At 47.5% G+C, this 57,671-nt stretch carries 41 protein-coding genes and 20 pseudogenes (2 of these 61 running past the window's edge); 14 read left to right on the forward strand and 47 right to left on the reverse strand.

Features of this window, described 5'->3' with window-relative positions; all coding sequences use genetic code 11:
- The 10 genes from C1P89_RS06410 to C1P89_RS06455 form a co-directional block, all read right to left on the reverse strand.
- On the reverse strand, nucleotides 1-1,076 hold the 5' portion of the coding sequence (locus C1P89_RS06410; RefSeq protein ID WP_000830572.1) for an ABC transporter substrate-binding protein. Its footprint begins 475 nt before the window's first position; the window shows 1,076 of its 1,551 coding nt (coding positions 1-1,076); the start codon lies at nucleotides 1,074-1,076; the stop codon falls past the left edge of the window.
- 13 nt (nucleotides 1,077-1,089) lie between these two features.
- The gene (gene ddpX / locus C1P89_RS06415) at nucleotides 1,090-1,671 is read right to left on the reverse strand and encodes a D-alanyl-D-alanine dipeptidase (protein ID WP_001285833.1); all 582 of its coding nucleotides are present in this window, start codon (nucleotides 1,669-1,671) and stop codon (nucleotides 1,090-1,092) included.
- A 258-nt stretch (nucleotides 1,672-1,929) separates the two neighbouring features.
- A complete protein-coding gene (gene dosP, locus C1P89_RS06420) occupies nucleotides 1,930-4,329 on the reverse strand; it encodes an oxygen-sensing cyclic-di-GMP phosphodiesterase DosP (RefSeq protein ID WP_014334021.1) in 2,400 nt (799 codons plus the stop codon).
- Between the two features lie 24 nt (nucleotides 4,330-4,353).
- Nucleotides 4,354-5,736 carry a diguanylate cyclase DosC gene (gene dosC, locus C1P89_RS06425; protein WP_005146315.1) on the reverse strand — a complete coding sequence of 461 codons (1,383 nt, stop codon included), beginning with the start codon at nucleotides 5,734-5,736 and terminating at the stop codon, nucleotides 4,354-4,356.
- A 371-nt stretch (nucleotides 5,737-6,107) separates the two neighbouring features.
- Nucleotides 6,108-7,427 (reverse strand): family 10 glycosylhydrolase, encoded by a 1,320-nt coding sequence (locus C1P89_RS06430; RefSeq protein WP_000350356.1) that lies wholly within the window; start codon nucleotides 7,425-7,427, stop codon nucleotides 6,108-6,110.
- Between the two features lie 130 nt (nucleotides 7,428-7,557).
- Nucleotides 7,558-9,093 carry an acid resistance gamma-aminobutyrate antiporter GadC gene (gadC, locus tag C1P89_RS06435; RefSeq protein ID WP_000246019.1) on the reverse strand — a complete coding sequence of 512 codons (1,536 nt, stop codon included), beginning with the start codon at nucleotides 9,091-9,093 and terminating at the stop codon, nucleotides 7,558-7,560.
- 155 nt (nucleotides 9,094-9,248) lie between these two features.
- Entirely contained in the window at nucleotides 9,249-10,649 is a 1,401-nt protein-coding gene (gad, locus tag C1P89_RS06440; RefSeq protein WP_000358922.1) for a glutamate decarboxylase, read from the reverse strand.
- A 361-nt stretch (nucleotides 10,650-11,010) separates the two neighbouring features.
- Nucleotides 11,011-13,794, reverse strand: a complete 2,784-nt coding sequence (locus C1P89_RS06445; protein ID WP_005142616.1) for a M16 family metallopeptidase — start codon at nucleotides 13,792-13,794, stop codon at nucleotides 11,011-11,013.
- Nucleotides 13,795-13,850: 56 nt separating this feature from the next.
- On the reverse strand, nucleotides 13,851-16,223 hold the full coding sequence (locus C1P89_RS06450; RefSeq protein ID WP_000832455.1) for a TonB-dependent receptor plug domain-containing protein: 2,373 nt from the start codon (nucleotides 16,221-16,223) through the stop codon (nucleotides 13,851-13,853).
- A gap of 37 nt (nucleotides 16,224-16,260) precedes the next feature.
- Nucleotides 16,261-17,946: an ABC transporter ATP-binding protein/permease gene (locus C1P89_RS06455; protein ID WP_000628571.1), complete on the reverse strand. Its 1,686-nt coding sequence runs from the start codon at nucleotides 17,944-17,946 to the stop codon at nucleotides 16,261-16,263.
- A 208-nt stretch (nucleotides 17,947-18,154) separates the two neighbouring features.
- Here C1P89_RS06455 and C1P89_RS06460 point away from each other — a divergent pair, with 208 nt between their 5' ends.
- On the forward strand, nucleotides 18,155-18,277 hold the full coding sequence (locus C1P89_RS06460; protein WP_129025478.1) for a hypothetical protein: 123 nt from the start codon (nucleotides 18,155-18,157) through the stop codon (nucleotides 18,275-18,277).
- Here C1P89_RS06460 and C1P89_RS06465 read toward each other — a convergent pair.
- From C1P89_RS06465 to C1P89_RS06490, 6 genes and pseudogenes are all read right to left on the reverse strand, one after another.
- Complete coding sequence (locus tag C1P89_RS06465) at nucleotides 18,243-19,400, reverse strand: anaerobic sulfatase maturase (protein WP_005109547.1); 1,158 nt, start codon at nucleotides 19,398-19,400, stop codon at nucleotides 18,243-18,245. The two genes, C1P89_RS06460 and C1P89_RS06465, sit on opposite strands and share 35 nt — an antisense overlap.
- Nucleotides 19,401-19,451: 51 nt before the next feature.
- Nucleotides 19,452-21,134 (reverse strand): sulfatase-like hydrolase/transferase, encoded by a 1,683-nt coding sequence (locus C1P89_RS06470; protein ID WP_011310211.1) that lies wholly within the window; start codon nucleotides 21,132-21,134, stop codon nucleotides 19,452-19,454.
- Between the two features lie 400 nt (nucleotides 21,135-21,534).
- Nucleotides 21,535-22,296, reverse strand: a complete 762-nt coding sequence (gene ydeO, locus C1P89_RS06475) for an acid stress response transcriptional regulator YdeO (RefSeq protein WP_000060491.1) — start codon at nucleotides 22,294-22,296, stop codon at nucleotides 21,535-21,537.
- Nucleotides 22,297-22,370: 74 nt separating this feature from the next.
- Entirely contained in the window at nucleotides 22,371-22,568 is a 198-nt protein-coding gene (gene safA / locus C1P89_RS06480) for a two-component system connector SafA (protein WP_000271372.1), read from the reverse strand.
- A gap of 247 nt (nucleotides 22,569-22,815) precedes the next feature.
- A complete protein-coding gene (gene ydeP / locus C1P89_RS06485; RefSeq protein WP_000726664.1) occupies nucleotides 22,816-25,095 on the reverse strand; it encodes an acid resistance putative oxidoreductase YdeP in 2,280 nt (759 codons plus the stop codon).
- Between the two features lie 333 nt (nucleotides 25,096-25,428).
- Nucleotides 25,429-25,569: pseudogene (locus C1P89_RS06490) on the reverse strand (fimbrial protein); the annotation flags it as partial.
- A 52-nt stretch (nucleotides 25,570-25,621) separates the two neighbouring features.
- Here C1P89_RS06490 and C1P89_RS06495 point away from each other — a divergent pair.
- Nucleotides 25,622-26,968, forward strand: a complete 1,347-nt coding sequence (locus tag C1P89_RS06495) for an IS4-like element IS4 family transposase (protein ID WP_000483769.1) — start codon at nucleotides 25,622-25,624, stop codon at nucleotides 26,966-26,968.
- Between the two features lie 12 nt (nucleotides 26,969-26,980).
- On the opposite strand, the pseudogene C1P89_RS06500 reads toward C1P89_RS06495, so the two are convergent.
- The 7 genes and pseudogenes from C1P89_RS06500 to istA form a co-directional block, all read right to left on the reverse strand.
- Nucleotides 26,981-27,781, reverse strand: a pseudogene (locus C1P89_RS06500) (fimbrial protein); the annotation flags it as partial.
- A 103-nt stretch (nucleotides 27,782-27,884) separates the two neighbouring features.
- Nucleotides 27,885-28,046: pseudogene (locus tag C1P89_RS06505) on the reverse strand (type 1 fimbrial protein); the annotation flags it as partial.
- 5 nt (nucleotides 28,047-28,051) lie between these two features.
- Nucleotides 28,052-28,315, reverse strand: a pseudogene (locus tag C1P89_RS06510) (integrase core domain-containing protein); the annotation flags it as partial.
- 134 nt (nucleotides 28,316-28,449) lie between these two features.
- A pseudogene (locus C1P89_RS06515) lies at nucleotides 28,450-28,713 on the reverse strand (integrase core domain-containing protein); the annotation flags it as partial.
- A gap of 134 nt (nucleotides 28,714-28,847) precedes the next feature.
- Nucleotides 28,848-30,076 (reverse strand): IS3-like element IS2 family transposase gene (locus C1P89_RS06520; protein WP_088895425.1). Its coding sequence is split into 2 segments (ribosomal slippage): nucleotides 28,848-29,761 and nucleotides 29,761-30,076, totalling 1,230 coding nucleotides; the frame shifts between segments, so codons are not numbered across the junction.
- 41 nt (nucleotides 30,077-30,117) lie between these two features.
- Nucleotides 30,118-30,900: an IS21-like element helper ATPase IstB gene (gene istB, locus C1P89_RS06525; protein ID WP_000544818.1), complete on the reverse strand. Its 783-nt coding sequence runs from the start codon at nucleotides 30,898-30,900 to the stop codon at nucleotides 30,118-30,120.
- Nucleotides 30,900-31,397, reverse strand: a pseudogene (gene istA, locus C1P89_RS06530) (IS21-like element IS21 family transposase); the annotation flags it as partial. The pseudogene istA and the gene istB, both read right to left, overlap by 1 nt.
- A gap of 62 nt (nucleotides 31,398-31,459) precedes the next feature.
- On the opposite strand from istA, the pseudogene C1P89_RS06535 reads away from it, so the two are divergent.
- Nucleotides 31,460-31,567 (forward strand): annotated as a pseudogene (locus tag C1P89_RS06535) (transposase); the annotation flags it as partial.
- 43 nt (nucleotides 31,568-31,610) lie between these two features.
- On the opposite strand, the pseudogene C1P89_RS06540 reads toward C1P89_RS06535, so the two are convergent.
- A pseudogene (locus C1P89_RS06540) lies at nucleotides 31,611-32,072 on the reverse strand (IS3 family transposase); the annotation flags it as partial.
- Here C1P89_RS06540 and C1P89_RS06545 point away from each other — a divergent pair.
- Nucleotides 32,067-32,699 (forward strand): annotated as a pseudogene (locus C1P89_RS06545) (IS3-like element IS2 family transposase); the annotation flags it as partial. The pseudogenes C1P89_RS06540 and C1P89_RS06545 overlap by 6 nt on opposite strands.
- Nucleotides 32,700-32,710: 11 nt before the next feature.
- Here the strand turns inward: C1P89_RS06545 and C1P89_RS06550 are convergent.
- From C1P89_RS06550 to C1P89_RS06600, 11 genes and pseudogenes are all read right to left on the reverse strand, one after another.
- Nucleotides 32,711-33,379 (reverse strand): annotated as a pseudogene (locus C1P89_RS06550) (fimbria/pilus outer membrane usher protein); the annotation flags it as partial.
- A gap of 15 nt (nucleotides 33,380-33,394) precedes the next feature.
- Nucleotides 33,395-34,092 (reverse strand): IS1-like element IS1A family transposase gene (locus C1P89_RS06555; protein ID WP_237158186.1). Its coding sequence is split into 2 segments (ribosomal slippage): nucleotides 33,395-33,843 and nucleotides 33,843-34,092, totalling 699 coding nucleotides; the frame shifts between segments, so codons are not numbered across the junction.
- Nucleotides 34,093-34,146: 54 nt separating this feature from the next.
- A pseudogene (locus tag C1P89_RS26245) lies at nucleotides 34,147-34,242 on the reverse strand (FimD/PapC N-terminal domain-containing protein); the annotation flags it as partial.
- A gap of 10 nt (nucleotides 34,243-34,252) precedes the next feature.
- Nucleotides 34,253-34,950, reverse strand: a protein-coding gene (locus tag C1P89_RS06565) for an IS1-like element IS1A family transposase (RefSeq protein WP_237158178.1) whose coding sequence is annotated in 2 segments (ribosomal slippage) — nucleotides 34,253-34,701 and nucleotides 34,701-34,950 — 699 coding nt in all. Because the reading frame shifts where the segments join, the coding sequence is not laid out codon by codon here.
- Between the two features lie 54 nt (nucleotides 34,951-35,004).
- Nucleotides 35,005-35,193: pseudogene (locus C1P89_RS06570) on the reverse strand (hypothetical protein); the annotation flags it as partial.
- A 41-nt stretch (nucleotides 35,194-35,234) separates the two neighbouring features.
- Nucleotides 35,235-35,772, reverse strand: a pseudogene (locus C1P89_RS06575) (fimbria/pilus periplasmic chaperone).
- A gap of 360 nt (nucleotides 35,773-36,132) precedes the next feature.
- Nucleotides 36,133-36,234 (reverse strand): annotated as a pseudogene (locus C1P89_RS06580) (type 1 fimbrial major subunit FimA); the annotation flags it as partial.
- A gap of 183 nt (nucleotides 36,235-36,417) precedes the next feature.
- Nucleotides 36,418-37,739: pseudogene (gene hipA / locus C1P89_RS06585) on the reverse strand (type II toxin-antitoxin system serine/threonine protein kinase toxin HipA).
- Nucleotides 37,739-37,837, reverse strand: a pseudogene (locus tag C1P89_RS06590) (helix-turn-helix domain-containing protein); the annotation flags it as partial. The pseudogenes C1P89_RS06590 and hipA, both read right to left, overlap by 1 nt.
- Nucleotides 37,837-38,784: pseudogene (locus tag C1P89_RS06595) on the reverse strand (autotransporter barrel domain-containing lipoprotein); the annotation flags it as partial. The pseudogenes C1P89_RS06590 and C1P89_RS06595, both read right to left, overlap by 1 nt.
- 80 nt (nucleotides 38,785-38,864) lie before the next feature.
- Nucleotides 38,865-39,562, reverse strand: a protein-coding gene (locus C1P89_RS06600; protein ID WP_094096600.1) for an IS1-like element IS1A family transposase whose coding sequence is annotated in 2 segments (ribosomal slippage) — nucleotides 38,865-39,313 and nucleotides 39,313-39,562 — 699 coding nt in all. Because the reading frame shifts where the segments join, the coding sequence is not laid out codon by codon here.
- A 131-nt stretch (nucleotides 39,563-39,693) separates the two neighbouring features.
- On the opposite strand from C1P89_RS06600, the pseudogene lsrA reads away from it, so the two are divergent.
- Nucleotides 39,694-41,229 (forward strand): annotated as a pseudogene (gene lsrA / locus C1P89_RS25860) (autoinducer 2 ABC transporter ATP-binding protein LsrA).
- Nucleotides 41,223-41,411, forward strand: a pseudogene (locus tag C1P89_RS06615) (ABC transporter permease); the annotation flags it as partial. The pseudogenes lsrA and C1P89_RS06615, both read left to right, overlap by 7 nt.
- Here C1P89_RS06615 and C1P89_RS25865 read toward each other — a convergent pair.
- The 6 genes and pseudogenes from C1P89_RS25865 to sad form a co-directional block, all read right to left on the reverse strand.
- Nucleotides 41,407-41,496, reverse strand: a pseudogene (locus C1P89_RS25865) (hypothetical protein); the annotation flags it as partial. The pseudogenes C1P89_RS06615 and C1P89_RS25865 overlap by 5 nt on opposite strands.
- Before the next feature lie 206 nt (nucleotides 41,497-41,702).
- Nucleotides 41,703-43,151: a tagaturonate reductase gene (gene uxaB / locus C1P89_RS06620; RefSeq protein WP_000854612.1), complete on the reverse strand. Its 1,449-nt coding sequence runs from the start codon at nucleotides 43,149-43,151 to the stop codon at nucleotides 41,703-41,705.
- A 226-nt stretch (nucleotides 43,152-43,377) separates the two neighbouring features.
- Entirely contained in the window at nucleotides 43,378-44,328 is a 951-nt protein-coding gene (locus C1P89_RS06625) for a sensor domain-containing diguanylate cyclase (protein WP_000558022.1), read from the reverse strand.
- Between the two features lie 138 nt (nucleotides 44,329-44,466).
- Nucleotides 44,467-44,826, reverse strand: a complete 360-nt coding sequence (locus C1P89_RS06630; protein WP_001191027.1) for a DUF4186 domain-containing protein — start codon at nucleotides 44,824-44,826, stop codon at nucleotides 44,467-44,469.
- Entirely contained in the window at nucleotides 44,826-45,752 is a 927-nt protein-coding gene (gene glsB / locus C1P89_RS06635) for a glutaminase B (RefSeq protein WP_000257409.1), read from the reverse strand. Before glsB ends, C1P89_RS06630 begins: the two co-directional genes overlap by 1 nt.
- A 63-nt stretch (nucleotides 45,753-45,815) precedes the next feature.
- Nucleotides 45,816-47,204 (reverse strand): succinate-semialdehyde dehydrogenase, encoded by a 1,389-nt coding sequence (gene sad / locus C1P89_RS06640; RefSeq protein WP_000156626.1) that lies wholly within the window; start codon nucleotides 47,202-47,204, stop codon nucleotides 45,816-45,818.
- A gap of 100 nt (nucleotides 47,205-47,304) precedes the next feature.
- Here sad and ptrR point away from each other — a divergent pair, with 100 nt between their 5' ends.
- The 3 genes from ptrR to ydeA all read left to right on the forward strand — a co-directional run bounded on the left by ptrR (nucleotide 47,305) and on the right by ydeA (nucleotide 50,718).
- Nucleotides 47,305-48,186, forward strand: a complete 882-nt coding sequence (ptrR, locus tag C1P89_RS06645; RefSeq protein ID WP_000366499.1) for a putrescine utilization regulator PtrR — start codon at nucleotides 47,305-47,307, stop codon at nucleotides 48,184-48,186.
- Between the two features lie 76 nt (nucleotides 48,187-48,262).
- On the forward strand, nucleotides 48,263-49,378 hold the full coding sequence (gene yneK / locus C1P89_RS06650) for a putative protein YneK (protein ID WP_000258571.1): 1,116 nt from the start codon (nucleotides 48,263-48,265) through the stop codon (nucleotides 49,376-49,378).
- A gap of 149 nt (nucleotides 49,379-49,527) precedes the next feature.
- Entirely contained in the window at nucleotides 49,528-50,718 is a 1,191-nt protein-coding gene (gene ydeA / locus C1P89_RS06655; protein WP_000210799.1) for an L-arabinose MFS transporter, read from the forward strand.
- A 24-nt stretch (nucleotides 50,719-50,742) separates the two neighbouring features.
- Here the strand turns inward: ydeA and marC are convergent, their stop codons facing one another.
- On the reverse strand, nucleotides 50,743-51,408 hold the full coding sequence (gene marC / locus C1P89_RS06660; protein ID WP_000885033.1) for an NAAT family transporter MarC: 666 nt from the start codon (nucleotides 51,406-51,408) through the stop codon (nucleotides 50,743-50,745).
- Between the two features lie 211 nt (nucleotides 51,409-51,619).
- Between marC and marR the strand changes: the two genes are divergently transcribed.
- The 3 genes from marR to marB are packed head-to-tail and all read left to right on the forward strand — an operon-like array spanning nucleotide 51,620 to nucleotide 52,707.
- Nucleotides 51,620-52,054 carry a multiple antibiotic resistance transcriptional regulator MarR gene (gene marR, locus C1P89_RS06665; protein ID WP_000843419.1) on the forward strand — a complete coding sequence of 145 codons (435 nt, stop codon included), beginning with the start codon at nucleotides 51,620-51,622 and terminating at the stop codon, nucleotides 52,052-52,054.
- 19 nt (nucleotides 52,055-52,073) lie between these two features.
- Complete coding sequence (marA, locus tag C1P89_RS06670) at nucleotides 52,074-52,457, forward strand: MDR efflux pump AcrAB transcriptional activator MarA (protein ID WP_000091199.1); 384 nt, start codon at nucleotides 52,074-52,076, stop codon at nucleotides 52,455-52,457.
- A gap of 31 nt (nucleotides 52,458-52,488) precedes the next feature.
- Entirely contained in the window at nucleotides 52,489-52,707 is a 219-nt protein-coding gene (gene marB / locus C1P89_RS06675; protein WP_000803659.1) for a multiple antibiotic resistance protein MarB, read from the forward strand.
- Nucleotides 52,708-52,763: 56 nt separating this feature from the next.
- Here the strand turns inward: marB and C1P89_RS06680 are convergent, their stop codons facing one another.
- Together C1P89_RS06680 and C1P89_RS06685 are read right to left on the reverse strand one after the other, a co-directional pair.
- Nucleotides 52,764-54,203, reverse strand: coding sequence for a 6-phospho-beta-glucosidase (locus tag C1P89_RS06680; protein WP_000012618.1), 1,440 nt, complete (start codon nucleotides 54,201-54,203; stop codon nucleotides 52,764-52,766).
- A gap of 60 nt (nucleotides 54,204-54,263) precedes the next feature.
- A protein-coding gene (locus C1P89_RS06685) for an IS1-like element IS1A family transposase (RefSeq protein WP_094096600.1) occupies nucleotides 54,264-54,961 on the reverse strand; the annotation gives its coding sequence in 2 pieces (ribosomal slippage) (nucleotides 54,264-54,712 and nucleotides 54,712-54,961; 699 coding nt in all).
- Between the two features lie 54 nt (nucleotides 54,962-55,015).
- Between C1P89_RS06685 and mgtT the strand changes: the two genes are divergently transcribed.
- A complete protein-coding gene (mgtT, locus tag C1P89_RS25870; protein ID WP_211180496.1) occupies nucleotides 55,016-55,120 on the forward strand; it encodes a protein MgtT in 105 nt (34 codons plus the stop codon).
- Nucleotides 55,121-55,234: 114 nt separating this feature from the next.
- On the opposite strand, the gene dgcZ is transcribed toward mgtT, so the two are convergent.
- Together dgcZ and ydeI are read right to left on the reverse strand one after the other, a co-directional pair.
- Nucleotides 55,235-56,125, reverse strand: coding sequence for a diguanylate cyclase DgcZ (gene dgcZ, locus C1P89_RS06690; RefSeq protein WP_000592822.1), 891 nt, complete (start codon nucleotides 56,123-56,125; stop codon nucleotides 55,235-55,237).
- A gap of 254 nt (nucleotides 56,126-56,379) precedes the next feature.
- Nucleotides 56,380-56,772, reverse strand: a complete 393-nt coding sequence (gene ydeI, locus C1P89_RS06695) for a YdeI family stress tolerance OB fold protein (protein WP_000671981.1) — start codon at nucleotides 56,770-56,772, stop codon at nucleotides 56,380-56,382.
- 275 nt (nucleotides 56,773-57,047) lie between these two features.
- Here ydeI and C1P89_RS06700 point away from each other — a divergent pair, with 275 nt between their 5' ends.
- Nucleotides 57,048-57,566, forward strand: coding sequence for a 2-oxo-tetronate isomerase (locus C1P89_RS06700; protein WP_001024558.1), 519 nt, complete (start codon nucleotides 57,048-57,050; stop codon nucleotides 57,564-57,566).
- Between the two features lie 44 nt (nucleotides 57,567-57,610).
- On the opposite strand, the gene dcp is transcribed toward C1P89_RS06700, so the two are convergent.
- Nucleotides 57,611-57,671, reverse strand: partial view of a peptidyl-dipeptidase Dcp gene (dcp, locus tag C1P89_RS06705; protein ID WP_151350958.1) — the end only. 1,985 nt of this gene lie beyond the right edge of the window; 61 of the gene's 2,046 nt are visible here — the last part of the coding sequence; its start codon lies beyond the right edge, outside the window — the gene reads right to left on this strand; its stop codon occupies nucleotides 57,611-57,613.

Genomic DNA, 57,671 nt, shown 5'->3' on the forward strand with positions numbered 1-57,671 from the left:
GTCAGGCTGGTGGGTTTGCTCGTCACTTTATCCCATTCGGCTTTGGCTTTCGTTTCGTCATGGTTGTATTGCATTGCCGTCGCATCGTAGCCCCACATGCCTTCCGGAATCGGGCCGCGCATCTGTTTTCCGTTACCACTCAGAATGCCGTTAACCATGCCCTGATAATCGGTAGACCAGGAAATGGCCCGACGCAGATCCGCCTGATTAAGAGGCGCTTTGCTGTTATTCAGATACAGATAGGTAACGCGCAGTGACGGATACTCTGCCACATTGACTTTATTTTCCTGCTTCAGGGCGTTGAGTTGATCCACCGGCAGCGCATCGGCAATGTCAATGTCGCCACGGGAGAGCTGCAGGCGACGGGAGGCACTTTCACCGATAATTTTTACCGATACTCGCTTAAAGTTCGGTTTATTGCCGGGGTAATGCGGATTTGGCACCAGAACTAATTGCTGACCTTTTTGCCAGCTTTTCAGCATAAATGGTCCGGAACCGGCGGTATTTTGCGCGAGGAAGCCGCGAGCATCATCCGCTGCATGTTCCTTTAAGACCGCCGGATTGATAATGGATGCACCGTCATTCGCTAGCGTGTAGAGGAACGGTGCGAATGGTTGGCTAAGGGTAAACTTCACCGTATGTTCGTCGGGAGTATCAATCTTTAAATCTTTGGGAAATGCTTCTGCTGGCCCCTGGCCGATTTTTAGTAACCGCTCAAAAGAGAGTTTTACTGCTTCGGCAGTGACAGGTGTGCCATCGGCAAATTTAGCATTGTCCTTCAGGGTGAACGTCCACTCTTTTTGATCGTCAGACGCTTTCCAGCTACTTGCCAGATCGCCTTCAACGTCGGTTGAGCCTTTATCACCGTCCGTTTTGTACTGAACCAGCCGCTGATAAGACGGGTAGGTCACTGTCCAGTCGTTATTATCTATTGTTACCGCCGGGTCGAGGGTTTGTGGATCGGCGGCCTTACCAATCACCAGCATATCTTTCGGTACGGCGGCGTGCGCAACCGGGAAAGTTGTGGCAAGGACGAGCGCGAGCAATGTGGGACGAAACGATATCGATCTCTTCATGACAGTTTCCTGATTAACTGACGTGCTGTGTGCCAGGGGATATAAAACAAGAGAATTGATCAGCGAGCAGAGGGTAACTCGCTGCCTGGGGTAATTCGAAGTGCCACCATTCGCTGGAGATACCGACAAAACCGCCACCAGTCATTATCGCATTCAGCAACAGGCGATTGCGCTGAGCGGCGGGCGGGACGGAAGGGTGATAGGCATGGGAGCGCTCGTGCATTTCATCGAACCCTGCGCCCATATCCAGGATGTTCCCGTGCTCATCACGAAGCGTCAGGTCGATCGCCGTGCCACGGCTGTGATTAGAACCGACCGTCACATCAACAACATATTGCGGGTCTGGGCAGGCTTGCCACAACATCGCCTGTGCTTGTTGTGGGCGATACGCATCGTAAATCACCAGTTGTAAGCCTGACAGCTGGGCGATACTGATACTTTTCGCCAGCGCGGTAATCGCATCCTTGTGTAACAGACAACGCGCTTGCTGGTAAATAGCTTTACCTGTGATGTTATCAGCGCAGGCGTATTTCAATTCGATCTCCAGATCAGGGAAGATCACGGCTAAATCAACCAGTTCGGTGGTATCCGACATAAACGGTTCCTGTATTAAGACAAAAATTGCTGCGCTTTCCGCTTATGCAGATCTCATGCCATGCCGGGATAAGCGCCAGAATGCTGGCTTAAAGTTATATTTTTTAACTTTTGATCAACATTTGTGCAGCGTAGTGCAGTTTTGGTGCAAGAGGGGAAGTTAAGGAAGGAATCTCCCGGAATCGTAGCTGAAATCACAGTATTTAAGTGACAGTGTCACGTTAAATGAAAACCCGCGAGTGCGGGCGAGAGGAATTTGTCAGATTTTCAGCGGTAACACGCTGCTCATCCAGCCTGGAATTTCCTCGGCGGGTAGGGGGCGGGAAAAGAAATATCCCTGAATAACGCGACAGTGGATCTTGCGTAGCATCTCAAATTGCTCTTTGGTTTCGACGCCTTCCGCCACGACGGTTAAATTGAGGCTTTGCCCAATGCTGGTAATGGCTTCAAGTAAGGCAAGGATGCGTTTTTCCGTCAGACAACGATCGACAAAACTTTTGTCAATTTTGATTTCCGTTACCGGAAGACTGACTAAGCGGGATAATCCGGAAAAGCCCGTGCCAAAATCATCTACCGATAAGCCCACGCCCATATCGCGCAGGATCTGAATGCGCTTAAAGATTTCGGTATCGTGTTCCATCATCATGCTTTCCGTGATTTCTACCGTCAGCTGGTGGCCGTCAATACCCCAGGCTTGCATTGCATCAGACACCTGATTAGGCAGCTGATTACTGCGAAAGTGCAGCGCCGACAAGTTCACGGATAACGCCGGGATATGAATATTCTGGCTACGCCATTCTGCTAACTGACGGCAAGCTTCCGCGATGACCCAGCGCCCAATATTTTCGATTTCACCAATCTCTTCTGCGAGAGGAATAAACCGTGAAGGGGGTACATGACCATGCTGGGGATCGTGCCAGCGAGCAAGGGCTTCGATGCCGTACAGTTCACCCGTTTCTGCGAAGATTTGCGGCTGGTAAACCAGTTTCAGTTGGTTATTGCTAATCGCTTCTTTCAGCGCTGCGCCTAAAACCAAACGCTCTTTTACCATTTCGTTCATCGCCGGGCTGAAGAACTGCCAGCCGTTACCGCCATTCTTGCGAATATAATCCATTGCATTGTGAGCAGTGGAGAGCAGGTAATCGCGGTTTTTACCCACGTCGTAGCTGATGCCAATACTCAAGGTTAGCGGGAATGGTTTATCGTCAATCATTATCGGCTTGCTGACCACATTCCGTAGCTCATCGGCGATTTGGGTAATGTTACTGACGTCGTTTTCCAGGCTCACGAGGACAAACTGCGTACCTTCGATACGACAGAGATACTGATCCGGTTTGAGTTTTTCACGAAAGCGATTGACCACTTCCAGCAATGCCTGATCGGCCCACGCATAGCCAAGGCTATCAATCACATCCTGAATATGGTCAACACCGATGAGATACACCACCGGAGAGACGGCTTTGTCGACAAGGTCATCGAGGTAATTGTGCAGGTTATTGCGATTTGGCAGACCGGTCATCGGATCAAATTGGATGAGTTGTTCAATATGCTGACGGCTTTTTTCCTGTTCCAGCGCCAGCGCGGCCATATGCTGGCTGATATCTGCCACGCGTTCGATAAAGGCGCTGGTTTCTGCTCCTGACGAGGTTTTAATTTGCAGGATCCCCGCAGGCGCACCATCACGCTGACGAATGGTCGCTGACCAGCTTTGCGCATTTTGAACTTCTGCACCGTGCGAAGATGACGCCCAGTGTATCGGCATCCCGTTGCGCAGTGCGAACAGCGAAACATGCGATTCGTTGAGAACAGATTCGATGTTACGACAAATGATTTCCCCCATTTCATGAAATGGCGGGCTGCTGCACATGGCGGCGAGAATATTGCCTTCAAGCTGGCGGATCTGCCGTTCTTCGGTGATATCCGAGAAGGTCATTACCAGGTTCTGCAGATGCGCGAGCACGTCATAAACCGGGCTGATAGAGGCTTTAATCCAGATTTTTTCACCGGTGCGTGTCAACAGCAGAAATTCGTCCTGATCGCGGGCGGTTTTCCATAGCAACTGTTGTAAACGAATGCGGTTATCGGCAGGGAATTCAGGAATGTTCAGGAGTGTATCGGGCTGCATACCGCTGGCTTCGCTAATGCAGTAACCAAACATTTCGGTAAATGCGCGATTGCACTGCACAATATGGCGTTCCGGATCGAGGACAATCACCGGTCGGTCGAGATGGTCAACGGCAATAATCAATTGTCGGGTCTGTTCTTTTTGCGCCATTTCTACGCTGGCATCCCGTACCAGCGCCAGGTAATAAACTTTCCCCTCGGCGCTCACTTTCGATAGCGCAAAACGGGTCCAGATTTTACTGCCGTCTTTTTTCTCCAGCTGCAGCTCCCGACTCATCCCCTCGACGCGCGCTTTACCACCTTCACGGTTATGACGAATGTATTCAGGATGCGCAGGACGCAAATCCCGCGGAATCAGCATATCAATGTTATTGCCAATGACTTCTTCACGTTTGTACCCCCAGAGCTTCTCTGCGGCGGGGTTGAAAAACATCACTTCATCATTTTCGTTAATTAACACCGCGCCCATCATATTTTGTTCAAGGGCGGGGAAAAAAATGCCATCGGCGGCATTTTCCGCATCGGTTAGCTTCATGATTACCTCTGCATCCTGGCGCATCTAAAGACTGGCTTTCCAGAGTTCAACACGGTTTCTACCTCGTCTTTTGGCGATATACAGAGCTTCATCGGCTATTTGAATGAGGCGCTCATAGTCAGGATGACCATTAAACATGGCGGCACCGATGGAAAGTGAGAGGGCAATATCCTCGCCGTTTGCGGCTTTCAGTTTGGTTTTCTCCACCCGACTGCGAATACGTTCTGCGGTACGTAACGTTTCGTTTTCAGAAGCTTCAGTCAAAACAATGATAAATTCATCGCCCCCGTAGCGAAAAACATAATCACTACTGTGGACGTTGTCATAAAAGGCCTGAGAGACTTTACGCAGAATTTCATCGCCAGTGTTATGGCCCCACGTATCGTTGATCTCTTTGAATTTATCAACGTCAATAATCAGCACTGACAGCGGTGTACCGGTCCGGTTGGCATGGGCAATTTCGCGTTTGAAGATAGTCGGCAGGAAACGGCGGTTAAGTAATTTCGTTAGTACATCCATACCGACTTCGTGGCGCGATACTTCTTCAAACAATTCACGCAGCAAGGTAATAATCTGCGATACGGTATTTCTTATCTGTAATAAAAATTTCACCCGCAGACTTCTGTTATTCAAATTCCTGGTGTTACGCATGGTTTGATTGAAAATACCGTCGAAATCCTGAATGAGACGGGAGATATGGCCTACTTCGGCAATGCCACTAAAATAATGTCGACCTTTATGGTTAAACCACAGGCCAAAATCAGCCTGGCTTAATGGCAAACTACTGCCTAAATCAGAATCCAGCAGGATTTTATAGATAATATCTATTTCCCATGAAAGTATTGAGGCTATTTGCCGTTCTTTTTCTTCTTCGGCGTTTTCCAGTAACGAGAAGATACGATAATTTTCATCTTCCTTTGAGGCACTACTGTCACTAAAGGTAAACGCGCGGGTCATCACTTCCATCGCGATATCAATACTGTTAATCGAGAAATGATAGACCTGAAGTTTTTCTGCGGCGGAATAATCCGAAGAGAAGATTACCGGATAGAGGATTTTTTTCAGCACCCGAAACCCCATCTCGACAATTTCTACCGGAATTCCTATGCGGGCATGCACTTCCGCGACGGTATGCTGGATTTGTATTAGCCTTTCGACATCGTCAACCTGGGCAGAAAGCACGTTAATAATCCAGCGTTCCATCGCACTTTTCAACTGCCGCTCAACTTGTTCATTACTCAAGAATTCTTCGGCATGCGGGTCGATGCGGACAATTCGATAAAACTCGATACTCAGATAATGAGCATGCGCAACGGCAATTTCCGCGGCTTTAGCACGAATGAGTGGATCTGCCTGTTCGACAAGTCCGGTCCACTCATCTTTCATTCTTTTAAAATACATCTCCATAATTCACACCCTTATAAGGCTGGGAAATCAGACGGAATCAAAACGCAACGTGCGAGATTGACTAACTGCACCATATTCTCCTGAAATATGAAGATATACTGAAAAGAAATAAGCGACTTAGGACAGTTTCAATCTACGCTACTGTTCTTCAGAAGAGTATAGCCCATCGTAATTATTTTTCGGTGACAGCGAATATCGTATGGTTTTTCATATTCATACATTTTTATTAGGGATTTATAGCTGTTTAACTAAGTGTGGTTAATTGCGTGGTTAATTTGACTTATGTAAGCATGATTACTAGTGGGATATTTCACAAGGTGTAACAAGCCGGTGGGTAAAGCACCGGCTTGTTACAAAGTAAGCATGGGAGTTTAACTGCCCCAACGACTTTGCAGATAGCTGACCGCTTGTTGAGTCTGCGGTTTATTCAGATAGTCCTCACGGAACAAGATGGTGCCGCTAATTTCTGGTACCGCATCGTTAAGATCGAGCTGCTTTTTCAGTTCCGGTACGCCGCCGTTAATCATCCAGTCTGGCTCTATCTTTGAAGGTTCACCCACTTTATAGAAGGCGATACCGATATACAGGCGGGTCCTGGTCGGTTTAACGACATCCGCCCACCATTTTGCCAACACGTCATAACGCGCGGCACTCCGTGAGAACGGCCAGTAAATTTGGGGAGCAATGTAATCCAGCAATCCTTGTTCCACCCATCGACGGGTGTCAGCGTAGGATTCGTCATAGGCTGCCGCGCCTCGGGTATCGGAACCGAGCGGATCGTGTGATCGGTTACGCCACACGCCTGCCGGGCTAACGCCAAATTCGACTCCCGGCTTAATGCTTTTAATGGTGTGCGATACTTTTGCAATTAACTGCTGAGTATTGTTGCGCCGCCAGTCTGCTTTTGACGCAAATGCGCCTCCGTATTTGCGGTACGTTTCGTTATCATTTAGCCGTGAACCCGGTGACTCAGTATAGAAATAGTCGTCAAACTGCACGCCATCTACCGGATAGCGGGAAACCACTTCTGCGACTATTGATGTGATCCAGTCCTGAACCTCAGGGATGCCCGGGTCGAGGACAAAGCGATCGCCAGACGTTCTGATCCAGTCACGGTGTTGCACATAGACGCTCGCCGGTTGTTGAGACAGAGTGCTATTCAGTTCCCTGATAGTACCGGGCTTCGTATTAACCGATACGCGATAGGGGTTAAACCAGGCGTGTACTTTCATCCCACGCTTGTGGGCTTCGTCGAGCATAAATTGCAGCGGATCGTAACCCGGATTTTCACCAATCTTACCGGTCATAAGATCGGACCATGGCAAAATTTTCGATGGCCACAGGGCGGTACCGTCCGGCTTAACCTGGAAAAAGACCGTGTTTATACCGAGACGTTGCAGATGATCCAGTTTGTCGATCATCGCCTGTTGTTGTACACGGGCCCGGCTGGTGGGGTTACTAATGTTAACCGAGGAAACCGGTGGCCAGTCGAGGCGAGACACCGTGGCCAGCCAGATGCCACGCATCGGTTGTGACGATTGTTGCGTCGTGGCTGGTGGCTTTGAACCTGCTGGTGGTGTCACCATGGACTCTGGAGGCGTGCTTTTACAACTACACAGTAAAAGTGCCAGTGCAACCAGTATCGCTGGTCTTCTAATCGCTAATTTCTCGTTTCGGGAGCAGATATCCATATATGCTGGTTTCCGGTAAACAGATGTGCGCTCATTCTCGTACTTATCCCGGTTAAGTCAATACGACAGCGAGCACGAAAAAGGGAGCGATGAATTATCGCTCCCTTGTCTTATAACCATTCAGACATGGTTAGTGTTTCTTGTCATTCATCACAATATAGTGTGGTGAACGTGCACGCGGGTGCAGGAAGAAGTGACCTTTTGGTGCGTTCTGACTGTTGATTGGCTCCAGAGTGACGCCGGTATTCGCTTTGCCTTTACGATCATGAACAGCATAGAGAATAAAGGGCAGGGCAAGTACCACCAGGAAACTAACGACCAGTAATTCAACATACATATCGGTAGAGTCACCCTGGATGTTATCCGGCGGCAGGAAGGAAACAATAAACGCCATAATTGAAGTCAGCAGACCGACAATAGCCACGACCAGTTTCACCCCTTTACCACCAGGGATATTAAATGTGCGTTTTAAGTCAGGATGTTTAAGAACCAACACAATGTAGCCAATAAACAGCATGAAATAAGCACACAGATAAATCACCACCGTCAGCGCCAGTGCGATCAGGAAGGACATGTTGTTACCGCCACCGGTATTGGTGAGGATGATCAACGCGATAGAAGTAATCACCAGCTGTGAAATGACCAGCGTTACCGGTACGCCATTTTTGTTCATTTTAGCGAATGCCGCTGGCAGCAGGTTTTTCTGCGCTGTGACATACATCCCGCGAGAAGGACCAACAATCCAGGAGGCGATTTCCGCCAGAACACCCAGCAACAGCAGTGCGGAGATCACGCGAACCGTCCACTCAATTTCCGGTGCCACATGGGACATCAGAACGGTAAAGGTTTGCATTACCCCTGCGGAGAGGTTGATTTCATTACCCGGAATGACCATCGCAATAGACAAACCACCAACAGAGCTTAAGCAGATTGCCGCTACCATCAGCAGTAACATAGCCAACGGATAGTCGCGCCCTGGGTTGCTCATTTCATTGACGTGGGTTGCGGATGCTTCTACGCCCATATAACTCAAAATGAAGGCAACAAATACAACCAGGGTGCCCACTTTAGAGAAGTCAGGGAAGAAGGTCTTTGAATCCATTTCGATAGCAACGGGGGCACCGGAGTGCAGATAAATAGCCGCTAATGCGATCAAAATAAATGCAGGTAACAGGATACCGGCGAAGAAGCCAACTTTAGCAATTCGTGCCGTGTATTTCGTGCCACCAAACTGCGTTAATGCCAGCGCCCAAAGAATGATGAGTGCTGCAATAGTTTTGGTAATGGGGTCTTCATTCAGCGCTGGCCATTTCAGGATGTAGGAGAGTGCCCCTAACACGAAATAGAGCATCGGAATAAAACCAATGGCGATTTGCAGATAGCCAAATGAGATCGCTGCAAATCCCCATCTCGGCCCCAGAGTATTTGATACCCAGGCGAAGACACCACCTTCTTCCCAGCCGTCGACGGTGGCCATTTCCGCAGCACAAAGTCCCACGGGAATAAACCATAAAATCCCGCCTAATAGCAGGAAGAAGACTAATGAAAAGCCCGATGTTGCGAAGGTAGGGTATTCATAAACAGCCATTACCATCGATGCCGTTATGGCAAAAAAGCCGAGTAATGTGAGCTGCTTAGCTTTACCTGTCTGTACTGATGTAGCCATATTATCCCCCTAAAACGGTATTCCTGTCGGAACCGCACCTGTTTTGTTCTGAAGCGTATTCAGAACAATATTTTCCGTTGCTAATGCCAGTGAACAGACTTTGGAAATTATCCCGAAACGGGTTCGTTTCGGGACACCGTTACCGTTAAACGTTATCAGGTATGTTTAAAGCTGTTCTGCTGGGCAATACCCTGCAGTTTCGGGTGATCGCTGAGATATTTCAGGGAGGCTTTGTAGTCTTCCAGCAACAGTTCAGCAAAGTCCATTTCGAAGCCGCGACGACACATAATGCGCATCACCACGATGTCGGTGGCTTCACCGCCGAGAGTGAAGGCCGGAACCTGCCAGCCGCGCAGACGCAGACGTTCAGAGAGGTCGTACAGGGTGTATCCCGGATCTTCACCCTCTTTCAGTTTGAAGCAAACCGCCGGGATGCCTTCGTCCGGGCGACCGGCACAGATGAACTCATACGGCCCCAGTTTGGCGATCTCATCCGCCAGATAGGCAGCGACCTGGTAGGAAGCATTCTGTACTTTGGTATAGCCTTCACGACCAAGGCGCAGGAATTCATAGTACTGTGCAATCACCTGACCCGCCGGGCGGGAGAAGTTGATGGCAAAAGTACCAATCTGACCACCGAGGTAGTCAACGTTGAACACCAGTTCCTGCGGCAGCGCTTCTTCGTCACGCCAGATAACCCAGCCGCAGCCCAGCGGAGCCAGACCGAATTTGTGGCCTGAAGCACTGATCGATTTCACACGCGGCAGGCGGAAGTCCCAGACGATATCCGGGGCGACGAACGGTGCCAGGAAGCCACCGCTGGCGGCGTCGATGTGCATGTCGATGTCGATACCGGTGTCGGCCTGGAATTTATCCAGTGCATCGTGCAGCGGTTGCGGGAACTCATAGTTACCGGTGTAGGTCACGCCGAAAGTCGGCACCACGCCGATGGTATTTTCGTCGCAGGCTTCAATCATGCGTTTCGGGTCCATAAACAACTGACCGGGGCGCATAGGGATCTCACGCAGCTCCACATCCCAGTAGCGGGCGAATTTATGCCAGCAGATTTGTACCGGACCGCACACCAGGTTTGGTTTATCCGTTGGTTTGCCTGCAGCTTCCATACGCTTGCGCCAACGCCATTTCATCGCCATCCCGCCGAGCATACAGGCCTCGGAAGAACCAATGGTGTTGGTGCCAACGGCCTGACCATTTTTCGGCGCAGGCGCATGCCACAGATCGGCAACCATATTTACGCAACGCAGGTCGATGGCTGCGGATTGCGGATATTCTTCTTTGTCGATCCAGTTTTTGTTAATGGATAAATCCATCAATTTGTGGACATTTTCGTCGTCCCAGGTCTGGCAGAAAGTGGCCAGGTTCTGACGAGCGTTGCCATCAAGATATAATTCGTCATTGATAATCTGGAATGCGACATCGTCGCGCATTTCGTGCAGCGGAAAACGTTTTGATTCTGCGATAGTGGAAATAGACTTCGCACCAAAACGTGAATCGAGTAGTTCCGACCTTAAATCCGTTACTTGCTTCTTATCCATTTTAAACTCCTTAAAATGATTGGATCGCATTAAAAAAGTAGGATTTATCGATAAAGTAAGCAAGTGCAAAGGACTCGTGTTTAAATAACAAAATCCTAATGTTATTTATCGTGAGATATTACGAGAATAATATTTTTTCATTGAAAAACAATATAATATGAAATTCTTGGGTGGTGGTAAGGTGTTTTATGCTGTTATTTTTATGCGCATTCTGTGCCTCCTGAATTTTCACGTAAAAATCAGACCTTAAAATATCACTATTAGTACCTGGTTATTATTTTGAACGCATTTATAAAATTATTACATAAAAATGGCGAATATTGCTAAAATCCCCGCCAACGATGTGTTGACGGGGCTGTTATTATTTTGGCAATAATACTCCAGTATAAGTATTTACCGGATGAGAAAGATATTGTTTAACGGCAGTGTTAACATTCTCTACCGTCATTTGTTTCAACAATTGCTCCTGCTCAGTCCATGCTGCAGGATCGTCATATTGAATAAGACTATTTACAATAGTGTTCGCTAATTGTTGAACGCTACGCTGTTGGATATCGAGGCTGCGCTGAACGTTTTGCTGGTATTCATTCAGTTCTTGCTCACTGATCCCTTTAGCCAGACGCTTAACCATCACTTCATTCGCTAACGTTAACAGTTCATCATGTCGTTCTGGTTGACAAGTAAAAGCCAGCAAATGACTGATATCTTTGGCCTGAGGATCAACCGAGAGGCGAGAAGAAACGCTGTATGCTCCAGATGCCTGTTCACGAATATTAACGCGTAGATCTTTTGCCAGTGCGACGTTAAAAGCATCGAGCGCCATACGCGTCGCCAGATTAACAGGTGTCCGGGAATCATAACGCTTCCACTGTGAAACCTGTGCCACAGGTTCATTTTGTTCTTTTACAGTAACCGATGCGTTGTCCGTCGCGCGAGTTAATGGTTTACCTGCGGCTAATGGCGAATCAGAGTGTTTGATTGATCCTAAGTAACGCGTAATTAACGCCACGAGTTTGTCTTCTGAGACATTACCGACAATGACAAACGTGATATCCGCTGGAGATGAAAACAACTGGCGATCGGCAGCCAGCGCATCTGCGGCAGTAAACTGTACAATCTGATTTTCTTGCAGTAATTTCGTGCGGTCATCAGCATAGCGCGTCTCATACATCTGCTGGGCGAATTTCTCCGCTGGACGCTGGTCGAGCGTTTTCAACGCCTGAATTTGAGCATTTTGTAGCGATGCCCAAATATTGTCGTTAATCGTGCTGTGGGTGATTCGCTGGTTAATCAACTGAAAACCAGGTTCAGGGTTATTAGTCCGCGCGCTAACGGAGAGCAACGTATTCATGCCACTGACTTTACTGCTCATGGTTACCGAATTTTCCGCACTCCAGCGTTTCAGGCTGGAAGAGGAGAGCTCACCAACGCCGCTTCCGCTTACTGCTTTATTTGCCAGCGCGATAAGTGATTTTTGCTGCGCAGGGAAACTTAAATCGCCTTTATTAGATACGGCAGTAATTTGTAGCTTTTGCTCTTCACCCGCGGATTTTGCCAGAATAACCCTGGCACCATTGGAAAGTGTTAATGATGTCAGATTCTCAGCCAGCGTTTCTTTGCTGCTAATTTCCGCCTGTGGGTCAGCGTCTACTGTTAACGATAAATTTCTGCCTGGGAAGATGTAAGCCGCCAGCTTTTTGTTGGCGTACTCTTTTTCCAGCGCCAGGATAGCCGCAAGAGACAATGCTTTTTTGGCGGCAAGCTCATTGTTTACCATTTGCTCCCAAAATGCGTCCTGGTTCTTTCTTAACTGCTGCCATTTTTCCGCCAGACTTTGCACGGTAATTTGCTGCCACAGACGTTTCGAAAGTTGATATGTCTCTTCCGGCGACAAGAACGGCGTATTATTTAATGAGCTGGATGCCAGGCGACTGGTCAGCATACGTAAATCACGTTCAGCTTGCTGATCAACCGCATTTTTCAGCCAGGTGAGGCGGGTAGATTTGACATCATCGAGTTCTTCAGCAGAAAAACCATGCTGATCAATGGTTGCCAACTCTGCCATTAATGCATTTGCAGCATCCTGCATATTATCGTCTCGTGCATTTACACGGAAAAACAGCGACTGATAATCGGGTGCAATTTTAACGCTGCGCGCAGTGCCGCCAGAAATAGTCTTCAACTCGCCCGACTGTATGCGTTCCTGCAGACGTTGATTGAACAGCTGAACTAACATGCTCCATTCAGCTTGTTCGACAAAGCTTTGCTCATCGTTCACTTGTACCATTGGCAGGCGATAATAGAGTGCGATGCCGTTCACTCGGTTTTCTTTATCATTAATGATATTAAAGCGCAGGTGGTTTTCGGCTTTTGTCGGCCAGACGCGATTTTCAGCTGCTTTGTTAGCCGGAAGCTTACTTAAATTATCCTTTATCAGCGCCAGCGCTTCTTTACTGTCGATATCGCCGACCACGATAAAGGTCATATTATTTGGTTGATACCAGCGTTGATAAAATTGGCGCAATTGTGCCGGTGTGACCGTGGCGACAGTATCCATCAGGCCGATAGGTTCACGGTCTAAATTACGGGTATTTGCCAGCAGGAAAGGGCGGCGCGCCTGAGAGGTGCGCCATTTCGCATCCTGATGGGCACGCCATTCCTCAGTAATTACGCCGCGTTCAGCGTCTACTTCGAGTATTTCAAAGGTTGCGGCATTACTCCATTCACTGAAGATTGCCATCACTTGTTGCAGATTTTGTTTCTGCGTAGTCGGCAGACTCACCTGATACAGCGTTTCGTCATAGCTGGTATAGGCATTAACATCGCGACCGAAACGCAGGCCCATTGACTCAAATGTTTCGATGACTTTATTACCCGGCCATGTTTTTGTGCCGTTAAACATCATATGTTCTACAAAATGAGCCACGCCGCGCTCATTGTCTTCTTCCTGCAATGAACCGGTATGAATTTGCAGCCATAAATTTACCTGATCCTTTGGTTGAGCATGCGGATAAATCATATATCGCAAGCCATTGTCCAGTTGCCCGGTAATTAACTTTTCATCCTGCGGTAAGGCGGCGGCAATCAGCCGCCCGGGGAGCAACAGAGTTGCCACTAACGTCAGTAAGAAACAGAGGTTTCTCATAATTATCTCCATGCGAAAACCGGGCGAATTTACCCGGTTAAGTAAAATCCGAACTATTAAAATTTCATGCTGACATCAAGCCAGAAAGTACGGCCACTGGCGTAGGTCGCCACACCGGTGTTCGTTGTATCAACAGCGGTTTTGCTATCCAGTACATTGAGAATATCGGCACTGATCGTCAGGTTTTGTTGTTTCAGAAATTGTGGCGTCCAGGACAAGCGGGTGTCCCAGGTCAGGCTGCTATCCAGTTTTTCGTCAACATACTGCTTGTAATCTGAATATTCGCTGATGTATTGCGCATTTGTCTTACCAAGGATAATGCGAGCTTTACGCGCTTCTTGCCAGGCCAGCGTATTCGCCCACACTAACCCGCTCGGTTGATGCGTGAAATCCATGTTTAAGGAGATCTTTAATGGGTTATTAAAATCTGCCACTGGAACACTATCGTAAGAGACCAGATTACCGTTATAAACCACCTGGTTATCACCGGTATTGCTCTCCTCATAACCATTGTTTAACGACAAGTTGCCCTTGCTCTTGATATAGCTAAAGACAATTTGTGGGTTAATATCTACTTGGCGGATATGCAGGGGTTCGGCCAGTTCAAAACTGAGGCTGAACGAATGCGTTTTGGTTTTGCCATCGTTGTTATATTCAGTAATGGTGGTTTTAGTCGCGCTGTCGGTACGACTGCTTTTGCTGATTTGATCATGCGCTTCACGGTAAACATAGTTTGCACGCGCAATAACGTTCTTACCGATTTTCTGCTGCAATCCCATTGCCAGTTCATCGTTATAAGGCGTTTTCAAATCCTGATAACGCGTCAGAGTTTTATTACCTGATACCGATTCCGTCCAGCTATTGCGGATATCACGTAATCCCATATCAAGAATATTCCCGCCATAGTAACGGTTATAACCGGCGGTAATCATTGAGGTTTGATCAGCAAAAATATCCCATTCCGTCATAAAGCGCGGGGAGATATTGTGGTTTGACAGATAGTTGTCATAGTCATAACGCACACCGGGCATTAACGACACATTCCGCCAGCTAATGTGCTCCGCCATATACAGCGTGTAGTTGTCAATTCCCAGGCTGCCTTTACCTTTATGGTAAATGGTATGGTTAGTTTTCTTTCCTGCAGCATTAATCACATAGGATTCAGACTGGTTATGGCGTTCAGTCCATGCATCGGAATAGATGTATTCCGCGCCGAAGTAGGGTTGATGCGAAACATCACCCACGGCGAATTTTTGCCAGTCCAGGCGTGTTTTGAAGGTGTAATTATCTACAGCCTGGGAAATGTGTCCTAATCCGCCACAGGTACAACGCCCTGTAATATCACCATATGTACATGAAAGTTCGGTGTACCAGATGTCATGATCGTGACGGGTATAATCACTAATATGATCCCAACCAACGGTGGTACGTAGTTTGGCCCATGCGAGTTGCGTATCCATATCCCATGCCAGACCATAGGATTTATTACCCATTTCGCGATCAGACTGCGGGAAGGTGCTGGTATTATAATCACGGCTGGAGCCGGTATATTTTAAGGTTAAATCGTGGGTAAAGCGGTCGCTGGCAAACCAGGTAAATTTGCTCAATGCAGTATCGATAACGTTTTTATACTGTGCCCGACCGGTGACAATGCCGTCATTCGAAACATAATCCGCGCGGGTGATATCAGACTGGCGGCGCGATAAACCGGCGGTAACGCCGAAGTTATCAGCGAGTTCCTGATTAAACGACAAGGTATAAAAGTTCTTTTTAAAATCTGGGGAGTAATAAGTACTTCCTGAAGAGCCTTGATTAAATGCGCTCTTGTTATTCTCATCGATATGCGATGTTAACCAGTCCGAACGCGTAGTGCGATAACCCAATTTCACCTTGCTATCATCAGCGTTGAAGCGTTTGATCTTTGCATCAATTACCCCGCCATTGAAGCGACCAAATTCAACCGGCACAAAACTGTCATAAAGCGTCACATTGTCCAGTAAGCTGACATCAAGATAATACCCCTGTGACATCCCGCTAATATTGGTTGCACTACTGGCATCGGACTCATTCGCTGGGTTCAGGTTATTAGTTGCACTAATACCGTCAATCAAATAGGCATTCTGGTAGGGCGACGCACCGTGAATAGAGATTTTCTCAGGGCGAATATCTCCCTGGTTCAACGAGGTACTTTGCGTTGAATCCATGCGTACCGCAGGGTTGGTTCTCAGCAGATCGCTGATATTGCCATTCCCGGTCGGTAAACGCTCGATGCTTTCACTGGTGTAATGCGTGTTGCCGTTTACGGGTACAGGGACAGGAGCATAGACCGTCATCTCTTCAAAAAAATGCATGTACATGTTTTTGTCATCGACGGCCTGCGCCACATCAGCGCCACATAAAATGACGCCAGGAATAAGAACTCGCTTCATTTATTTATATCTCCGTACAGCAGGGCTTTTATTGTTGTTATAAAACCGTGCTAATGTCACAAATATCATCAGCCAGGTTCCAGACACCGGGTTGATGTGTAACCATAATGACGCCGCTTGTGGGTAGTTTTTCACGCACTAAACGCAGTAAGCGTATAGCCTCTTGTTCCTCAAGATGAGAGGTAGTTTCGTCAAGAAATATCCATTTCGGACGTCGTAAAATTAATCGTGCCAGGGCGATACGTTGTTTTTCGCCGCTGGAAAGAATATCTCCCCAGCGATCGTGGTCATGAATACGCGCAGCCAATTTCCCCAGACCAACCTGATGCAGTACTTCGCTCAACGATTTATCGTCTACGGGCAGGGGAAGTGCTTTACAAATAATCTCTTTCAGTAAGCCGCTTTTGATTAACGGTGTTTGTGACACATACCAACTGTCAGCAGGAGAAGAAATATCACCTTTAAACCACGGCCAGCAGTGGGATAATGTTTTAAGCAGTGTGGTTTTTCCCGCACCAGAGTAGCCTTTCAGTAATAGCCATTTGCCTGGCGAAACATGAAAGTTCAAGTTCTCTAATATGATCTTATTATCAGGCGTACGAATACTCGCATTAGCCACTTGTACCGCATGTTGGCAATTTTTAGGCTTATTCGTAGGGCGCTGTTCAGTGAGTTGATGGAACTCATACAAGCGATCGATAACCGCAGCCAGTTCAGCAAGTTCGTCATATTTATAAATAAACCAGCTTAAATTGTTCGATACTAGCATAAATGCCTGGCGCGATTTCATCAGTCCGCCCAGATTGATCTGCCCGCTAATAAACTGCGGCAATAACAGAAAGTAGGGAAGAACGCTAAGCGAGCGCGAATAAATATTTTGCCAGTAATCAAGCCACCGCTGACGATTCATTAAACGATGCCAGTTCTCTTTAATGGTATGAAAATTGTCGCGCAACTCCTGGCGTTGTAGAGACTCAGCATTGCTTAGCGCAATCAGTTCTGTCTGCTTATTATGCTGCACAAGATTAGTTCGAAATGTCGCTTCGCTACGTTGTTTTTCCACATTAAGCGGACGAATACGTTTACCCACCTTATGGGTAAATAAAGTTCCACCGATCACAATGAGCACGACGGTATAGACCATATACCCCTGGATATTCCATTCTGTTCCACCAACAGTGAATGAGAGCGTACCCGCGCTTTGCCAAAGAATAACGGTAAAGGTGATCAGCATGCTAAGTGACTGGATGAAGCCAAATGAAAGACTGAGCGTTTTGCTGATCAGTAAGAGAATGTCTTCAGCGATACGTTGGTCAGGGTTATCTGTATTTTTATGCTCGCCGTAGATCTGCGTGAAGTAGTAGTTTTTATCTGCAAACCAGCGATTAAGGTAGTAATCTGTTAACCATTCGCGCCAGCGAATAGTCAGTAGTTTAATTAACCATGTTTTGTTTACGGATATTAATACAAAGATCCCCAGCAGGGCAGGGAACCAAAGAACAAGCTGCCAAAGCTTATCGGTTTCTTTCTGGCTTAGCGCATTGAAAAAATCATTATTCCAGTCGTTTAACCAGACCTGAATTTTAACCACGCCAAGGATCATTGCGAGGATAATAATGATTAACAACACTGAAGTTTTATTATTCTTACGCAGCCAAAAGGGCTTCAGCAGACAGAGATACTTTGCTATCAACATATAAAACGTAATGGGAATGGTTATCATTAGCGAAAATTGATTGTGCCATCCAATGATTATCTATGGCAATGATTTACTGATGAAATTTATTTAAGTATCATTTAACAATATGAAATATATAGAAATTTTTAATTTTCAGTGGTTATGGTTATGGTTATGCTATTGATAATCAAGGGTATTGCTAATGCCCTGACGCATACCACGTAAGCCAGGATTTTCGCAAGGGAAGATGATGATGACGAAACACCCGACAGGAATTTATGTCGGGTGCCTTGTTAAGGTCATAAGAAGGAGGCTAAGAATGGAGTTAAAAGAGAGCATTATTAATTATTCTCCATTTGTTTTGCAACATCCATAATGTGGTAAAGCGGTACTCTGTTCTTAGCTAACTCAACCATGGCGTTCATATAAGGTACCATGGTTGAAAAAAGGATTTTATAACCTTCGCAAAAATAAGAAACAGTCTCATTGTTTACTTTAGTAATACGATGCTTAGGACAACCGCCATTGCAGATAGGTTTATATGCACATTGCTGACATTTCGCTGAAATCCGTTTTTTTTGCGCTGTCAGTTGTACACTGTTCATCGTTTTGAGTTCAGATTTATTAATGTTTCCAATTTTGTACTGTGGATAGACAAAATGGTCGCATTCGTAAATGTCTCCATTACTTTCAACAACCAGATTATCCTTGCAGGACTCCTGGAAAATACAACTTGTATGCCCATTCCCCAAAAAACGGCTGACAAAGCTTTCAAACTGACGAATGAAAATTTCACCCACATCGTTTTTAACCCATTGCATAAAAATGGTTGACATAAACTTGCCATAAGCCGTGGGAGGCACAGAAAAATCAATGATACGGAATGTGTTCTCACTATGACCACTGAAATCAATATTCGGCGTCCCGGTTTCTAGCAATTCGATAAATTGCATATGTTTACTGCCGATAGATTTTAAAAAATGATAAACCTCAAGAGGGTAATGGACATTAACGTTATTAATGACGGTTAACGTATTAAACTCTACTTGATATGATTTCAGACGCTCGATGGCTGCTATCACTTTTGCAAAAGTACCGTTACCTGAATTACTGCGTCTGTAACGGTCATGTAACTCCTGGGGGCCATCGATCGAGATACCAACCAGAAATTCATGTTCTTTGAGAAAGGCACACCATTCATTATTCAATAAAATGCCATTCGTTTGTAATGCATTAAAAATACGTTTTTGGCCTGCATAGCGTTGTTGATAGTGAATAACTTTACGGAAAAAATCCAGGCCAGCCAGAGTGGGTTCACCGCCTTGCCAGGTAAAATAGACCTGATTGCCAGACGCTTCGATATATTGTTTGATGAACTCTTTCAGAGTGCTGTCATCCATCCATTTTTCATGAGTAAACTGCGACTCTTTTTCAAGGTAAAAACAGTAATCACATTTGAGATTACATTGAAAACTGGAGGGCTTGGCTGTAACGTGCATCGCTATCTCGCTCAATAAGGCGGCGGAAAAATCCGCCGCATGAAGGTTTAGTTATTTCGCTTCGCTTAGTGCTTTCTTGATATTGTTAAACTTCTCCTGATTTACCTCGCTAAGCGGTGGCTGGCTGCTGTCGATAAACTCTCTTACCACGCCTTGCATCTCTTTAACGACCTGCGGATTGGCGGCGGCAAGGTTATCTTTTTGCTGTAGATCCGTCAGTTTGTAGAGACCTAACTGATTGTTTTCTACTGTATAGACAAGCGAATAATCGTTATTTCTCACCGTATAAGAGAATTGGCTTAAGTCCTCAGTGTTGGGGTTATGCGGGTAATCGTCTGACTGATGGCGAACAAATTTGTGGTAATTATCCCAGAATGGAATATTTTCCTCATCAAACCAGTGAGAATAAGAGGTTATCCAGGTCAGATTTTTATGTGGCGCGCCTTGTTTCTTATCTTGCAACCAGGGCAGCAAGGAAACACCATCCAGCTTAAGGTCTTTTGGAATGCTGATATCGGCTGCATCAAGAGCTGTTGGGTAGAAATCCATTGCGGAAATCAGCTTGTCATAATTACCGGGTTGAAGTTTTCCTTTCCACCACATAAACATTGGGGTGTGAGTACCGCCAGGATAGGTCTGACTCTTATAGCCTTTTTGCGCCCCGTTCAGCGGCAGAGGACCATCGATAACCGCACCATTATCGGAGGTAAAGAGAATAATTGTATTGTCATACTGTCCGTTTTTCTTCAGTTGTTCGAGAATGCGTTTTACACCCTGATCAACAGAATAAACGGAAGCGTAGTAGTTATCTGCTGTTTGACTACCGGTATTAAATTGCTTCTGATATTGATCCGGTGCAGGATTATCATTTGGTAGGTGCGGAGCATTATAAGCCAGGTAAAGCATAAAAGGCTGGTCAAGTGTTTTGGCACGATCAACAACGCCAATTGCCTCATCGGTTAACTGATCGCTGATATAACCTTTTGCGGGGACACGTTCACGATTTTTGAACAGTGAAGGGGAGTTGTAATATGCCGTTCCTGCAGCGTGGAATCCCATAAAGTAATCAAAGCCACGGTTTTGAGGTTGCCATTCTTCCGCAGAAAATGTGGTGAAGTTGTCATGATAGTCACGCGTTTGTTTATCTTCCGGTACCGGCACATTACTGATTTTTGACAAGTGCCATTTACCTACTGCTGCAGTGTAATAACCATGATTCTGGAATAATTCAGGCAAGAAAGTTTCTGTTAGCGGAATACCATCCTGAGCATCGGTATTGGAATAGACACCAAAGCGGGCGGGAGCTCGACCGGTCATTATTGCGGCACGGGAGGGGCCGGAAACACCGTGTGCCACATAGCCGTTAGTAAAACGTACGCCTTCATCCATTAATGAAAGGAGCGTCGGCGTTGATTTTTGTGCAGCTTCAATGGCTTTATCTATCCCTATTTTGTAGGTATCGACAACTTCACGATTTTCCATTGTTTTTGGGTCAAAAGATCCCTTATCAAAAGGAAGTTGTCCATAACCAAGATCATCCATGGTTAGTACGATAATATTTGGCTTTCCTTTGGTACTGTATTCAGTCGGCGTAAAATCTGAGAAAGCAACGTTTGTTTTGGTTGCTTTCAGCTTTACATCATCTGCCGCATGAGCAGCAAATGCAGCCATACCAGATGCCAGTATCAAAGATATCGAGGTACTTACGACACTTTTCTTTAATGCAGACTTCATAAATGTTCCTCTTCTTATTGTACTTAATTCCGAAGTAATTTTACGAAGAGAAATAAGTGGATGTAAGTGAAGTTAGTCACATAAAGAGATAGCAGATTTAGCTAAAAAAAGGGAAATAACAGTCCATAAAGCGTTGACATTACTTTCTGTTCTATTAAGTAATTTCTCGCCGATAAACAACTAATTTATTGATATTTAATAAATTATTGCATTTTACTGACAAAATGCCGAATTGAGATCATAAATAATCTGCAACAGGTTATGCAAGTGCATAAATATGTGATGGATGTCACTTATTTATTTCAATAAATATATCGCCTAAAAACAACGCGGGGCAGGGAATGGCTGCCCCATTTAATTCTTACGCAGCGTGCGTGGTTGACTACTCGTTAGCAAATAATCAAATAGCTAAAGCACTCATCGTGTTGCCCGTATTCATACCCATGTGACTTTGACAACGGTACTCCTTAGAAACTCTCTTCGGACTGTTGCCGAAATGTTTGCGGAACGCATAAATAAAATAAGATGTACTGGCATAACCACATTGTTCGGCAATTTTATTGACTGAACCTTCTACGCGTATCAAATTTTTTGCGTGCTGCATTCTGGCATCTAATAGAATCTGTGAGAATGTCGTTTGCTCTTGCTTTAGTTTTTTCTTCAACAGGCTTTCACTGATGTACAGGCAGTCACAAATATCTTTCAGCTTCCATGGGTGCGCCAGCTTCATGTTGACAATATTTCTCACTTTTCCGGAAACGGATAGCACACCGTTAGTTAATAGTGTAATGAAACCTTTGCATGCGGCAAAAATAGACAGGCAAGAAAAAAGCAAAAGTTCTGAAAAATTATGATGATTGCGTTCTTCCGAGTTAAGATAAGCAATCATTTCATTAAGCAATCCAGTCGGTACATTTGAAGCACGTAAAAACTTCGCAGGAACAGGCACCGTCACTGTCTGGATGTTAGTGCATTGTAGATATTTTTTAATGGTATTTTCAGTAAATCCGATCTCTTTAAAATGCCGCTCATAAGGTTCAAAATGCGTACGAACAGCGTTATCTACCATCAGGATCTCGCCGTCAGAGAAGGCGTAATCTTTATCTAAAATGTTAGCGTTGAAGGCATGATGAATAAATATAACAGAACAAACGAGCGACATTTTATCTCCTTAAAACAATAAAGTTTTTATCGATACTTTTTTAACATTTCATATTTATAATTTGCTGTTTATTTTCAGTCTTGCAAACTATTGATAATGAAATGTGTAAGATCTCTTGCAATGCGACCCATTTCTGAAATACCCAGCTGATCAATTGCCGAAAAAATGGCTATCAACGTAAGGGTCAGTAATAAGACAACCACAATTACAGACATGATTTCTTTATAGTTGTCTCTTTGCGTGATTTTGTTTTTCACTGTGGTCGCATACATTTCAAATATGTTTATTTAGCGGATAACGTTAAAAATCGTTAATCAGTATGCTTAATATAACAGGCTGGAGAAAAGAGGAAATAGGACTGGCACTTCAGTACTGAGCGGAGTTTCTTACAGCTGTAGGCAGAGGTTTATATCTTATAGTGTGTGGTTTAATTTAATCAATGTGAGCAAATTGCGCGATAATAGTCAATGAGAAATTCTTCTGCTGTGCGGATGACAGCAGAAGAAATGAGGAGGCGAATTAATTTGATGGTTCTAATTCAACCGGAATACTTTTATAACCAGGAATGCCACTTAATGGATCGTGGTTATCAAGAGTTAGCATGTGATTCGATTCTGGAAAATAGGTCACCAGTGAGCGGTCAGCCATAGGGTAAATGACCACTTTTAATCTATCCATGCGGCGTGAGCTGCGCTTACCGTCTGGCGTAAGCGCAATAAGATTAACTCTTTCGCCGTTTTTTACACGGCAAATTTTAGCTTGTTTAGCACTCATAAAGACCACATCTCGTTGACCGAATACCCCTCGATAGCGATCATCCATACCATAAATCGTCGTGTTGTACTGATCGTGGCTACGTACTGTCGCCATGACCAGCTTACTGTTAAACGCTGAAGAGGGATCTTCTAACAGCCCTTTGCTGGTAATGAAATTAGCCTTACCTGACGGCGTCATCCAGCGCCTTTCAGCAGCTGCATTTATCAGGTGAAAACCTCCAGGATGTCGGATGCGCTGGTTATAGTCGGCGAACTCTGGTAACACAGCTTCAATGTCATTGCGAATGCGATCATAATCTTCCACCAGATACTCCCAGGCTACCACGCTGTGGGGTAGTGCTGCCTGCGCGATTCCCGCGACCACTGCACACTCTGATTTCAGCATTACACCGGCGGGTTTTAACACGCCACGCGAGGCATGAATCATCGACATTGAATCCTCAACGGTTACCGCCTGCGCACCGCTTTTTTGCATGTCAATCTCGCTACGCCCCAGAACCGGCAGAATATAGCTATGCCGTGCGGTCAGCAGATGAGAGCGGTTAAGCTTAGTGGCTACGTGTACCGCCAAATCTAATTGCGTTAACGGTACAGCGCTCGCTTCCCGATCTGGCATTGCCAGTGCAAAGTTGCCCCCCATGCAGATCAATGCTCGAGCCTGCCCCGTGCATATTGCTTGCATGCTGGCAATTGCAGCATGTCCAGGTGCATGAGGTGGGGTGAAGCCATAGCGCTCACCCAGGCGAGCCAGAAACTCTGCAGACGGTTTCTCGGTGATACCGACGGTTCGGTCGCCCTGTACATTAGAGTGACCTCGTAGTGGGCAGATACCCGCACCAGGCTTGCCAATGTTACCTTTCATCAACAGCAGATTGACCAGTTGCTGTACATTCTGGGTACCATGTTCGTGCTGAGTGATCCCCATTCCGTAACAGATAATGGTGCGATCGGCAGCGGCATATGCGTCAGCCAGTTCGGCGATTTGTGTCTGACTTAGTCCAGAAATACGTTCGATATCTTTCCACTCGGAATTGAGAACGTCACGGCGTAGCTCGTCAAAGCCGACGGTATGCGTTTGAATAAATTCGTCATCAAGCAATGAGGGCCGACCTGCGGCACTTGCAGCATCATCGCGCTCAATTAACAGGCGCATCATCCCCTTGAGCAACGCCATATCGCCACCAATGCGCACGTTGTAGTAGGCACTGGCCAACTGAGTCTCAGAGTTCGTCAGCATTTCAAACGGGTTTTGCGGTGCGGTAAATCGCTCCAGGCCACGTTCCTGTAGAGGATTGATGGCGATCATTTTCGCTCCCCGTTTCACTAAAGCGCGCAACGAAGTCAGCATGCGAGGGTGGTTTGTACCAGGGTTATGCCCAATGCAAATGACTAAATCGCACTTCTCAAAGTCTTCCAGCAACACGGTCCCTTTACCTACACCGATACTCGCTGCCAAACCCACGCTTGTCGGTTCATGGCACATGTTGGAGCAGTCGGGAAAGTTATTGCTCCCGTATTCACGGGCAAAAAGCTGATAAAGAAAGGCAGCTTCATTGGAAGTGCGGCCCGAAGTATAGAATTCAACCTGATTGGGATCACTATAGCTTTGAAGGCGTGCGCCAATTTCGTCGAAAGCTTGTTGCCAGCTTAATGGCTTGTAACAGTCGCTGACGGCATCATATTTCAAAGGCTGAGTGAGACGCCCTGCAGCCTCAAGCTCGTGATCTCCCCAGGTAAGTAATGATTGAACCGTATTCTCAGCAAAGAAAGAGGCATTTACCTGCTTATCCGTGACTTCCCAGGCGATTGCTTTTGCGCCGTTTTCACAAATGTCGAATGACGCACTGTGCTTAGGATCTGGCCATGCACAACCCGGACAGTCAAAGCCCTCTGGCTTATTCATGTCAAACATGGCAATAACATCATGGCGTATATCCATCTGCTTACGTACTGCATTCGCTACGGATTTAACAGCACCCCAACCACCTGCAGCACCCTGGTAGGATTCAATTTTTTTCTTCATCTACTTATCCTGTGTGGAAATGAATTATTAGGATTTGTAATAGCGATGATGCACAGTACATACAAAGGGATTATCGCCAACATGGATATATAAGAGTAGGGGACTACTCTCTTTCTATTTTTAATCTATTATCGTTAAACAATAGATTAAATACGATAAGTTAAGCATCATCTCTCATAGTGTTTAAATTAACATATTTTTCAATATAAAAAATAAGACTCTGGCTTCAATTGTGCGCGGATTTTCTTACAGGTGTAGGATAATAGCCTTCACAAAATAATTATCTGCGCAATTTTCGTGAATGGAGCGCATAGACTAAGGTCAAAATCACAATTATTCATAGATAAAAGTGACACCAATGACTGACTGGACGGTTCCGGCTGAAACCTTGTTTCCTGTTTGTCCATAGGTTGCGCTTAAACCCAGAGGTACTTTGCTTTTATTTACTGTCCCCAGGGAGTAATGCCGATCAGTTAAGGATCAGTTGACCGATCCAGTGGCTGTGTAAGAATCCGGAAACGCTCACTTGTTTCCGGATTTTTTTATGCACATTGGACAGGCTCTTGATCTGGTATCCCGTTACGATTCTCTGCGTAACCCACTGACTTCTCTGGGGGATTACCTCGACCCCGAACTCATCTCTCGTTGCCTTGCCGAATCAGGTACTGTAACGCTACGCAAGCGCCGTCTTCCCCTCGAAATGATGGTCTGGTGTATTGTTGGCATGGCGCTTGAGCGTAAAGAACCTCTTCACCAGATTGTGAATCGCCTGGACATCATGCTGCCGGGCAATCGCCCCTTCGTTGCCCCCAGTGCCGTTATTCAGGCCCGCCAGCGCCTGGGAAGTGAGGCTGTCCGCCGCGTGTTCACGAAAACAGCGCAGCTCTGGCATAACGCCACGCCGCATCCGCACTGGTGCGGCCTGACCCTGCTGGCCATCGATGGTGTGTTCTGGCGCACACCGGATACACCAGAGAACGATGCAGCCTTCCCCCGCCAGACACATGCCGGGAACCCGGCGCTCTACCCGCAGGTCAAAATGGTCTGCCAGATGGAACTGACCAGCCATCTGCTGACGGCTGCAGCCTTCGGCACGATGAAGAACAGCGAAAATGAGCTTGCTGAGCAACTTATAGAACAAACCGGCGATAACACTCTGACGTTAATGGATAAAGGTTATTACTCACTGGGACTGTTAAATGCCTGGAGCCTGGCGGGAGAACACCGCCACTGGATGATACCTCTCAGAAAGGGAGCGCAATATGAAGAGCTCAGAAAACTGGGTAAAGGCGATCATCTGGTGAAGCTGAAAACCAGCCCGCAGGCACGAAAAAAGTGGCCGGGACTGGGAAATGAAGTGACAGCCCGCCTGCTGACCGTGACGCGCAAAGGAAAAGTCTGCCATCTGCTGACGTCGATGACGGACGCCATGCGCTTCCCCGGAGGAGAAATGGCGGATCTGTACAGTCATCGCTGGGAAATCGAACTGGGATACAGGGAGATAAAACAGACGATGCAACTGAGCAGGCTGACGCTGAGAAGTAAAAAGCCGGAGCTTGTGGAGCAAGAGCTGTGGGGTGTCTTACTGGCTTATAATCTGGTGAGATATCAGATGATTAAAATGGCGGAACATCTGAAAGGTTACTGGCCGAATCAACTGAGTTTCTCAGAATCATGCGGAATGGTGATGAGAATGCTGATGACATTGCAGGGCGCTTCACCGGGACGTATACCGGAGCTGATGCGCGATCTTGCAAGTATGGGACAACTTGTGAAATTACCGACGAGAAGGGAAAGGGCCTTCCCGAGAGTGGTAAAGGAGAGGCCCTGGAAATACCCCACAGCCCCGAAAAAGAGCCAGTCAGTTGCTTAACTGACTGGCATTAGTCCCCAGGGAGACATTTTCTCCCGTAGCCAGTATTTTTCCATTACGCATTAGAGTGACACCCACTCCCGATGCTTTTGTTGCATCAGGTGCTGTGTTAGCAAACACTTGTCGGCTACTGTCAGTGGTGGCACCCGAAAGATAAAATGAGAGCTTTTGTTCGCTTGAGCAATATACGCCAAGGGGTATTTCTGCGCTTCCAGGAAAGTCCGGGAGATCCACAGTGACATTACGACTATCAACGGTGCAGCCGCCTGTTGGCATAACAACACTGTTATTTGAAATAATATTCCACGTAAAATTACGCGGATTTCCGCTTCCTAATGTTGCAATTTTATACATATGAATACGGGCAATGACTTCCCCCGCTTTTATGACAACTCCACCGGCCGCCCCAACTGGGGTAATATAGAGTTTTAACGGTAATGGCATCGGTGTCTTATCACCAATATCCAATACGTTGGTATTTGTCGTCAACGGGAAGGGGTAGGTCACATTATTCCAGTACAGCGATCCTTTATATGACTGTAGGGAGCCTGCGAAAGCTGAGCCTTGTACCAGGTTTATATGATCAGTGTCGTACCAGCCGCCGTAATCATTCCAGCAACTTATATGCTGAGACAAGTCTACAACCAGATTCTGGCCCGGCTGTATTACAGGGTCGAGATTAACATAAACAGAGGTTGTACCTGCTCCAATACTTGACCCGCCATCGACATTACAACTGAAGGCAAAAACTTTGCCTGCCATTAATAGAAGATAAATACCGAACAGGACCTTTATACTGATTGTTTTACCCATGATATATCCTAAGGTTAAAAATTGATTTAAAAAGAAGGCTAAGAAAATCGAATCGACGTTATTGCCAGGTGTAGATCACATTGATTAGCGCCTCGATCGTTCCCTAGCTTGCGTTTCCATTCACCGTGATAGCTCTTGCCTTAAGTGGAAACTGTGCATTACGAGTGATCTCATCAACAATAACCGTTTTGCTATCGCCATTTTTTAACGCAGCATCCTGGTCATCCCTCAGCTCTATCTGAATATTTTCGGCAGTACCTGGATTTGCCCCTATATTTCCAGACATCTGTTATTACTTAACCCATTACAAGCCCGCTGCCGCAGATATTCCCGTGGCGAGCGATAACCCAGCGCACTATGCGGATGCCATTCGTTATAATGCTCGAACGCCTCTGCAAGGTTCTTTGCTGCCGTTAACCCGTCTGGTTTGGGCATGATACTGATGTAGTCACGCTTTATCGTTTTCACGAAGCTCTCTGCTATTCCGTTACTCTCCGGACTCCGCACCGCCGTGTTCTTCGGTTCAAGTGTCAACGCCACGATGTTTGACCGTTATTTGCCATTTTCATGCCCGCTAAATACTTTCGTTACTGATGCTGTCCGCTTTCCACCATTTCATCATCACTGATTGGCGTTGTGTTTTTGGTCAGCACTCCATGGATTTGCCCCTATATTTCCAGACATCTGTTATCACTTAACCCATTACAAGCCCGCTGCCGCAGATATTCCCGTGGCGAGCGATAACCCAGCGCACTATGCGGATGCCATTCGTTATAATGCTCGAACGCCTCTGCAAGGTTCTTTGCTGCCGTTAACCCGTCTGGTTTGGGCATGATACTGATGTAGTCACGCTTTATCGTTTTCACGAAGCTCTCTGCTATTCCGTTACTCTCCGGACTCCGCACCGCCGTGTTCTTCGGTTCAAGTGTCAACGCCACGATGTTTGACCGTTATTTGCCATTTTCATGCCCGCTAAATACTTTCGTTACTGATGCTGTCCGCTTTCCACCATTTCATCATCACTGATTGGCGTTGTGTTTTTGGTCAGCACTCCATGGATTTGCCCCTATATTTCCAGACATCTGTTATCACTTAACCCATTACAAGCCCGCTGCCGCAGATATTCCCGTGGCGAGCGATAACCCAGCGCACTATGCGGATGCCATTCGTTATAATGCTCGAACGCCTCTGCAAGGTTCTTTGCTGCCGTTAACCCGTCTGGTTTGGGCATGATACTGATGTAGTCACGCTTTATCGTTTTCACGAAGCTCTCTGCTATTCCGTTACTCTCCGGACTCCGCACCGCCGTGTTCTTCGGTTCAAGTCCCAACATCCGGGCGAACTGGCGTGTTTCATTAGCCCGGTAGCATGAACCATTATCCGTCAGCCACTCCACTGGAGACGACGGAAGATCGTTGCCGAAGCGGCGTTCCACCGCTCCCAGCATGACGTCCTGTACTGTTTCACTGTTGAAGCCGCCGGTAGTCACCGCCCAGTGCAGTGCCTCACGATCACAGCAGTCCAGCGCGAACGTGACACGCAGTCTCTCTCCGTTATCACAGCAGAACTCGAACCCGTCAGAGCACCATCGCTGATTGCTTTCTTTCACGGCCACTCTGCCTGTATGTGCCCGTTTCGATGGCGGTACAGCAGGTTTTCGCTCAAGCAACAGCGCATTCTGGCGCATGATCCGGTAAACACGTTTGGCATTGATCGCAGGCATACCATCAAGTTCTGCCTGTCTGCGAAGCAGCGCCCATACCCGACGATAACCATACGTGGGCAGCTCTCCGATAACATGGTGTATACGGAGAAGCACATCCGTATCATCAGTGTGACGACTGCGGCGGCCATCCATCCAGTCATCGGTTCGTCTGAGAATGACGTGCAACTGCGCACGCGACACCCGGAGACAACGGCTGACTAAGCTTACTCCCCATCCCCGGGCAATAAGGGCGCGTGCGCTATCCACTTTTTTGCCCGTCCATATTCAACGGCTTCTTTGAGGAGTTCATTTTCCATCGTTTTCTTGCCGAGCAGGCGCTGGAGTTCTTTAATCTGCTTCATGGCGGCAGCAAGTTCAGAGGCAGGAACAACCTGTTCTCCGGCGGCGACAGCAGTAAGACTTCCTTCCTGGTATTGCTTACGCCAGAGAAATAACTGGCTGGCTGCTACACCATGTTGCCGGGCAACGAGGGAGACCGTCATCCCCGGTTCAAAGCTCTGCTGAACAATTGCGATCTTTTCCTGTGTGGTACGCCGTCTGCGTTTCTCCGGCCCTAAGACATCAATCATCTGTACTCCAATGACTAGTCTAAAAACTAGTATTAAGACTATCACTTATTTAAGTGATACTGGTTGTCTGGAGATTCAGGGGGCCAGTCTACTCCAGCTTTACGTTTCTCTTTTAACCGGTAACTCTCTCCTTTGATATTCAGCGTGGTTGAGTGATGTAGCAGCCGATCCAGGATCGCTGTTGCCAGTACGTGATCTCCGAACATTTCTCCCCAGTCTGCGAACCCTTTGTTTGACGTCAGTATGATGCTCGCTTTTTCATATCGACGGTTCAGTAGCCGGAAGAACAGACTGGCTTCCTCTCTGTTCATCGGCAGATAGCCTATTTCATCCAGGATCAACACCCGGGCATAACTCAGTTGCTGTAGCTGACGCTCCAGCCGGTTTTCCTGTTTCGCTTTCATCAGTGTCGCGATCAGTCTGTCCAGTGGCATAAACAGTACCCGATGTCCCGCATCCACCGCTTTCACGCCAAGAGCTATGGCCAGATGAGTTTTTCCGACACCAGGAGGGCCCAGCAGGATCACGTTTTCGCTGCGCTCCACGAACGCCAGACCAGCCAGTTCCCGGACAACCTTATGGTCGATGCCCGGCTGGAAGGTAAAGTCGAACTGCTCCAGCGTTTTGACCCACGGCAGACGAGCCTGCTTCAGCCTGGACTCCATACCGCGCTGATGCCTGCCGTTCCATTCCTGCTGTAGCGCCATGCACAGGAACTCCCGGTAGTTCAGCTCTTTTTTAGCTGCCTGTTCCAGCAGGCTTTCAACGTGATAACTCAGATGCTCCATTTTCAGGCGACTCAGCAGGACTTCCAGTTCATGCATCACAACAGCTCCTCATAGGCACTCAGTGGTCGATGTTCCACCTGACTGACCTGCTGCCAGAGCGGGGCGTGATGCTCCGGCACTGTCTGCCAGCCAGACGATGCTGAACAGAGGCGATGTGAGGCCACCAGTTTCTCATTACTGTAGATCCGCAACTCGTCATCCAGCGATATTCGTATCGATACCGGCTGACCACACAGCGCTTCGGGAACGCTGTAACGATTACCACCAACCTCGATATAGCTGTCCCAGGACACATGGCGGATATCGAAGTAACTGGTATCGAAGTCTGTATCCGGTAACGGCTGCAGATGTTCCTGCTCCAGCGCGAAGCGCTGTTCCGGCGTTTCTTTGAACTGGCGAAGCTCCCGTTTGTCAGCCACATCGGCTATCCATTGCTCCAGTTGTTGATTGACATGAGTGAAGCTGTCGAACCTGCGGTACCGGACGAAGAAGTTCTCCTTGAGGTATTTCACCATCCGCTCAACCTTACCTTGAGGTAGCCTGAGTTTAACGGACACTCCTTCCTGAAATAGAATGGCATCAGAAGGAGCTAATAATGAGCAGAAAAACCCAACGTTACTCTAAAGAGTTCAAAGCCGAAGCTGTCAGAACGGTTCTTGAAAATCAACTTTCGATCAGTGAAGGCGCTTCCCGATTATCTCTTTGAGGTGTACTGGCAATAGCGGACACTACCATTTGTTCTTTTTTTAAGCAGCCATCTGATGATATTTTTCCCTGAAGGCTGCCGGGGAGATATTCCCCAGACGAGAGTGACGACGCTGACGATTGTAGAAAATCTCAATGTATTCCCGTATTACTGAGATGGCTTCATCCCGGTTATTAAAACGATAGTGGCTCAGGCTCTCATTTTTCAGCGTTCCCCAGAAGCTTTCCATCGGAGCGTTGTCGTAACAGTTACCTTTACGCGACATTGATGTTTTCAGACCAAACTGCTCCTGTATGACCCGGTAATCGTATGCGCAGTACTGTGAACCTCGATCAGAGTGGTGGATTAGCCCGGCAGGTGGGCGCTGGCTCCTGAGCGCCATAAACAGGGCTTTACCTGTCAGCTCTTTTGTCATGCGCTCTCCCATGGCGTAGCCGACAATTTCGCACGTATAAACATCTTTGATGCCAGCGAGGTACAACCATCCCTCCTGTGTGTTTACCGGATCATGCGCCAGAATGCGCTGTTGCTTGAGCGAAAACCTGCTGTACCGCCATCGAAACGGGCACATACAGGCAGAGTGGCCGTGAAAGAAAGCAATCAGCGATGGTGCTCTGACGGGTTCGAGTTCTGCTGTGATAACGGAGAGAGACTGCGTGTCACGTTCGCGCTGGACTGCTGTGATCGTGAGGCACTGCACTGGGCGGTGACTACCGGCGGCTTCAACAGTGAAACAGTACAGGACGTCATGCTGGGAGCGGTGGAACGCCGCTTCGGCAACGATCTTCCGTCGTCTCCAGTGGAGTGGCTGACGGATAATGGTTCATGCTACCGGGCTAATGAAACACGCCAGTTCGCCCGGATGTTGGGACTTGAACCGAAGAACACGGCGGTGCGGAGTCCGGAGAGTAACGGAATAGCAGAGAGCTTCGTGAAAACGATAAAGCGTGACTACATCAGTATCATGCCCAAACCAGACGGGTTAACGGCAGCAAAGAACCTTGCAGAGGCGTTCGAGCATTATAACGAATGGCATCCGCATAGTGCGCTGGGTTATCGCTCGCCACGGGAATATCTGCGGCAGCGGGCTTGTAATGGGTTAAGTGATAACAGATGTCTGGAAATATAGGGGCAAATCCAGGCAATACCATGAATCACCGGAGCGAAACCATGTTGTCTATCGGGCAACATCGCTTCTGTTGAATTTATTTTGAGGCCACGAAAGTTCACACTATCAAAAATATCGCCATCGGTATAACTATCACCTACCGTTAACCGTGAGCGTAAGGGAATAATGTCACGTTCAGCCGACGTATTGATATGCTGCCATTTATTGCTGTCAGATGAATTGCTACTCCCACTGTTATAACTCCACGTTGAGTTATCGCGTAGTCGCCAACTACCAATGTTGATGCCACTCTGTAAATTCAAATATGCATAGTTTGATTTTCCTGCATTATGGTTACTACGATTATTAATAGAATTACCATTAAAACTATAGTTTAGAAGCCCTGCATTTATTCCTTCTTCCCACAGATCAGGAGAAACATAGCCGCGAGCCATTCTGCCAACATAAATTTGCGGAACGGAGAGTGACAGATGTTGCTGACCAACATCAAACTCAGTTGATGCGTCGGCCAAACGATCCTGAAGTGGTGTGCATGCGCTGTTGTCCGGCACATGTTTTTCTGCCGAATGTTCTTTATTGTCTAATAACGCTATTTTTTTTATACCAAGACTGACAAGAAGATCTGTACTCAGGCATGGGATGAGTTCTGCGTTATTATCATCTGCAATAAAAGTAATATCGGTAATGACTCCAACTTATTGATAGTGTTTTATGTTCAGATAATGCCCGATGACTTTGTCATGCAGCTCCACCGATTTTGAGAACGACAGCGACTTCCGTCCCAGCCGTGCCAGGTGCTGCCTCAAATTCAGGTTATGCCGCTCAATTCGCTGCGTATATCGCTTGCTGATTACGTGCAGCTTTCCCTTCAGGCGGGATTCATACAGCGGCCAGCCATCCGTCATCCATATCACCACGTCAAAGGGTGACAGCAGGCTCATAAGACGCCCCAGCGTCGCCATAGTGCGTTCACCGAATACGTGCGCAACAACCGTCTTCCGGAGACTGTCATACGCGTAAAACAGCGAGCGCTGGCGCGATTTAGCCCCGACATAGCCCCACTGTTCGTCCATTTCCGCGCAGACGATGACGTCACTGCCCGGCTGTATGCGCGAGGTTACCGACTGCGGCCTGAGTTTTTTAAGTGACGTAAAATCGTGTTGAGGCCAACGCCCATAATGCGTGCAGTTGCCCGGCATCCAACGCCATTCATGGCCATATCAATGATTTTCTGGTGCGTACCGGGTTGAGAAGCGGTGTAAGTGAACTGCAGTTGCCATGTTTTACGGCAGTGAGAGCAGAGATAGCGCTGATGTCCGGCAGTGCTTTTGCCGTTACGCACCACCCCGTCAGTAGCTGAACAGGAGGGACAGCTGATAGAAACAGAAGCCACTGGAGCACCTCAAAAACACCATCATACACTAAATCAGTAAGTTGGCAGCATCACCGTAATATCCCGACTAGTCATAAATTCGTCGTTCAAATAAATGTCGACCCGATATGTACCAGGTGGTGCCTCGCGTCCCTTAGTAAAGGCGGGTAATGACTCCAACTTATTGATAGTGTTTTATGTTCAGATAATGCCCGATGACTTTGTCATGCAGCTCCACCGATTTTGAGAACGACAGCGACTTCCGTCCCAGCCGTGCCAGGTGCTGCCTCAGATTCAGGTTATGCCGCTTAATTCGCTGCGTATATCGCTTGCTGATTACGTGCAGCTTTCCCTTCAGGCGGGATTCATACAGCGGCCAGCCATCCGTCATCCATATCACCACGTCAAAGGGTGACAGCAGGCTCATAAGACGCCCCAGCGTCGCCATAGTGCGTTCACCGAATACGTGCGCAACAACCGTCTTCCGGAGACTGTCATACGCGTAAAACAGCCAGCGCTGGCGCGATTTAGCCCCGACATAGCCCCACTGTTCGTCCATTTCCGCGCAGACGATGACGTCACTGCCCGGCTGTATGCGCGAGGTTACCGACTGCGGCCTGAGTTTTTTAAGTGACGTAAAATCGTGTTGAGGCCAACGCCCATAATGCGTGCAGTTGCCCGGCATCCAACGCCATTCATGGCCATATCAATGATTTTCTGGTGCGTACCGGGTTGAGAAGCGGTGTAAGTGAACTGCAGTTGCCATGTTTTACGGCAGTGAGAGCAGAGATAGCGCTGATGTCCGGCAGTGCTTTTGCCGTTACGCACCACCCCGTCAGTAGCTGAACAGGAGGGACAGCTGATAGAAACAGAAGCCACTGGAGCACCTCAAAAACACCATCATACACTAAATCAGTAAGTTGGCAGCATCACCGTAAAGGCGGATAAATCGACAGATTCAGCAAGATCATTGCTTAAAAACCGTGGATTAAAATAATACTCTGCGTCAACGGGAAATACCGCAGTTGCTAAGCCAAGGGCAATGGTAAGCCGTGCAAAGCGAGGCAGTATTAACACCTGATGCATACGATATGCCTTAAATGCGGCACGAAAGGCTGTCATTATTAATTCCGATTGAGTTTATTATTAATTAGGTCACTGGCTTACTGCATGGTTGCCTTAATACGCGGAGTTAATGCACCGTAATCATTGATCGTCTGAAAACTGATATCCCCGGTTGCAGCATGCGGGATATCCACCGATACTTCACCTTTTGGCGGCACCATGGTGTTTGGGAGATTGCTATTTCCTGCTTTCATATTTGTTACGGTAATGAAATAGGGCGTTGGATTAATAAGAGTGAGTTTGCTACCGCTACGACGAAACCGAAGCATTGCAGGCGCTTCTTCAGGTGCCATTGCCAGGTTCGTGGGGCGATAAAACATTTTTATGCGGCTAATAATTGCCAGCTGTAATGTATTCTCATTCTTCTGGTCTTTTTCCATAGCAGGAATAGCTTTAACATTCACCCAGAACAGGCTTTCACGGTCGCCTGGTAACTGATGATTAGTAGCGTTGATTATCCGCAGCGTATTCCAGTGCGACAGCTGCGTTGGCAACGGTGCTATGGCAAGCAAAGAGCAATAAAAGTAACACTGTCGCCATAAAGGAAATAGAGTAGGGGGTACGCGTAGTTTGCATCTGATGCATTCTCCATGTGTTAAGAGGATAAGCGGGAAAACCGTTACATCAGACAATCGATTAATGTTGCTAATACATTGGCGAGTCGCCGGGTTTCCAGACTTAATGCGTTTGTAATAAATGTTGGTTCTCTTTTAATAGGAAAACCTTGCTACAAAGTAAATATTTTAAATAACAGTAAGTTTAACTACTGTTGTTTATTGATAGTTTAGATATTATGTGATTTTTCATAGCGCTCCAAATACAAACCACTCCTCATTAATAATGAGATTCACATTGGTGAATTGCTCGGGTGTGCGTAGCCATGCCACACACACCCTGTTTCAATTTCAGATGACGTATAGCCACCTTAAGATTGAATTATAGATATTGAACTTTGAAGGTCGCATCAGCGTTTGCAGTACCAGCTACGGACTGCCCGAGAGCAATATAACGAGCCTGGAATGGCAGTATATTCGTGCCACGATAACATCTTTAAATCACAAGGACACCTAATCTGAACGAATAACGACTACCAGAAAAGCACTTCGCATCACTCAGACATGATTTAACATAATATACATTATGCGCACAAACATAAACCAAGGGAGAATCCAGTCGTTGGCCGGTCATGATTGCTCATTAACAACGACCAAACCCCATATCTCACTTACTACCGTATTCTCGGCTTAACCGTCCATGCAACCTCAACACATTGGTTTCAACTGCCGTCACCACGTTCTCCGGAAAATCTGTCGGTAATGAAGTCTTCACGTTATCCAGTGCTGCCGGAATCATTCTGGCAAAGTCACTTAGGATTTCATGCATCTGCACTTCCGGGAATCTCAGCACCTTTGCTGTCGCCAAAAAATGTCGCGGATAAATTTTATCGATTGCCGTTTTTTTGCCTTTGGATGCGTTAAGCCCCATTGCCAGTTTGAGATCGCTGATGTTATTCCCGTACCGCCAAGGACCGGAAATGCTGAAATGATGTCGTAAAATGGCGTGAGTCGATAACTGCCGCCAGCCTGAATAAATACGGAGAAGTTTTTTGCATGGCCATCCGTTGCGCCAATCAACCACTGGAACACTTGAAACTTCATAAAATCATAGCGATCTTTCAGCGCCTCGCTGGACCCCATCAAAAACGCCATGATCCGCGCGATGCCTGGGCCTCCATCTGATTCATATTTCACCGATGAAGGTAAACCGAATGTCTGACACATATCCTCCTGTGGCAAGCGAAGTAAAACCGTTCGCTCAGTATTCCAACGCCTGTCAAAACGTTCGACCGCTAACGCGCGCACCCTTCCCGCTTTAATGATTTCTGCGTCCGGAACATTCAACCCAAGTTCTTTCGCCAGCAGCAGACAGTAATACTCATTATCAACGCTTTGGCTGAGATCGAGCGTCGCATTGGGCTGCCTGATTTCGCCAATCGGTAATTTAATGATGTGCGTCGTCGGCGTTATTCCTTTCGGAATGCACCAGTCATTGCCTATTCTGAGCAGTGCTGTCTTCTCCTGTGCGCCAGCAACCGAGATGCGAAAGTCATTTTCTTCTCTAATCATGCCTAGCGGGATATCTGCTTTATAAGCCGTTAATACTTCTTCAAGTCTGGCTTCAGTAAGCTTTTCCCATGCCATTATCGGACGCGTTACGGTTTCGTCTTCGGGTATTAACGTCACGGCACCAACGCTGTCTCGCCCTATTTCTGACAACAAATCAAACGGTTGTCTGGATTTGGCATGATAACGTTTAACGATCCGGTCACGTACAATCGGGCTATCGGGTAACAGGTTATCGAAGAAGTTAAATACGGCATCAGAGGTGATATTCCCCCTCTGCAATGGCAGCGAAAGTGACAACGGTCTGGCATAACGGCTGGCTAACCACTCCGGTGCATACTTAAAGGTGTGCGCGCCGTTGGCTAACTTCGTTAACTCGCCTACCCGCTGGTTGTTCATCCAAGTGACAAGTTTAGGCATTACCACTCCAGATCTTGCTGTTCTGTTGCTTCTGGCGAGGCATTTTTCGCGTCGCATAGCGTCATTGAGAGTTCAAGCGACTGTAAAATCTTAAAAAAGTTCCGAGGAAACTCCAATGCCCTTTATCGGTCACGTTGACGACACCGTGGGAACCGTCCTGAACGCCCACCAATGAATATTCTTTGTTATTAATCAGACCATTATTGGAAATATTGACTGTGCCATTACCGAAATACCCATTATAGAGTCTGCGTACCGTGATGACAGAGTCTTGATCCTGCACATTCAGGGTTCCGATACCGGTGGCATTGCCACCGATAATCGTATTTTCAGCCGTAATCAGCCCACCCTCGCGAATAGTCGCCTCCCCAGCTCCTTGATTACCAATTTGAAATTCAATTGAGGAATCATTATTTTTTATTAGCCACTCGCCACCCTTTTCAACGATAACCTTACCATTACTGTTCGCTTGATATCCTAAAATGGCGACTATTGAACTCGTGACGTAACCCTTATCCGTAATATTTAATGAGCCCGTACCGTAACTCCCTATTTCGAATAATTCGGTCGTCAGAACAGAGTCTTCTCCCTCAACATTGACCGTCCCGACGCCTCCTGTCGAGGAACCTAGTCTTAAATAGCCTCCATCAACGTGACCTTTCTGTTTAATATTCAGCGTCCCCGTTCCGGATTGACCCACATTTAAAGGCCTTGCATTATTTCCGCTATCATACAATCGCCAGGTGCCACCCAAAACATTAACGGTACCCTCCGAATCCTCATTAGCGCCAATGACGCTGGTAGTAATAGTGGTTAAGTAGGCATTACCGTCAGCCAAAATATTAAGAACTCCAGTGCCATACCAGCCAACCAGGTAGGCATCATAAGCAACATCAGTATCAATATTGGTAATCTGACCATTATCAACTTCCAGACTCGCACCAGACGCTGAACCGCTTAGTGCCAGCAAAACACCCAGCGTCAATCTACTGAATTTCGTTGTCAGTCCATAGGATTTACGCAAATTAACTGTTGATGTGCAACCGTGAAAATCAAAATAGCATAAATTGTGATCTATTCGTCGGAAATATGTGCAATGCCCACCTAAGGGGTAATGACTCCAACTTATTGATAGTGTTTTATGTTCAGATAATGCCCGATGACTTTGTCATGCAGCTCCACCGATTTTGAGAACGACAGCGACTTCCGTCCCAGCCGTGCCAGGTGCTGCCTCAGATTCAGGTTATGCCGCTCAATTCGCTGCGTATATCGCTTGCTGATTACGTGCAGCTTTCCCTTCAGGCGGGATTCATACAGCGGCCAGCCATCCGTCATCCATATCACCACGTCAAAGGGTGACAGCAGGCTCATAAGACGCCCCAGCGTCGCCATAGTGCGTTCACCGAATACGTGCGCAACAACCGTCTTCCGGAGACTGTCATACGCGTAAAACAGCCAGCGCTGGCGCGATTTAGCCCCGACATAGCCCCACTGTTCGTCCATTTCCGCGCAGACGATGACGTCACTGCCCGGCTGTATGCGCGAGGTTACCGACTGCGGCCTGAGTTTTTTAAGTGACGTAAAATCGTGTTGAGGCCAACGCCCATAATGCGTGCAGTTGCCCGGCATCCAACGCCATTCATGGCCATATCAATGATTTTCTGGTGCGTACCGGGTTGAGAAGCGGTGTAAGTGAACTGCAGTTGCCATGTTTTACGGCAGTGAGAGCAGAGATAGCGCTGATGTCCGGCAGTGCTTTTGCCGTTACGCACCACCCCGTCAGTAGCTGAACAGGAGGGACAGCTGATAGAAACAGAAGCCACTGGAGCACCTCAAAAACACCATCATACACTAAATCAGTAAGTTGGCAGCATCACCCACCTAAGGTTATGAACAAATTAAAAGCAGAAATACATTTGTTCAAAACTCACCTGCAAAACTGAACGGGGGAAATATGCAAACGAGTGATACCCGCGCGTTACCGCTACTTTGCGCCCGCTCGGTTTATAAACAGTATTCAGGGGTCAATGTCCTGAAAGGCATCGATTTTACGTTGCATCAAGGGGAGGTCCACGCCCTGCTCGGCGGCAATGGTGCCGGTAAATCGACGTTAATGAAGATTATTGCCGGTATTACCCCTGCTGATAGCGGTACGCTGGAGATTGGGGGCAACAACTACGTCAGATTAACGCCAGTTCATGCTCATCAGCTGGGTATTTATCTCGTTCCCCAGGAACCGCTGCTTTTCCCAAGCCTGTCGATAAAAGAAAACATCCTGTTTGGGCTGGCAAAAAAACAGCTCTCCATGCAGAAAATGAAGAACTTGCTGGCGGCGCTGGGCTGCTAGTTTGATCTGCATAGTCTGGCAGGATCGCTGGATGTCGCCGATCGCCAAATGGTGGAAATCCTCCGCGGCCTGATGCGCGACTCGCGGATTCTGATCCTCGATGAACCTACCGCCTCGCTTACCCCTGCGGAAACCGAACGCTTGTTTCGTCGCTTGCAAGAGCTGCTTGCTACTGGCGTGGGTATTGTTTTTATCTCGCATAAGCTGCCGGAAATTCGCCAGATTGCCGATCGAATTAGCGTGATGCGCGACGGAACCATCGCCTTAAGCGGCAAAACCAGCGAACTGTCTACCGATGACATTATTCAGGCCATCACGCCAGTGGTACGGGAAAAATCGCTCTCTGCCAGCCAAAAATTATGGCTGGAGTTACCTGGCAACCGCCCACAACATGCCGCCGGAACGTCGGTGCTGACACTAGAAAATCTGACCGGCGAAGGTTTCAGGAATGTCAGCCTGACGCTCAATGCCGGAGAAATTCTGGGTCTGGCCGGGCTGGTGGGGGCCGGACGCACAGAACTGGCCGAGACGCTCTATGGTCTGCGTACTTTGCGTGGCGGACGCATTATGCTGAATGGTAAAGAGATCAATAAATTATCCACTGGAGAACGTTTACTGCGCGGTCTGGTTTATCTGCCGGAAGATCGCCAGTCATCCGGACTGAATCTCGATGCTTCGCTGGCCTAGAACGTCTGCGCCCTTACTCATAACCTTCGTGGATTCTGGGCGAAAACCGCGAAAGATAATGCCACCCTGGAACGTTATCGTCGGGCGCTGAATATTAAATTTAACCAACCGGAACAAGCTGCACGGACATTATCCGGTGGCAACCAGCAAAAAATCCTGATTGCCAAATGCCTGGAAGCTTCGCCGCAAGCATTGATTGTCGATGAGCCGACGCGCGGCGTGGATGTCTCGGCCCGTAATGATATCTACCAGCTGTTGCGCAGCATCGCCGCACAGAATGTGGCAGTGCTGCTTATCTCCTCTGATCTGGAAGAGATCGAACTGATGGCAGATCGTGTGTATGTGATGCATCAGGGCGAAATTACCCACTCTGCACTGACCGGGCGCGATATTAATGTCGAGACTATTATGCGCGTTGCCTTCGGCGATAGTCAGCGTCAGGAGGCGTCATGCTGAAGTTTATTCAGAACAACCGTGAAATCACGGCACTGCTGGCGGTGGTGCTGCTGTTTGTATTACCCGGTTTTCTCGACCGCCAGTATTTAAGTGTGCAAACGCTGACCATGGTTTATAGCAGCGCGCAAATCCTGATCCTGCTGGCAATGGGCGCGACGCTGGTAATGCTTATGCGCAAAGTAGTAAGCGCGATGATATCTTGGATAATACTGAGCCGTGCCAGACAAAAATACGGCGCAGCCAGTGTTGTTGTGGACGAACAATCATGGTTATCTTCAGGCGTGAAAAAGTCGCCCTATTAAACGTGATTACGATCACATTCTCAAGACGCTACTTACAAATTACCTACAAGCTTACAACATTAACAGGCGCTGCATGTGGCATCTGTTAATGATAAAGGCACATAGGATGTTGTAACTAATATAGTGAAATAAGAAACCCGGTCAAAACCGGGTTCAGAAGTAACGGTGTTATTAGCACAACGGACGTACAGCTTCGCGCATCCCTTTTTCAAGAATCGCATCCAGGTCATTAGCAACCTGCTCGACCAGACCAGGCACTTGCGTCAGGTCCTGCTCCCAGTGGTCTTTTTCTGCCAACACAATCGCTACCAGTTCCTGGGTACCGATAACATGGTCACGATGCTGGCTCCAGAGTTGCTGATAACGTTCCAGCCAGTGTGCATCGTCCTGTACCGGATATGTTTCTCCGTTACGCTCACCACGATAGAACGCAATCAATGCCGCTAATGCGAAAGTAAGGCGCGCCGGAAGTGTGCCGTTTGCCTTCTGCCCTGCCAGCAGCTGCGGCAGGATGCGGGTGCGGAACTTGGTCATACCGTTGAGCGCGATAGACAGCAGCTGATGCTTATACGGGTTACGGAAACGCCCGGTGACTGCACTGGCGAAAGATTCCAGTTCATCACGAGGCAAATCCAGTACCGGAATAATTTCTTCGTAGATGGCTTTTTCAACGAATGCGCAAATTTCAGCATCGTTCATCGCTTCACCTACGGTATCCAGCCCTGCCTGGAACGCCACCGGCACCAGCGCGGTGTGCGCACCGTTGAGGATTGCCACTTTGCGTTCTTTATACGGTTTAATATCGTCAACAATCAGCACGTTGAGCGGATATTTGTCCAGGCGCAGCTCAGTCGCTAAGGATTTCGGCCCCTGAATCACAAACAGGTAAAAGTGTTCAGCGGTGTCGAGGAAACCATCGTGATAACCCAGTTCTTCTTCCAGTTTAGCCACTTCATCGCGCGGATAACCGGTAACGATACGGTCCACCAGCGTAGAACAGAAGCTGTTAGCCTGATCCAGCCATTGAATAAATGCTTCTGGCAGTGCCCACTCTTGCGCATAGCGCAGCACCAGTTCACGCAACGCGTCGCCATTGTAGTCGATCAACTCACACGGGATGATGATCCAACCTTTATCCAGCGCACCGTTGAAATGGCTAAAGCGTTCGAACAGCAGACGGGTCAGTTTTGCCGGATAGCTTATCGCTGGCGCGTCATCGAATTTATCGCCCGCATGGTAGCTGATCCCCGCTTCGGTGGTGTTAGAGAAAACAAAGCGCATTTCCGGGTTGTGCGCCAGTTTCAGGAATTCATCGTATTCACTGTAGACGCTGATTTCACGATTAACCGAGCGAATCAGACGCGCGTCGCTGACCGCTTCCCCCTTCTCATTCAGGCCACGGATAATGGTGGTATACAGACCATCCTGCGTGCTCAGTGACGGCGGGAATGAAGTTTCAATCGGACGAACAACGACCACGCCAGAATTCAGATCGGTGTGCTCATTCAGGAGATCGATTTGCCAGTCAACAAAGGCGCGCAGGAAGTTACCTTCACCAAACTGAATGATACGTTCTGGATACTGTGCACCGGGAAAATCGCGACGATTTAGTGTTTTCACAATGGGTTCCCTTCTGATTAGTCATACAACCTGTTTGAATTGGTACGACAGGTTAGCAAACTTTAATACGCCGAACCCCTGTTTTGATCAACTCCTGATGATTAATGAGCAGTTTTATGAGAAAAGTGTGGCGCGGATCATGGTTTAATCGAGGAAATACGCCTTTTCCTGGATCATAAAGTGGTAGAACACATTGCATTCAAATCGCGCGGAATGAATAAAGATGTCAGACAACTTCCTCACCGTAACGCATAGTGCTGGTACGGTTGCGCCCATCTTTCTTCGAGCGATACAGACACGTATCGGCTTCGACCATCAATTTATTAAAATCATCGGTCAGCGTTCGGTACGATGCGCGACCACTACCGACGCCAATACTTACCGTGAGATAAAGCGTTTTTTGTTGCCAGGTGAATGGTTGCAGTTCAACGCCTTTACGGATTTTTTCCGCCATTAGCAGACCATCGACAGGATTCACCGACGGCACTGCAACAGCAAATTCTTCGCCGCCCATGCGCGCCACCAGCCCCTTATCACCGACAATCTTCTGAATATGCCGGGCAAACACGCTTAACACTTTATCGCCACATTCATGTCCATAGTTATCGTTAATGCTTTTGAAATAGTCGATATCAAGCAGCATGACCGTCAGAGGCACGATCAACACGCCCGTTGAGAATTGCTCACTGAACCAGTCCGCAAGCAAAGGCCAGAAATCCAGACTATCAATACTGACCGAACCAATCGCCCCGACAATAGCGCATAATAATGCGGCAATCAGACAGTAATTAAATAGCCGTAAGGCACTTACTGGCTCATACTTATTTTTCCCCAGACGCTTATCCCGCACGACCAGTAAGGCGACGGTAACAATAAACATCATATTGGAGAAATTGATAACCAGTGAAACCAGTCCCCATTCGGTGGTTATGGCATCATAAACCAGCATCGCCACATAACTGATCGCATAGTAATGCAGTCGATTAAGCCAGACATAGCGGGCAAACCCCCCCGCCATTACGCCATTCAGCGGCCAGAAAAGAGAAAGTTCGTGAACCAGCCGTAACTCTGCACCAATAAAATAGAACAGCGTGGTTAGCGCAAAAATAGCGATGCTATTACGTAGCAGATGACCTTCCTGGAACAAACGGAAAGTTGAAATGGGGTGTACATGCATTAATTATCTGTCCATACAATTGCGGGTGGCAATTATCTCAACGTAATAAGTAAATTCTCATAAAGGATAGCATGTTCGCTAACAGCGGCGGCAAATAAAGGTACCCTGGGAATGCTATTTTATCGTTTTCCGCAATTCTCATGGCTGATTCATCTGTACAACCAGCCAGTGATAGATTACCGCCACGATATAACGTTGTTGTTCTTCGCTTAACGAAACACCCTGCGGAATGTTATGCCACTTAGCCAGACAACCGCGACAGCAGGTCGCGGTGGCGTGCTGAGCGATAAACACCGGATGCCCGCGCATGGGGGTTTGCTTACCGTCATTAGCCGGTAATGCCGGAGCAAGACGTTTAGCGACAAAATCCGCCGCATGTTGTTCGATGACTGGCGCGCCTTTCTCCAGGCAATACTGACGCTCTTTCATGCCCAGACGAAAGCGAGAGCGAAATTTTGAACGGGATAAACGCGCGAAGAGTGGATCGAGAGACTGCATTAATAAACCGAACGCCCTAACTGTTTCGTCAATTGTTCAAGGACGGCGATACCCGCAAGCGAGTTACCTGCATCATCCAGTTCCGGACTCCAGACTGCGATGGCCATTTCATGCGGAACAATCGCCACAATACCGCCACCAACGCCAGATTTCGCCGGTAGTCCCACCCGCCAGGCAAACTCCCCCGCGTTCTGGTACATACCACTGGTCGCCATCAGCGCGTTAATTTGCCGCGCCTGCATTGGCGTCACTACAGGTTCATCAATATGAATAGCTTTCCCCTGATTAGCCAGAAAGACAAACGTCCGAGCCAGCTCTACACAGCTCATTTTCAGAGCGCAGTAATGAAAGTAGTTTTGCAGAACGGTTGTCACGTCATGATGGAAATTGCCAAACGACTTCATCAGCCAGGCGATAGCCGCATTTCGCGCGGAATGTTCAAATTCGGAACGCGCTACCACCGTATCGTATGAAATATCAGACACACCGCTTAAGCCGCGCACGACTTCCAGCATACGTTGCCGTGGTGCGCTTAATCGCCCTTGCAACATATCGCAGACCACCAGCGCACCAGCATTAATAAACGGATTACGCGGAATACCCTGTTCCATTTCCAGTTGCACTAAAGAATTGAACGGTGATCCAGACGGATCTTTGCCGACGCGTTGCCAGATTTCCTCTTCGGAGTAATGACGCATGGCGACAACGAGACTCAGCACTTTGGAAATAGACTGAATGGAAAAACGTTCTTGCGCGTCTCCGGCCTGAAAAAGCTGTCCGTCAACGGTACAGATAGCAATGCCCAATCGGGAACCGTCTACTGTAGCCAGCGCCGGAATATAATCCGCGACTTTACCCTGACCAATGAGCGGCCGCACTTGCCGCAAGATGTTTTCTAAAATTGCATTATCCATGGCGACTGCCACTTTCTACTCCTGGACCGCAGGTCTGAAAAGACCTGCGAGTATATCAGAGCTGAATATGTCGCGTCAGATCCGGTCTTTCCACACCGTCTGGATATTACAGAATTCGTGTAAGCCGAAATGGGAAAGCTCACGACCAAAGCCACTCTTTTTCACGCCACCAAAGGCCACTCGCGCGTCGCTGGCACAATAACCATTGATAAACACCCCACCGCATTCCAGACGTGCCGCCATCTGTCTGGCCTGTGTTTCGTCGGTGGTAAAAATGGTCGCTGAAAGGCCGAACTCACTATCATTAGCCAGTTCCAGCGCATGTTCTGCATCTTTCGCAACGGTGATTGCCGCAACGGGGCCAAACATTTCTTCCCGAAACGCGGTCATTTCTGGGGTAACATTCGCCAGAACCGTTGGCGGATAGTAGTTACCTGCCCCAGCCATCTTTTCCCCGCCCAGTAACAAACGCGCACCCTGCGCCAGGGTTTTCTCTACCTGATGATGCAGCTCATCACGTAAATCAAAACGAGCCATTGGTCCGAGAGTGTTCTCTTCGTCACGGGGATCGCCCATTTTCAAGGCTGCCGCAGCTGCCACAAAACGTTCGGTAAATGCAGAAGCAATTCCCTCTTCGATAATAAAGCGTTTTGCCGCTGCACATACCTGTCCGGTATTCTGATAACGTCCGGCTACCGCCGCTTTAACCGCCAGTTCCAGATCGGCATCGTTAAGCACAATAAACGGATCCGAACCGCCCAGTTCCAGTACGCATTTTTTCAGTGCCGCTCCAGCCTGTGCGCCAATAGCCGCTCCAGCACGAACACTTCCGGTCACCGTGACAGCAGCAATGCGCGAGTCTTTAATCATCTGACTGACACCGTCGTTGTCGGCATTCAGCCAGCCATATACGCCTTGCGGGATTCCCGCATCTTTAAACACCTGGGCAATGAGCTGAGCACATCCCATCACATTCGGCGCATGTTTAAGTAAGTAGCCGTTACCTGCAAGAATGATGGGAACAGCGCCACGCATCACCTGCCATAACGGAAAATTCCACGGCATAATCGCCAGAATCGTCCCCAACGGTCGATACTCAATAACCGCCTGCTGATTTTCCACCAGTGTAGGTTCCGCCTTCAGCATTGCCGGACCATGTTCTGCATACCAGTCACACAAATTCGCCGATTTCGCCACTTCAGCGCGCGCCTGGTTGATTGGTTTGCCCATTTCGCGGGTGATCATTTGCGCCATTTCTTCGCTACGGGCGCGCAGAGCCTTACCGATATCACGCATTTTTTCAGCACGATAATCTATATTTGTCTCGCGCCAGTCGCGAAAGCCTGCTGCCGCCAGCTCAAGTGCGTTTTCGATATCGTTAGCGCCAGCCCACGGCAGCACAGAAAGTTGTTCACCCGTGGCAGGATTTATTGAAATTGCATGAGTTGCCGGAGTAATGGTCATCGGGGTATCTCCTTTATGAGTCATGGTATGAAGATACGCAGATTTACTCTTGCTTTAAAATGAATAATATTAAGCCACTTATTCACGAATCGAGAATGTTATGGATCTGACCCAACTGGAGATGTTCAACGCGGTTGCCGAAGCTGGCAGCATTACCCAGGCTGCAGCAAAAGTGCATCGCGTACCGTCGAATCTCACTACCCGTCTACGCCAGCTGGAAACAGAACTGGGGGTAGATCTGTTTATTCGCGAGAATCAGCGTTTACGTCTCTCTCCTGCCGGGCATAACTTTTTACGCTATAGCCAACAAATTCTCGCGTTAGTGGATGAAGCGCGGAGCGTTGTCGCTGGCGATGAGCCGCAAGGTTTATTTTCTCTTGGTTCGCTGGAAAGCACCGCAGCAGTGCGCATTCCGGCCACGCTGGCGGAATTCAACCATCGTTATCCCAAAATTCAGTTTTCACTTTCCACCGGCCCTTCCGGCACTATGCTGGAAGGAGTGCTGGAGGGAAAACTGAATGCGGCATTTATTGATGGGCCCATTAACCATACTGCCATTGACGGGATACCGGTATACCGCGAGGAGCTGATGATCGTCACGCCACAAGGTCATGCGCCAGTAATCCGCGCCAGTCAGGTTAACGGCAGTAACATTTATGCCTTCCGCACCAATTGTTCGTATCGTCGCCACTTCGAGAGCTGGTTTCATGCTGACGGTGCCGCTCCGGGAACTATTCACGAGATGGAGTCGTATCACGGGATGTTGGCCTGTGTGGTCGCAGGAGCAGGCATTGCGCTTATTCCACGCTCTATGCTGGAAAGTATGCCGGGGCATCACCAGGTTGAAGCGTGGCCGTTAGCTGAGCAATGGCGTTGGTTAACAACCTGGCTGGTCTGGCGTCGCGGTGCGAAAACGCGTCCGCTTGAGGCATTTATTCAACTACTGGATGTGTCTGACTCGGCAAAACAGAGTTACCAATGAACTATTTTGATAGTTCTTGCGGCTAATATGCTCTATATAGTGATGTTCCGATGACTTATGACTATATGGGGCAAATATGGTTACGCCAGTAAGCATCAGCAATTACATATCTCTTCCTGATGATTTTCCCGTTCGTAATATTGCACCACAGGTAAAAGAAGTTTTAAAGGACTTTATTGATGCGCTAAGTACAATAATATGTGATGAAGAGTGGCGCACGTCTTTAAACATCAACTCAGCCACAAAAAAGATATTTAATAACCTTGATAACTTATCATATATTCAGAGGACTTCTTTCCGGGGTAACGACACGCTATACAATGAAAAGGTTCAGTTTAAACTCACTTATCCCGTCAAGAATGGAAGACACAAAGAAAATATTGAATTTCAGGTAGTAATAAATTTAAGCCCTATTTATTTAGATAATTTTCGCCATGATGGAGAAATTAATATTTTTTGCGCTCCCAACCCAAAGCCTGTCACTATGGGGCGCGTATTTCAGACCGGCGTCGAGCGTGTGCTCTTTCTTTTTCTGAATGATTTTATTGAACAATTTCCAATGTTCAACCCTGGCGTTCCGATCAAAATAGCGCATACACCACATATTGAACCCCTGCCTCCGGATCACCATACCGCTGCAGATTACTTACGCCAGTTTGATTTGCTTGTCCTGAATTTTATCTCTCGCGGTAATTTTGTCATACTCCCCCGATTATGGAATAACTCTGAGGTTCACAGATGGTTCGTCAATAAAGATCCTAACTTGATCACCGCCATTCTCGACATAACGGACAGCGAATTAAAAGAGGATTTATTGCAAAGCCTGATGGATTCATTAGGTTCTAACAAACATGTACTACCCGAAGTCTGCATCTGCTTTTTATTCCTTTTAGCAGAACAAGAATCTCCTCATTTTCAGGACTTGTTTTTATTTTTCGCCAATATGTTATTGCACTATCACCAATTTATGAATCCCAATGAAAGTGATTTGAATGACGTGTTGATGCCAGCATCATTAAGTGATGATAAAATTATCAAGCATATGGCGCGCAGGACCCTCGAACTGTTTGTAAAAAATGAAACACCGCCAAAAGTTACTCACGAAGACCTGGTGAAAAACAGGCCTCGCTCCCCTGTCAGACCACCTATACCCGCAACCTCCAAAACGCCAGACCTCCCTGAACGTCATTAAACCGTGATGTTACCGACTCTCTGACGCGGAACAGAATCAGCGTCAGAGAAACGGAAAACGCGATCCAGATCACAAATACATTGTATTCACATCATTAACCGTTTTAAGATCATTTCATCACTTTTTCGCAACTCACCCGATAATCTGTTATGACAACAAACACTGTTTCCCGCAAAGTGGCGTGGCTACGGGTCGTTACGCTGGCAGTCGCCGCCTTCATCTTCAACACCACCGAATTTGTCCCTGTTGGCCTGCTCTCTGACATTGCGCAAAGTTTTCACATGCAAACCGCTCAGGTCGGCATCATGTTGACCATTTACGCATGGGTAGTAGCGCTAATGTCATTGCCTTTTATGTTAATGACCAGTCAGGTTGAACGGCGCAAATTACTGATCTGCCTGTTTGTGGTGTTTATTGCCAGCCACGTACTGTCGTTTTTATCGTGGAGCTTTACCGTTCTGGTGATCAGTCGCATTGGTGTGGCTTTTGCACATGCGATTTTCTGGTCGATTACGGCGTCTCTGGCGATCCGTATGGCTCCGGCCGGGAAGCGGGCACAGGCCTTGAGTTTAATTGCCACCGGTACAGCACTGGCGATGGTCTTAGGTTTACCTCTCGGGCGCATTGTGGGGCAGTATTTCGGTTGGCGAATGACCTTCTTCGCGATTGGTATTGGGGCGCTTATCACCCTTTTGTGCCTGATTAAGTTACTTCCCTTACTGCCCAGTGAGCATTCCGGTTCATTGAAAAGCCTCCCGCTATTGTTCCGCCGCCCGGCATTGATGAGCATTTATTTGTTAACTGTGGTGGTTGTCACCGCCCATTACACGGCATACAGCTATATCGAGCCTTTTGTGCAAAACATTGCGGGATTCAGCGCCAACTTTGCCACGGCATTACTGTTATTACTCGGTGGTGCGGGCATTATTGGCAGCGTGATTTTCGGTAAACTGGGTAATCAGTATGCGTCTGCGTTGGTGAGTACGGCGATTGCGCTGTTGCTGGTGTGTCTGGCACTGCTGCTACCTGCGGCGAACAGTGAAATACACCTCGGGGTGCTGAGTATTTTCTGGGGGATCGCGATGATGATCATCGGGCTTGGTATGCAGGTTAAAGTGCTGGCGCTGGCACCAGATGCTACCGACGTCGCGATGGCGCTATTCTCCGGCATATTTAATATTGGAATCGGGGCGGGTGCGTTGGTAGGTAATCAGGTGAGTTTGCACTGGTCAATGTCGATGATTGGTTATGTGGGCGCGGTGCCTGCTTTTGCCGCGTTAATATGGTCAATCATTATATTTCGCCGCTGGCCAGTGACACTCGAAGAACAGACGCAATAGTTGAAAGGCCCATTCGGGCCTTTTTTAATGGTACGTTTTAATGATTTCCAGGATGCCGTTAATAATAAACTGCACACCCATACATACCAGCAGGAATCCCATCAGACGGGAGATCGCTTCAATGCCACCCTTGCCCACCAGCCGCATAATTGCGCCGGAGCTGCGTAGGCTTCCCCACAAAATAACCGCCACCAGGAAAAAGATCAGCGGCGGCGCAACCATCAGTACCCAATCAGCGAAGGTTGAACTCTGACGCACTGTGGACGCCGAGCTAATAATCATCGCTATGGTTCCCGGACCAGCGGTACTTGGCATTGCTAGCGGCACAAAGGCAATATTGGCACTGGGTTCATCTTCCAGCTCTTCCGACTTGCTTTTCGCCTCCGGTGAATCAATCGCTTTCTGTTGCGGAAAGAGCATCCGAAAACCGATAAACGCGACGATTAAGCCGCCTGCAATTCGCAGACCGGGAATCGAAATGCCAAATGTATCCATCACCAGTTGCCCGGCGTAATACGCCACCATCATGATGGCAAATACGTACACCGAGGCCATCAACGACTGACGATTACGTTCGGCACTGTTCATGTTGCCTGCCAGGCCAAGAAATAGCGCGACAGTTGTTAATGGGTTAGCTAACGGCAGCAACACCACCAGCCCCAGGCCAATTGCTTTAAACAAATCTAACATTGGTGGTTGTTATCCTGTGTATCTGGGTTATCAGCGAAAAGTATAAGGGGTAAACAAGGATAAAGTGTCACTCTTTAGCTAACCTTGCATCGCATTGACCAAAACTTGAACCGATTTAGCAAAACGTGGCATCGGTCAATTCATTCATTTGACTTATACTTGCCTGGGCAATATTATCCTCTGCAACTAATTACTTGCCAGGGCAACTAATGTGAAAAGTACCAGCGATCTGTTCAATGAAATTATTCCATTGGGTCGCTTAATCCATATGGTTAATCAGAAGAAAGATCGTCTGCTTAACGAGTATCTGTCTCCGCTGGATATTACCGCGGCACAGTTTAAGGTGCTCTGCTCTATCCGCTGCGCGGCGTGTATTACTCCGGTTGAACTGAAAAAAGTGTTGTCGGTCGACCTGGGAGCACTGACCCGTATGCTGGATCGCCTGGTCTGTAAAGGCTGGGTTGAAAGGTTGCCGAACCCGAATGATAAGCGCGGCGTACTGGTAAAACTTACCACCAGCGGCGCGGCAATATGCGAACAATGCCATCAATTAGTTGGCCAGGACCTGCATCAAGAATTAACAAAAAACCTGACGGCGGACGAAGTTGCAACACTTGAGCATTTGCTTAAGAAAGTCCTGCCGTAAACAAAAAAGAGGTATGACGATGTCCAGACGCAATACTGACGCTATTACCATTCATAGCATTTTGGACTGGATCGAGGACAACCTGGAATCGCCACTGTCACTGGAGAAAGTGTCAGAGCGTTCGGGTTACTCCAAATGGCACCTGCAACGGATGTTTAAAAAAGAAACCGGTCATTCATTAGGCCAATACATCCGCAGCCGTAAGATGACGGAAATCGCGCAAAAGCTGAAGGAAAGTAACGAGCCGATACTCTATCTGGCAGAACGATATGGCTTCGAGTCGCAACAAACTCTGACCCGAACCTTCAAAAATTACTTTGATGTTCCGCCGCATAAATACCGGATGACCAATATGCAGGGCGAATCGCGCTTTTTACATCCATTAAATCATTACAATAGCTAGTTGATAACGTGACAACGTCACTGAGGCAATCATGAAACCACTTTCATCCGCAATAGCAGCTGCGCTTATTCTCTTTTCCGCGCAGGGCGTTGCGGAACAAACCACGCAGCCAGTTGTTACTTCTTGTGCCAATGTCGTGGTTGTTCCCCCATCGCAGGAACAACCACCGTTTGATTTAAATCACATGGGTACTGGCAGTGATAAGTCGGATGCGCTCGGCGTGCCCTATTATAATCAACACGCTATGTAGTTATTGTCAGGCTCTGATCACAGAGCCTGACATCTCCGTAATATCTTCCTCAAGTCTCAAATATTTTCGCCATTGTTGGCGATGAGATCCCGATACCAGTAAAACGACGCTTTACGTATCCGTTCCAGCGTTCCCTTCCCTTCGTTGTCTTTATCGACATAAATCATTCCGTAGCGCTTTTTCATTTCCCCTGTTCCGGCAGAAACCAGGTCAATGCAGCCCCACGGGGTGTAGCCAATTAAGTCAACACCATCTTCAACTACGGCTTTTTTCATTTCCCGAATATGGGAAGCAAAGTAATCAATGCGATAGTGATCGTTCACCGTGCCGTCAGCTTGTCTCTGGTCAACCGCACCAAATCCATTTTCGACAATAAACAGCGGCAACTGGAAATGATCCCAGAACCAGTTGAGTGAATAACGTAGCCCTGCCGGATCAATTTGCCATCCCCATTCGGATGTATCGATATAAGGGTTGCTGACCAAATCTCGTGGTTCAACATAATCCAGTTGCGGGTTATCGGGAGAAAATTGTGTCGTAAAAGACATGTAGTAGCTAAAACCGATAAAGTCGACACATCCACTGGCAAGAATCGCGTTATCTTCTGGTGTGATATCGAGGTTGAATCCTTTCCTGGCAAAGTAATTCAGCATATGTTGCGGATAATATCCACGAGCATGAACATCAGTAAACCAGTAACGACGATGCATCGCTTTCGTGGCCATCATCATATCGTTGGGTGCACACGTCAGAGGATAGATGGGGCACATGGCGATCATACAGCCAATGTTAAATTCAGGATTGATCGATTTTCCAGTCTGTACCGCCAGGGCACTGGCAACTAACTCGTAATGTACCGCCTGGTACATTATTTGTTCGCGCTCATTGATATCTTCCTCTGGCGAATACAAGATACCGGAATTAGTAAATGGACACAGGCTTTCGCTGAAATTCACCTGATTATTGATTTCGTTAAACGTCATCCAGTACTTTACTTTTTCTTTATAGCGCGTGAAGACCGTTGATGCGAAGCGGATAAAAAAGTCGATCAGCTTACGGTTTCGCCAGCCACCATATTTTGTCACCAGATGATAAGGCATCTCAAAATGCGAAAGCGTCACCACAGGTTCCATTCCTTGCTTCAGGCATTCATCGAACAGATCATCATAAAATTGTAAACCCTCTTCATTCGGCTCCTGTTCGTCACCTTGCGGAAAGATTCGTGTCCAGGCAATGGAAGTTCGAAAGCATTTGAATCCCATCTCGGCAAATAACTGAATATCTGTTTTATAGCGATGATAAAAATCAATTGCTTCATGATTGGGATAATTAAGCCCGTCGATAACGCCTTCTGTCACTTCACGCGGCACCCCGTGAGCGCCAGCAGTCATCACATCAGCGATACTGATGCCTTTTCCTCCTTCATTCCAGCCACCTTCCAACTGATGCGCGGCTACCGCGCCACCCCATAAAAAACCTTTTTTAAATCCTGACATACACAACTCCTTAACTAAAATAGATTACCACCAGACTTCCGCCTGGGTAATGACTCCAACTTATTGATAGTGTTTTATGTTCAGATAATGCCCGATGACTTTGTCATGCAGCTCCACCGATTTTGAGAACGACAGCGACTTCCGTCCCAGCCGTGCCAGGTGCTGCCTCAGATTCAGGTTATGCCGCTCAATTCGCTGCGTATATCGCTTGCTGATTACGTGCAGCTTTCCCTTCAGGCGGGATTCATACAGCGGCCAGCCATCCGTCATCCATATCACCACGTCAAAGGGTGACAGCAGGCTCATAAGACGCCCCAGCGTCGCCATAGTGCGTTCACCGAATACGTGCGCAACAACCGTCTTCCGGAGACTGTCATACGCGTAAAACAGCCAGCGCTGGCGCGATTTAGCCCCGACATAGCCCCACTGTTCGTCCATTTCCGCGCAGACGATGACGTCACTGCCCGGCTGTATGCGCGAGGTTACCGACTGCGGCCTGAGTTTTTTAAGTGACGTAAAATCGTGTTGAGGCCAACGCCCATAATGCGTGCTGTTGCCCGGCATCCAACGCCATTCATGGCCATATCAATGATTTTCTGGTGCGTACCGGGTTGAGAAGCGGTGTAAGTGAACTGCAGTTGCCATGTTTTACGGCAGTGAGAGCAGAGATAGCGCTGATGTCCGGCAGTGCTTTTGCCGTTACGCACCACCCCGTCAGTAGCTGAACAGGAGGGACAGCTGATAGAAACAGAAGCCACTGGAGCACCTCAAAAACACCATCATACACTAAATCAGTAAGTTGGCAGCATCACCTGAACGGAGATAATCCCTCACCTAACCGGCCCCTTGTTACAGTTGTGTACAAGGGGCCTGATTTTTATGACGGCGAAAAAAAACCGCCAGTAAACCGGCGGTGAATGCTTGCATGGATAGATTTGTGTTTTGCTTTTACGCTAACAGGCATTTTCCTGCACTGATAACGGATCGTTGACACAGTAGCATCAGTTTTCTCAATGAATGTTAAACGGAGCTTAAACTCGGTTAATCACATTTTGTTCGTCAATAAACATGCAGCGATTTCTTCCGGTTTGCTTACCCTCATACATTGCCCGGTCTGCTCTTCCAATGACCACATCCAGAGGCTCTTCAGGAAATGCGCGACTCACACCTGCTGTCACGGTAATGTTGATATGCCCTTCAGAATGTGTGATGGCATGGTTATCGACTAACTGGCAAATTCTGACACCTGCACGACATGCTTCTTCATCATTAGCCGCTTTAACAATAATGATAAATTCTTCGCCCCCGTAGCGATAAACCGTTTCGTAATCACGCGTCCAACTGGCTAAGTAAGTTGCCAGGGTGCGTAATACTACATCGCCGATTAAATGCCCGTAGGTATCATTAACCAATTTAAATCGGTCAATATCCAACAACATTAAATAAAGATTCAGAGGATCAGTGTTGCGTAACTGATGATCAAAGGATTCATCAAGAACCCGACGCCCCGGCAATCCCGTCAAAACATCCATATTGCTACGGATCGTCAGCAAATAAATTTTGTAATCGGTTAATGCCGCAGTAAAAGAAAGCAACCCCTCCTGAAAGGCGTCGAAATGCGCGTCCTGCCAGTGATTTTCAACAATAGCCAGCATTAATTCCCGACCACAGTTATGCATATGTTGATGGGCAGAATCCATTAGCCGAACGTAAGGTAATTCATCGTTATCGAGTGGCCCCAGATGATCAATCCACCGACCAAACTGGCACAGTCCATAAGAATGGTTATCCGTTATTTCTGGCTTACTGGCATCTCTCGCGACCACGCTGTGAAACATACTCACCAGCCACTGGTAGTGGGCATCGATAGCCTTATTGAGATTTAACAAGATGGCATCAATTTCCGTTGTCTTCTTGATCATTGCCACTCCTTTTTCACAGTTCCTTGTGCGCGCTATTCTAACGAGAGAAAAGCAAAATTACGTCAATATTTTCATAGAAATCCGAAGTTATGAGTCATCTCTGAGATAACATTGTGATTTAAAACAAAATCAGCGGATAAAAAAGTGTTTAATTCTGTAAATCACCTCTGCATTATCGTAAATAAAAGGATGACAAATAGCATAACCCAATACCCTAATGGCCCAGTAGTTCAGGCCATCAGGCTAATTTATTTTTATTTCTGCAAATGAGTGACCCGAACGACGGCCGGCGCGCTTTTCTTATCCAGACTGCCGCTAATGTTGATCATCTGGTCCGGCTGAACTTCTCGTCCATCAAAGACGGCCGCAGGAATAACAACATTAATTTCACCGCTCTTATCGCGAAAAACGTAACGGTCCTCTCCTTTGTGAGAAATCAAATTACCGCGTAGTGAAACCGAAGCGCCATCGTGCATGTTTTTTGCGAAATCAACGGTCATTTTTTTTGCATCATCGGTTCCGCGATAGCCATCTTCTATTGCATGAGGCGGCGGTGGCGCTGCATCCTGTTTTAAACCGCCCTGGTCATCTGCCAACGCATAAGGCATGACAAGAAAACTTGCTAATACAATGGACTGAAATTTCATACTAACTCCTTAATTGCGTTTGGTTTGACTTATTAAGTCTGGTTGCTATTTTTATAATTGCCAAATAAGAATACTGCCAATTGTTATAAGGCATTTAAAATCAGCCCACTAGCTGTCAAATATTCAGAGAATTTGACTCACTAAAGTTAAGAAGATTGAAGAGTCTTAAACATGTTTTCAGAATAATCGGATTTATATGTTTGAAAATTATTATATTGGACGAGCATACAGAAAAAGCAAATCACCTTTACATATAATAGCGTGGACAAAAAACAGTGAACATTAATAAAGATAAAATTGTACAACTCGCAGATACCGACACTATTGAAAACCTGACATCCGCGTTGAGTCAAAGACTTATCGCGGATCAATTACGCTTAACTACCGCCGAATCATGCACCGGCGGTAAGTTGGCTAGCGCCCTGTGTGCAGCTGAAGATACACCCAAATTTTACGGTGCAGGCTTTGTTACTTTCACCGATCAGGCAAAGATGAAAATCCTCAGCGTAAGCCAGCAGTCTCTTGAACGATATTCTGCGGTGAGTGAGAAAGTGGCAGCAGAAATGGCAACAGGTGCCATAGAGCGTGCGGATGCTGATGTCAGTATTGCCATTACCGGCTACGGCGGACCGGAGGGCGGTGAAGATGGTACGCCAGCGGGTACCGTCTGGTTCGCGTGGCATATTAAAGGCCAGAACTACACTGCGGTTATGCATTTTGCTGGCGACTGCGAAACGGTATTAGCTTTAGCGGTGAGGTTTGCCCTCGCCCAGCTGCTGCAATTACTGCTATAACCAGGCTGGCCTGGCGATATCCCCAGGCCAGCCATTGGTGGTGTTTATATGTTCAAGCCACGATGTTGCAGCATCGGCATAATCTGAGGAGCCTTACCGCGCCAT

The organism is Shigella sonnei, assembly GCF_002950395.1.
In the GTDB taxonomy this organism is placed as follows: Bacteria; Pseudomonadota; Gammaproteobacteria; order Enterobacterales; family Enterobacteriaceae; genus ECMA0423.

Coding starts and splice junctions, on each gene's coding strand:
- C1P89_RS06430 (WP_000350356.1), bottom strand. CDS start 7,427: ATGGATATCTGCTCCCGAAACGAGAAATTAGCGATTAGAAGACCAGCG.
- C1P89_RS06630 (WP_001191027.1), bottom strand. CDS start 44,826: ATGCAGTCTCTCGATCCACTCTTCGCGCGTTTATCCCGTTCAAAATTT.
- C1P89_RS06625 (WP_000558022.1), bottom strand. CDS start 44,328: ATGCATGTACACCCCATTTCAACTTTCCGTTTGTTCCAGGAAGGTCAT.
- ydeO (WP_000060491.1), bottom strand. CDS start 22,296: ATGTCGCTCGTTTGTTCTGTTATATTTATTCATCATGCCTTCAACGCT.
- ydeP (WP_000726664.1), bottom strand. CDS start 25,095: ATGAAGAAAAAAATTGAATCCTACCAGGGTGCTGCAGGTGGTTGGGGT.
- istB (WP_000544818.1), bottom strand. CDS start 30,900: ATGCATGAACTGGAAGTCCTGCTGAGTCGCCTGAAAATGGAGCATCTG.
- marA (WP_000091199.1), top strand. CDS start 52,074: ATGTCCAGACGCAATACTGACGCTATTACCATTCATAGCATTTTGGAC.
- ydeI (WP_000671981.1), bottom strand. CDS start 56,772: ATGAAATTTCAGTCCATTGTATTAGCAAGTTTTCTTGTCATGCCTTAT.
- C1P89_RS06465 (WP_005109547.1), bottom strand. CDS start 19,400: ATGCACGTTACAGCCAAGCCCTCCAGTTTTCAATGTAATCTCAAATGT.
- C1P89_RS06455 (WP_000628571.1), bottom strand. CDS start 17,946: ATGATAACCATTCCCATTACGTTTTATATGTTGATAGCAAAGTATCTC.
- ddpX (WP_001285833.1), bottom strand. CDS start 1,671: ATGTCGGATACCACCGAACTGGTTGATTTAGCCGTGATCTTCCCTGAT.
- gad (WP_000358922.1), bottom strand. CDS start 10,649: ATGGATAAGAAGCAAGTAACGGATTTAAGGTCGGAACTACTCGATTCA.
- dosC (WP_005146315.1), bottom strand. CDS start 5,736: ATGGAGATGTATTTTAAAAGAATGAAAGATGAGTGGACCGGACTTGTC.
- C1P89_RS06680 (WP_000012618.1), bottom strand. CDS start 54,203: ATGTCAGGATTTAAAAAAGGTTTTTTATGGGGTGGCGCGGTAGCCGCG.
- marB (WP_000803659.1), top strand. CDS start 52,489: ATGAAACCACTTTCATCCGCAATAGCAGCTGCGCTTATTCTCTTTTCC.
- C1P89_RS06450 (WP_000832455.1), bottom strand. CDS start 16,223: ATGAAGCGAGTTCTTATTCCTGGCGTCATTTTATGTGGCGCTGATGTG.
- sad (WP_000156626.1), bottom strand. CDS start 47,204: ATGACCATTACTCCGGCAACTCATGCAATTTCAATAAATCCTGCCACG.
- dosP (WP_014334021.1), bottom strand. CDS start 4,329: ATGAAGCTAACCGATGCGGAAAATGCCGCCGATGGCATTTTTTTCCCC.
- C1P89_RS06460 (WP_129025478.1), top strand. CDS start 18,155: ATGACGAAACACCCGACAGGAATTTATGTCGGGTGCCTTGTTAAGGTC.
- gadC (WP_000246019.1), bottom strand. CDS start 9,093: ATGGCTACATCAGTACAGACAGGTAAAGCTAAGCAGCTCACATTACTC.
- ydeA (WP_000210799.1), top strand. CDS start 49,528: ATGACAACAAACACTGTTTCCCGCAAAGTGGCGTGGCTACGGGTCGTT.
- C1P89_RS06470 (WP_011310211.1), bottom strand. CDS start 21,134: ATGAAGTCTGCATTAAAGAAAAGTGTCGTAAGTACCTCGATATCTTTG.
- ptrR (WP_000366499.1), top strand. CDS start 47,305: ATGGATCTGACCCAACTGGAGATGTTCAACGCGGTTGCCGAAGCTGGC.
- dgcZ (WP_000592822.1), bottom strand. CDS start 56,125: ATGATCAAGAAGACAACGGAAATTGATGCCATCTTGTTAAATCTCAAT.
- marC (WP_000885033.1), bottom strand. CDS start 51,408: ATGTTAGATTTGTTTAAAGCAATTGGCCTGGGGCTGGTGGTGTTGCTG.
- safA (WP_000271372.1), bottom strand. CDS start 22,568: ATGTATGCGACCACAGTGAAAAACAAAATCACGCAAAGAGACAACTAT.
- C1P89_RS06445 (WP_005142616.1), bottom strand. CDS start 13,794: ATGAGAAACCTCTGTTTCTTACTGACGTTAGTGGCAACTCTGTTGCTC.
- yneK (WP_000258571.1), top strand. CDS start 48,263: ATGGTTACGCCAGTAAGCATCAGCAATTACATATCTCTTCCTGATGAT.